This window comes from Bradyrhizobium sp. NC92 (assembly GCF_025200865.1).
GTDB lineage: Bacteria > Pseudomonadota > Alphaproteobacteria > Rhizobiales > Xanthobacteraceae > Bradyrhizobium.
Map to the genome: position 1 here is coordinate 338,306 of NZ_CP104171.1, position 54,789 is coordinate 393,094.

The 54,789-nt window shown below is 65.2% G+C and carries 58 protein-coding genes and 1 pseudogene (2 of these 59 only partly in view); 17 read left to right on the forward strand and 42 right to left on the reverse strand.

From position 1 onward, the window contains the following. Positions 1-455 carry the 5' portion of an iron response transcriptional regulator IrrA gene (gene irrA / locus N2602_RS01595; RefSeq protein ID WP_036009037.1) on the reverse strand. 34 nt of this gene lie to the left of the window's left edge, so the window shows 455 of its 489 coding nt (coding positions 1-455); the start codon lies at positions 453-455; its stop codon lies off the left edge, out of view. A 354-nt stretch (positions 456-809) separates the two neighbouring features. On the opposite strand from irrA, the gene fabA reads away from it, so the two are divergent. Genes fabA through fabI form a run of 4 tightly spaced genes read left to right on the forward strand, consistent with a single transcriptional unit; the run spans position 810 to position 3,750 of the window. Further along, a complete protein-coding gene (gene fabA / locus N2602_RS01600; RefSeq protein ID WP_172788580.1) occupies positions 810-1,331 on the forward strand; it encodes a bifunctional 3-hydroxydecanoyl-ACP dehydratase/trans-2-decenoyl-ACP isomerase in 522 nt (173 codons plus the stop codon). Positions 1,332-1,370: 39 nt separating this feature from the next. Continuing rightward, positions 1,371-2,594 (forward strand): beta-ketoacyl-ACP synthase I, encoded by a 1,224-nt coding sequence (fabB, locus tag N2602_RS01605; RefSeq protein ID WP_260381546.1) that lies wholly within the window; start codon positions 1,371-1,373, stop codon positions 2,592-2,594. An 8-nt stretch (positions 2,595-2,602) separates the two neighbouring features. Beyond that, entirely contained in the window at positions 2,603-2,956 is a 354-nt protein-coding gene (locus N2602_RS01610; protein WP_212257705.1) for a hypothetical protein, read from the forward strand. After that, positions 2,953-3,750, forward strand: coding sequence for an enoyl-ACP reductase FabI (gene fabI / locus N2602_RS01615; protein WP_260381547.1), 798 nt, complete (start codon positions 2,953-2,955; stop codon positions 3,748-3,750). The genes N2602_RS01610 and fabI overlap by 4 nt, the downstream gene beginning before the upstream one ends. Positions 3,751-3,868: 118 nt before the next feature. Here the strand turns inward: fabI and N2602_RS01620 are convergent, their stop codons facing one another. From N2602_RS01620 to N2602_RS01635, 4 genes are all read right to left on the reverse strand, one after another. Beyond that, positions 3,869-4,465 carry a glutathione S-transferase family protein gene (locus tag N2602_RS01620; RefSeq protein ID WP_260381548.1) on the reverse strand — a complete coding sequence of 199 codons (597 nt, stop codon included), beginning with the start codon at positions 4,463-4,465 and terminating at the stop codon, positions 3,869-3,871. 10 nt (positions 4,466-4,475) lie between these two features. Beyond that, positions 4,476-5,297 (reverse strand): hypothetical protein, encoded by an 822-nt coding sequence (locus N2602_RS01625; RefSeq protein ID WP_260381549.1) that lies wholly within the window; start codon positions 5,295-5,297, stop codon positions 4,476-4,478. 102 nt (positions 5,298-5,399) lie between these two features. After that, positions 5,400-5,864, reverse strand: coding sequence for a GNAT family N-acetyltransferase (locus N2602_RS01630; RefSeq protein ID WP_260381550.1), 465 nt, complete (start codon positions 5,862-5,864; stop codon positions 5,400-5,402). Between the two features lie 4 nt (positions 5,865-5,868). Further along, positions 5,869-6,792, reverse strand: a complete 924-nt coding sequence (locus N2602_RS01635) for a hydrogen peroxide-inducible genes activator (protein ID WP_260381551.1) — start codon at positions 6,790-6,792, stop codon at positions 5,869-5,871. 115 nt (positions 6,793-6,907) lie between these two features. Between N2602_RS01635 and katG the strand changes: the two genes are divergently transcribed. Beyond that, positions 6,908-9,073 (forward strand): catalase/peroxidase HPI, encoded by a 2,166-nt coding sequence (katG, locus tag N2602_RS01640; protein ID WP_260381552.1) that lies wholly within the window; start codon positions 6,908-6,910, stop codon positions 9,071-9,073. 216 nt (positions 9,074-9,289) lie between these two features. On the opposite strand, the gene pnp is transcribed toward katG, so the two are convergent. The 8 genes from pnp to rimP form a co-directional block, all read right to left on the reverse strand. Further along, the gene (pnp, locus tag N2602_RS01645) at positions 9,290-11,449 is read right to left on the reverse strand and encodes a polyribonucleotide nucleotidyltransferase (protein WP_172788572.1); all 2,160 of its coding nucleotides are present in this window, start codon (positions 11,447-11,449) and stop codon (positions 9,290-9,292) included. 378 nt (positions 11,450-11,827) lie between these two features. Then, positions 11,828-12,097: a 30S ribosomal protein S15 gene (gene rpsO, locus N2602_RS01650; protein ID WP_008540131.1), complete on the reverse strand. Its 270-nt coding sequence runs from the start codon at positions 12,095-12,097 to the stop codon at positions 11,828-11,830. A gap of 2 nt (positions 12,098-12,099) precedes the next feature. Next, positions 12,100-13,209 (reverse strand): tRNA pseudouridine(55) synthase TruB, encoded by a 1,110-nt coding sequence (truB, locus tag N2602_RS01655; RefSeq protein ID WP_260381553.1) that lies wholly within the window; start codon positions 13,207-13,209, stop codon positions 12,100-12,102. Beyond that, positions 13,206-13,637, reverse strand: a complete 432-nt coding sequence (gene rbfA / locus N2602_RS01660) for a 30S ribosome-binding factor RbfA (protein WP_036008998.1) — start codon at positions 13,635-13,637, stop codon at positions 13,206-13,208. Before rbfA ends, truB begins: the two co-directional genes overlap by 4 nt. Before the next feature lie 156 nt (positions 13,638-13,793). Beyond that, positions 13,794-16,499, reverse strand: coding sequence for a translation initiation factor IF-2 (gene infB, locus N2602_RS01665; protein WP_260381554.1), 2,706 nt, complete (start codon positions 16,497-16,499; stop codon positions 13,794-13,796). 70 nt (positions 16,500-16,569) lie between these two features. Next, positions 16,570-17,253 (reverse strand): RNA-binding protein, encoded by a 684-nt coding sequence (locus tag N2602_RS01670; protein WP_260381555.1) that lies wholly within the window; start codon positions 17,251-17,253, stop codon positions 16,570-16,572. A gap of 23 nt (positions 17,254-17,276) precedes the next feature. After that, the gene (nusA, locus tag N2602_RS01675; protein ID WP_172789358.1) at positions 17,277-18,887 is read right to left on the reverse strand and encodes a transcription termination factor NusA; all 1,611 of its coding nucleotides are present in this window, start codon (positions 18,885-18,887) and stop codon (positions 17,277-17,279) included. A 2-nt stretch (positions 18,888-18,889) separates the two neighbouring features. Continuing rightward, entirely contained in the window at positions 18,890-19,645 is a 756-nt protein-coding gene (gene rimP / locus N2602_RS01680) for a ribosome maturation factor RimP (protein ID WP_260381556.1), read from the reverse strand. 359 nt (positions 19,646-20,004) lie between these two features. Between rimP and N2602_RS01685 the strand changes: the two genes are divergently transcribed. Next, a complete protein-coding gene (locus N2602_RS01685; protein ID WP_260381557.1) occupies positions 20,005-21,087 on the forward strand; it encodes a DUF2336 domain-containing protein in 1,083 nt (360 codons plus the stop codon). Positions 21,088-21,213: 126 nt separating this feature from the next. On the opposite strand, the gene trmB is transcribed toward N2602_RS01685, so the two are convergent. The 13 genes from trmB to N2602_RS01750 form a co-directional block, all read right to left on the reverse strand. Then, positions 21,214-21,927 carry a tRNA (guanosine(46)-N7)-methyltransferase TrmB gene (gene trmB, locus N2602_RS01690; RefSeq protein WP_212257695.1) on the reverse strand — a complete coding sequence of 238 codons (714 nt, stop codon included), beginning with the start codon at positions 21,925-21,927 and terminating at the stop codon, positions 21,214-21,216. Then, complete coding sequence (locus N2602_RS01695) at positions 21,924-23,081, reverse strand: M20 family metallopeptidase (RefSeq protein WP_260381558.1); 1,158 nt, start codon at positions 23,079-23,081, stop codon at positions 21,924-21,926. Before N2602_RS01695 ends, trmB begins: the two co-directional genes overlap by 4 nt. A gap of 86 nt (positions 23,082-23,167) precedes the next feature. Then, positions 23,168-23,581, reverse strand: coding sequence for a helix-turn-helix domain-containing protein (locus tag N2602_RS01700; RefSeq protein ID WP_018319423.1), 414 nt, complete (start codon positions 23,579-23,581; stop codon positions 23,168-23,170). Positions 23,582-23,799: 218 nt separating this feature from the next. Further along, positions 23,800-25,413, reverse strand: coding sequence for an apolipoprotein N-acyltransferase (lnt, locus tag N2602_RS01705; protein ID WP_260381559.1), 1,614 nt, complete (start codon positions 25,411-25,413; stop codon positions 23,800-23,802). Beyond that, on the reverse strand, positions 25,410-26,528 hold the full coding sequence (locus N2602_RS01710) for a hemolysin family protein (RefSeq protein WP_246709078.1): 1,119 nt from the start codon (positions 26,526-26,528) through the stop codon (positions 25,410-25,412). The genes lnt and N2602_RS01710 overlap by 4 nt, the downstream gene beginning before the upstream one ends. Position 26,529: 1 nt before the next feature. Beyond that, positions 26,530-27,039, reverse strand: coding sequence for an rRNA maturation RNase YbeY (gene ybeY / locus N2602_RS01715; RefSeq protein WP_260381560.1), 510 nt, complete (start codon positions 27,037-27,039; stop codon positions 26,530-26,532). A 59-nt stretch (positions 27,040-27,098) separates the two neighbouring features. Beyond that, on the reverse strand, positions 27,099-28,094 hold the full coding sequence (locus N2602_RS01720; RefSeq protein WP_172789366.1) for a PhoH family protein: 996 nt from the start codon (positions 28,092-28,094) through the stop codon (positions 27,099-27,101). Positions 28,095-28,158: 64 nt separating this feature from the next. Beyond that, a complete protein-coding gene (gene miaB / locus N2602_RS01725) occupies positions 28,159-29,553 on the reverse strand; it encodes a tRNA (N6-isopentenyl adenosine(37)-C2)-methylthiotransferase MiaB (RefSeq protein WP_260381561.1) in 1,395 nt (464 codons plus the stop codon). A 192-nt stretch (positions 29,554-29,745) separates the two neighbouring features. Continuing rightward, on the reverse strand, positions 29,746-30,426 hold the full coding sequence (locus N2602_RS01730; protein ID WP_260383819.1) for an HAD family hydrolase: 681 nt from the start codon (positions 30,424-30,426) through the stop codon (positions 29,746-29,748). 52 nt (positions 30,427-30,478) lie between these two features. Continuing rightward, a complete protein-coding gene (locus N2602_RS01735) occupies positions 30,479-30,934 on the reverse strand; it encodes a Fur family transcriptional regulator (RefSeq protein WP_172789368.1) in 456 nt (151 codons plus the stop codon). A gap of 38 nt (positions 30,935-30,972) precedes the next feature. Further along, positions 30,973-31,458: a ribosomal protein S18-alanine N-acetyltransferase gene (gene rimI, locus N2602_RS01740; protein WP_172789369.1), complete on the reverse strand. Its 486-nt coding sequence runs from the start codon at positions 31,456-31,458 to the stop codon at positions 30,973-30,975. After that, positions 31,455-32,150, reverse strand: coding sequence for a tRNA (adenosine(37)-N6)-threonylcarbamoyltransferase complex dimerization subunit type 1 TsaB (gene tsaB / locus N2602_RS01745; protein ID WP_172789370.1), 696 nt, complete (start codon positions 32,148-32,150; stop codon positions 31,455-31,457). The genes rimI and tsaB overlap by 4 nt, the downstream gene beginning before the upstream one ends. A 160-nt stretch (positions 32,151-32,310) precedes the next feature. After that, positions 32,311-32,952 (reverse strand): carbonic anhydrase, encoded by a 642-nt coding sequence (locus N2602_RS01750; RefSeq protein ID WP_172789371.1) that lies wholly within the window; start codon positions 32,950-32,952, stop codon positions 32,311-32,313. Positions 32,953-33,057: 105 nt separating this feature from the next. On the opposite strand from N2602_RS01750, the gene N2602_RS01755 reads away from it, so the two are divergent. Continuing rightward, entirely contained in the window at positions 33,058-33,939 is an 882-nt protein-coding gene (locus tag N2602_RS01755; RefSeq protein ID WP_260381562.1) for a CoA ester lyase, read from the forward strand. Between the two features lie 43 nt (positions 33,940-33,982). Here N2602_RS01755 and N2602_RS01760 read toward each other — a convergent pair whose 3' ends face one another. Next, positions 33,983-34,855 carry a Crp/Fnr family transcriptional regulator gene (locus N2602_RS01760; RefSeq protein WP_260381563.1) on the reverse strand — a complete coding sequence of 291 codons (873 nt, stop codon included), beginning with the start codon at positions 34,853-34,855 and terminating at the stop codon, positions 33,983-33,985. Between the two features lie 78 nt (positions 34,856-34,933). On the opposite strand from N2602_RS01760, the gene N2602_RS01765 reads away from it, so the two are divergent. Beyond that, on the forward strand, positions 34,934-35,122 hold the full coding sequence (locus tag N2602_RS01765) for a hypothetical protein (protein ID WP_260381564.1): 189 nt from the start codon (positions 34,934-34,936) through the stop codon (positions 35,120-35,122). Between the two features lie 51 nt (positions 35,123-35,173). Here the strand turns inward: N2602_RS01765 and N2602_RS01770 are convergent, their stop codons facing one another. Beyond that, positions 35,174-35,929, reverse strand: a complete 756-nt coding sequence (locus N2602_RS01770) for an SDR family NAD(P)-dependent oxidoreductase (protein WP_260381565.1) — start codon at positions 35,927-35,929, stop codon at positions 35,174-35,176. Positions 35,930-36,121: 192 nt separating this feature from the next. Between N2602_RS01770 and N2602_RS01775 the strand changes: the two genes are divergently transcribed. Both N2602_RS01775 and N2602_RS01780 read left to right on the forward strand, forming a co-directional pair. Continuing rightward, positions 36,122-37,015: an AraC family transcriptional regulator gene (locus N2602_RS01775; protein WP_260381566.1), complete on the forward strand. Its 894-nt coding sequence runs from the start codon at positions 36,122-36,124 to the stop codon at positions 37,013-37,015. An 11-nt stretch (positions 37,016-37,026) separates the two neighbouring features. Further along, positions 37,027-37,800, forward strand: a complete 774-nt coding sequence (locus tag N2602_RS01780; RefSeq protein ID WP_260381567.1) for an N-acyl homoserine lactonase family protein — start codon at positions 37,027-37,029, stop codon at positions 37,798-37,800. 9 nt (positions 37,801-37,809) lie between these two features. Here N2602_RS01780 and N2602_RS01785 read toward each other — a convergent pair whose 3' ends face one another. The 4 genes from N2602_RS01785 to N2602_RS01800 form a co-directional block, all read right to left on the reverse strand. Beyond that, entirely contained in the window at positions 37,810-38,229 is a 420-nt protein-coding gene (locus tag N2602_RS01785; RefSeq protein ID WP_260381568.1) for a DUF6455 family protein, read from the reverse strand. 226 nt (positions 38,230-38,455) lie between these two features. Continuing rightward, positions 38,456-39,241, reverse strand: coding sequence for a hypothetical protein (locus N2602_RS01790; protein ID WP_260381569.1), 786 nt, complete (start codon positions 39,239-39,241; stop codon positions 38,456-38,458). Positions 39,242-39,321: 80 nt separating this feature from the next. Next, on the reverse strand, positions 39,322-39,927 hold the full coding sequence (leuD, locus tag N2602_RS01795) for a 3-isopropylmalate dehydratase small subunit (RefSeq protein ID WP_027573022.1): 606 nt from the start codon (positions 39,925-39,927) through the stop codon (positions 39,322-39,324). 278 nt (positions 39,928-40,205) lie between these two features. Beyond that, positions 40,206-40,604: a metallopeptidase family protein gene (locus N2602_RS01800; RefSeq protein WP_260381570.1), complete on the reverse strand. Its 399-nt coding sequence runs from the start codon at positions 40,602-40,604 to the stop codon at positions 40,206-40,208. A 154-nt stretch (positions 40,605-40,758) separates the two neighbouring features. Here N2602_RS01800 and N2602_RS01805 point away from each other — a divergent pair, with 154 nt between their 5' ends. The 3 genes from N2602_RS01805 to N2602_RS01815 all read left to right on the forward strand — a co-directional run bounded on the left by N2602_RS01805 (position 40,759) and on the right by N2602_RS01815 (position 42,074). Next, positions 40,759-41,040: a hypothetical protein gene (locus N2602_RS01805; RefSeq protein WP_260383820.1), complete on the forward strand. Its 282-nt coding sequence runs from the start codon at positions 40,759-40,761 to the stop codon at positions 41,038-41,040. A 50-nt stretch (positions 41,041-41,090) separates the two neighbouring features. Further along, positions 41,091-41,351 carry a hypothetical protein gene (locus N2602_RS01810; protein WP_172789381.1) on the forward strand — a complete coding sequence of 87 codons (261 nt, stop codon included), beginning with the start codon at positions 41,091-41,093 and terminating at the stop codon, positions 41,349-41,351. A gap of 183 nt (positions 41,352-41,534) precedes the next feature. Next, the gene (locus N2602_RS01815) at positions 41,535-42,074 is read left to right on the forward strand and encodes a hypothetical protein (RefSeq protein WP_260381571.1); all 540 of its coding nucleotides are present in this window, start codon (positions 41,535-41,537) and stop codon (positions 42,072-42,074) included. Positions 42,075-42,133: 59 nt separating this feature from the next. Here N2602_RS01815 and N2602_RS01820 read toward each other — a convergent pair whose 3' ends face one another. From N2602_RS01820 to ffh, 7 genes are all read right to left on the reverse strand, one after another. Further along, positions 42,134-42,343: a hypothetical protein gene (locus N2602_RS01820; protein ID WP_260381572.1), complete on the reverse strand. Its 210-nt coding sequence runs from the start codon at positions 42,341-42,343 to the stop codon at positions 42,134-42,136. A gap of 90 nt (positions 42,344-42,433) precedes the next feature. Next, positions 42,434-43,840 (reverse strand): 3-isopropylmalate dehydratase large subunit, encoded by a 1,407-nt coding sequence (gene leuC / locus N2602_RS01825; protein WP_260381573.1) that lies wholly within the window; start codon positions 43,838-43,840, stop codon positions 42,434-42,436. Positions 43,841-44,269: 429 nt separating this feature from the next. Further along, the gene (rplS, locus tag N2602_RS01830) at positions 44,270-44,650 is read right to left on the reverse strand and encodes a 50S ribosomal protein L19 (protein ID WP_036008895.1); all 381 of its coding nucleotides are present in this window, start codon (positions 44,648-44,650) and stop codon (positions 44,270-44,272) included. A 111-nt stretch (positions 44,651-44,761) separates the two neighbouring features. Continuing rightward, complete coding sequence (gene trmD / locus N2602_RS01835; protein ID WP_260381574.1) at positions 44,762-45,517, reverse strand: tRNA (guanosine(37)-N1)-methyltransferase TrmD; 756 nt, start codon at positions 45,515-45,517, stop codon at positions 44,762-44,764. 117 nt (positions 45,518-45,634) lie between these two features. Then, positions 45,635-46,192 (reverse strand): ribosome maturation factor RimM, encoded by a 558-nt coding sequence (gene rimM / locus N2602_RS01840; protein ID WP_260381575.1) that lies wholly within the window; start codon positions 46,190-46,192, stop codon positions 45,635-45,637. A 9-nt stretch (positions 46,193-46,201) separates the two neighbouring features. Continuing rightward, positions 46,202-46,534 carry a 30S ribosomal protein S16 gene (gene rpsP / locus N2602_RS01845; RefSeq protein ID WP_172789386.1) on the reverse strand — a complete coding sequence of 111 codons (333 nt, stop codon included), beginning with the start codon at positions 46,532-46,534 and terminating at the stop codon, positions 46,202-46,204. 130 nt (positions 46,535-46,664) lie between these two features. Then, on the reverse strand, positions 46,665-48,221 hold the full coding sequence (gene ffh / locus N2602_RS01850; protein ID WP_260381576.1) for a signal recognition particle protein: 1,557 nt from the start codon (positions 48,219-48,221) through the stop codon (positions 46,665-46,667). A 432-nt stretch (positions 48,222-48,653) separates the two neighbouring features. On the opposite strand from ffh, the gene N2602_RS01855 reads away from it, so the two are divergent. After that, entirely contained in the window at positions 48,654-49,718 is a 1,065-nt protein-coding gene (locus tag N2602_RS01855) for an MBL fold metallo-hydrolase (protein WP_260381577.1), read from the forward strand. 176 nt (positions 49,719-49,894) lie between these two features. Beyond that, a complete protein-coding gene (locus tag N2602_RS01860; protein WP_260381578.1) occupies positions 49,895-50,305 on the forward strand; it encodes a hypothetical protein in 411 nt (136 codons plus the stop codon). A gap of 33 nt (positions 50,306-50,338) precedes the next feature. Here N2602_RS01860 and N2602_RS01865 read toward each other — a convergent pair whose 3' ends face one another. Together N2602_RS01865 and N2602_RS01870 are read right to left on the reverse strand one after the other, a co-directional pair. Continuing rightward, the gene (locus N2602_RS01865; protein ID WP_260381579.1) at positions 50,339-51,040 is read right to left on the reverse strand and encodes an SIMPL domain-containing protein; all 702 of its coding nucleotides are present in this window, start codon (positions 51,038-51,040) and stop codon (positions 50,339-50,341) included. Between the two features lie 5 nt (positions 51,041-51,045). Then, positions 51,046-51,812, reverse strand: a pseudogene (locus tag N2602_RS01870) (GyrI-like domain-containing protein). A 245-nt stretch (positions 51,813-52,057) separates the two neighbouring features. Here N2602_RS01870 and dapF point away from each other — a divergent pair. Together dapF and mtaB are read left to right on the forward strand one after the other, a co-directional pair. Then, positions 52,058-52,933, forward strand: a complete 876-nt coding sequence (dapF, locus tag N2602_RS01875) for a diaminopimelate epimerase (protein ID WP_260381580.1) — start codon at positions 52,058-52,060, stop codon at positions 52,931-52,933. After that, positions 52,933-54,186 carry a tRNA (N(6)-L-threonylcarbamoyladenosine(37)-C(2))-methylthiotransferase MtaB gene (mtaB, locus tag N2602_RS01880; RefSeq protein WP_260381581.1) on the forward strand — a complete coding sequence of 418 codons (1,254 nt, stop codon included), beginning with the start codon at positions 52,933-52,935 and terminating at the stop codon, positions 54,184-54,186. Before dapF ends, mtaB begins: the two co-directional genes overlap by 1 nt. Before the next feature lie 38 nt (positions 54,187-54,224). On the opposite strand, the gene N2602_RS01885 is transcribed toward mtaB, so the two are convergent. Further along, positions 54,225-54,789, reverse strand: the 3' portion of a protein-coding gene (locus tag N2602_RS01885; protein ID WP_260383821.1) for a DUF2336 domain-containing protein. Its footprint extends 545 nt past the window's final position; only the last 565 of its 1,110 coding nucleotides appear in the window; its start codon lies off the right edge, out of view; it ends in the stop codon at positions 54,225-54,227.

The following is a 54,789-nucleotide window of genomic DNA, read 5'->3' on the forward strand; positions in this document are numbered from 1 at the left end:
ATGCGGGAGATCTCGTAGCCCTCGGGCACCTCGGGCATCTTGGACAGCGCCAGATGCGGATCCTCGATGTCGACCAGCTCGTGGCTGTTCTCGAGATAATAGTGGTGGTGAGTGGTGACGTTGGTGTCGAAATAGGTCTTGGTGCCGTCGACGCTGACCTGGCGGAGCAGGCCGGCATCGGTGAGCTGGTTCAGCGTGTTGTAGACGGTCGCCAGCGACACCGGGACCTTGGCGAGCGTCGCTTCCTCGTACAGCATTTCAGCCGTGAGGTGACGTGCGCCCTTTCCGAACAGCAGCCAGCCCAGCGCCATGCGCTGGCGCGTCGGCCGCAACCCCGCGGACTGCAGCATTTCGTTGACGTCGTGCCAGGGACAGCCGGTCAGGGCCGGCTGGCGGCCGGACAGGAGGGCCGCGGCATGGTCGTCGTCGTGTTGGGACGCGGTATTCTCGTTCATTTCCAAGATTTCGGGCACGCGTGAACAATATCTCTCTGTAATATAAGAACAGAAAGATGCAGATGCAAGTTTCTCGCAACTAGAGCTGTTCTAATCAGGCTTGGAACCGCCTGGGGATCGCGTCATTTTACCTTCATGGATGCGCTTTGCCACCCGAAATGGCCTGTGTTAGAGAGCGCGCGGTTCCGCTTAGCCGATTTTGGCGCAACCGGGCATGGAAGCCCGGTCGGCAGTCCATCCGAAGCTTGCGCAGGTCGCGGCCGGCGGTGGCAATTGGTGTTGCTCTCCGATCGAGGCGGGGCCCATTTTCGCCAAGATACGCCGCTCAATCGGGATTTGAACAGAGGCTCGTGAATGCTGAACAGGCGCAACGGTTACGACTACGAGGATCTGCTGGCCTGTGCCCGCGGCGAGATGTTCGGCCCGGGCAATGCCCAGCTGCCGCTGCCGCCGATGCTGATGTTCGACCGCATCTCTGACATCAACGACAATGGCGGTGAGTTCGGCAAGGGCCTGGTGCGCGCTGAGCTCGAAGTGAAGTCCGATCTCTGGTTCTTCGGCTGCCACTTCAAGAACGATCCCGTCATGCCCGGCTGCCTCGGCCTCGATGCGCTGTGGCAGATGGTCGGCTTTTACCTCGGCTGGAGCGGGGGTGAAGGCCGCGGCCGGGCCCTTGGCCTGAGCGAGCTCAAGTTCAGCGGTCAGGTGCTGCCGGAAGCGCGCAAGGTTGTGTACAACGTCGATATCAAACGCGTGATGCGTTCGAAGCTCGTGCTCGGCATCGCCGACGGGTGGCTTTCGGTCGATGACCAGATTATCTATCGCGCCAAGGATCTGAAGGTCGGCCTGTTCAAGCAGGGCACGAGCCTGGGCTGAGCGCATCACCACGAAGACAACGATTGAGGCGAGGCTGTCATGAGGCGGGTTGTGGTCACCGGGATGGGCATCGTCTCGTCGATCGGAAACAACACCCAGGAAGTGCTTGCGAGCCTTCACGAGGCGAAGTCGGGCATTTCGCGGGCTGAGAAATATGCCGAGCTCGGCTTCCGTTCGCAGGTGCAAGGCGAGCCGACGCTCGATCCTTCGACGGTGGTCGACCGCCGCGCGATGCGCTTCCTCGGCCAGGGCGCGGCGTGGAATCACATCGCGATGGAGCAGGCGATCCAGGATTCCGGCCTGTCGCCTGACGAAGTCTCCAACATCCGTACCGGCATCATCATGGGCTCCGGCGGACCCTCGGCGCGCACCATCGTCGAAGCCGCCGACATCACCCGCTCCAAGGGCCCGAAGCGCGTCGGCCCGTTTGCGGTGCCGAAGGCGATGTCCTCGACGGCGTCCGCGACGCTTGCGACCTGGTTCAAGATCAAGGGCGTGAACTATTCGATCTCCTCGGCCTGCGCGACCTCGAACCATTGCGTCGGCAATGCCTATGAGACCATCCAGATCGGCAAGCAGGACGTCATCTTCGCCGGCGGCTGCGAGGAGCTGGACTGGTCGCTGTCGGTGCTGTTCGACGCCATGGGCGCGATGTCCTCGAAGTACAACGACACGCCGGCCACGGCCTCGCGGCCCTACGATCTCAATCGCGACGGCTTCGTCATCGCCGGCGGCGCCGGCGTCCTGGTGCTGGAAGAGCTCGAGCATGCCAAGGCGCGCGGCGCGCGCATCTATGGCGAGGTCGTCGGCTATGGCGCGACCTCGGACGGCCACGACATGGTGGCGCCGTCGGGCGAAGGCGCCGAGCGCTGCATGCGCATGGCGATGTCGACGGTGAAGACCAAGGTCGACTACATCAACCCGCACGCGACCTCCACCCCGGCCGGCGACCCGCCGGAGATCGAGGCGATCCGAAATGTGTTCGGCGTCGGCGAGAAGTGCCCGCCGATCTCGGCGACCAAGGCGCTGACCGGCCACTCGCTCGGCGCCACCGGCGTGCAGGAGGCGATCTATTCGCTGCTGATGATGAACAACGGCTTCATCTGCGAGAGCGCGCACATCCAGGAGCTCGATCCCGTGTTCGCCGACATGCCGATCGTGCGCAAGCGCATCGACAACGTCAAGATCGGCACCGTGCTGTCGAACTCGTTCGGCTTCGGCGGCACCAACGCCACGCTGGTGTTCAGCCGGCTGGACGTGTGAGTTCTACCTTGCCGACTCCGGCGGAAGGACCAGACGAGATCAACTGGCACGACGGGGTTCTCGTTGACCTTCGAATTTCGGGGTTTGCCGAGGGCGAGCAGGAATTCACCCTTATCGTCGATCTGTATCCGGACGCTGACGTGCACGCGCCGCGACGCCGATACCGCTGCATTGGAACGAACGTTTCCCGTTTCGTCATGAGCGGCGATATCGGGCGACTTCTGAAGAATCGATCCAGCGGGAATATCGATCTGTTGCGCATGGAATATACGGCCGATACAGAAATCCTTGTTGTCTGCCTGTTTGGTGGAACAATCGAAGTTGAAGCCAGATCTTTCCGACTCATGGAATCCACCACATGACTTCGTTGATGAAAGGCAAGCGCGGTCTGATCATGGGCATCGCCAATGATCATTCCATCGCCTGGGGCATGGCGAGGACGCTGCATGTCCACGGCGCCGAGCTCGCCTTCACCTTCCAGGGCGAGGCGCTCGGCAAGCGCGTCAAGCCGCTGGCGGAGCAGCTCGGCGTCGATCTGGTGCTGCCTTGCGACGTCGAGGACATCGCCAGCGTCGACGCCACTTTCGCGGTGCTCCGCGAAAAGTGGGGCAAGCTCGACTTCGTCATCCACGCCATCGGCTTTGCCGACAAGAACGAGCTGAAGGGCCGCTACGCCGACACCAGCCGCGAGAACTTTTCGCGCACCATGGTGATCTCGTGCTTCTCGTTCACGGAGGTCGCAAAGCGCGCCGCCGAGCTCATGACGGAAGGCGGCAGCATGATCACGCTGACCTTCGGCGCCTCGGAGCGCGCGATGCCGAACTACAACGTGATGGGCGTCGCCAAGGCGGCGCTGGAAGCTTCCGTGCGCTATCTCGCCGCCGATTTCGGACCGCGCGGCATCCGCGTCAATGCGATCTCCGCCGGCCCCATCCGCACGCTCGCCGGCTCCGGCATCGGCGAGGCGCGGGCGATGTTCGGCTTCATGCAGAAGCACGCGCCGCTCCGCCGCGGCGTCACGCTCGACGAGCTCGGTGGTTCGGCGCTGTATCTGTTGTCGGATCTCTCCGGCGGCGTGACCGGCGAGATTCATTATGTGGATTCCGGCTACAACGTCATCCTGATGCCGCGCCCGGATGATTTGAAGGCGGAATAGGGCGACCCTGCCGTAGGGTGGGCAAAGGAGCGCAAGCGACGTGCCCACGATCTCCCAGCGATCGCCATAGATAGAGGACGTGGGCACGCTTCGCTTTGCCCACCCTACGAGAGCTTGCTTACCCCGCCGCGATCTTTTCCGCGCGCTGGAACGCCGGCCGCGCCGTGCAGCGCGCCAGATAGGCGTCGAACGCGGGGCGCGACGGCACCATCTTGAACAGGCGTACCGCGTAATTCAGGCCCGAGCCGATCACGACGTCGGCGGCGGAAAATTCCTCGCCGAGAAGCCACGGGCCCTTCTCTAGCGCGGCTTCCAGCACGTCGAACACCTGCGTCGCGCTGCCCCAGGCCGCGGTCGAGGTCGGGATCTCGATCTTGGTGAAGATCTGGATGATGGCGGGCTCGATGCAGCCTGGCGAGAAGAACAGCCATTGCAGATAGCGCGCGCGGCGTGGGTCGGTCACGGCAGGCGCAAGCTTGGTCTCGGGATAGCGGTCGGCGATATAGGCGCAGATCGCCGCGGCTTCGCCGAGCGCAGCATCGCCGTCGGTCAGCGCCGGCACCTTGCCCATCGGGTTGATCTTCAAATAGTCCGGCGCCTTCTGCGCGCCGGTCGAGATGTCGGTCAGCACGCGCTCATAGGGCAGGCCGCTCTCCTCCATCAGCCAGAGCGTCGTGAACGAGCGCGAGCGGGGCGACCAATAGAGCTTGATCATGGCGCGGACCTCATTGCTGGAGCAGTCCTGGTAATGTCCGGTCGAGGCTTGTCGTCAATAAGGCACGGACACCGTCCCGCAGCTTTGCGTTGGCCGCCACCTCGGCGGGAGCCGATGGAAAGGCCGCCTCGTCCATCTCCTTGTTGGGACCACTGATCGGGTTGATCCCGATCAGGCGGGACATCATCGGCTCGTCATCAAGGCTTGCGGGGCCCTTTTTGATGGCCTCGAATGACTGCCCGTCGTACACGGTGATGTAGGTCAACGCGTACAGGAACGTGCGACGCTTGATCGGGTTGCCCCATTTGACGATGCCAAAGCCTTCGACGGACTGGTTGGTATTGCTGAAGCGGTTCTGGTATCGCTCGACCAGGACATAGCGTTGGCACTTGGTGGTGGCAGCGCTCTGCTGCACGAACTCCTGTCGTTCCGGGTTCCGACGCAGCATCGGCGATCCCGATTCCACGGCATGCGCAAAAGCAGCGGGCGAATACGCAATTCGCCTGACCGACTTTCCGGCTGCGGCGGCACGAAGCCGCGACAGGATGAGATCGTCCAGCCCCCAGCTGTCGACCGGCACGGGTGTGTACTCGTTGCCGAACATGGTGAAGCCGACCTGCTGAACGCCGAAACGATTGGCGGCCGCGGCCAGGAGGCCGATTTCGCATGGGCCGCCGTCTACAGCGCCCGCCTGCTTGGGATTCGGCGTGCCTTTCGGAGTTGCGCCCTTGGCTGGGCGCGTCGTTGGCGTCGCCGATGGCGGTGCAGGCTGCGCCGCGGCGACACTGACGAGGCCAAACAGGGAGAGCGCGGTCAAACAGATGCGAAACATGGAATCGGCGGGCGGGGATCACGGCTTGGAGATGTCCGATCAGGACTTGAGATAAGTCTTAGAGCGAGCCGATGACAGCCGCAAGGTGAGGGTCTCGGCGCGCTACGCGTCGATGGTCCTTCGATTCCACCGATAGTACTTCATCACGAACCCGTTCGACGGCTCGATCTCTTCCTTCTCGAACACAAAGCCTTCGCGCTCGTACCAGCGCCAGGCCTTTTCGTTCTCGCGCACACAGCGCAGATGCATCTCGTCGGGCATTTGCGTGCGCGTGAAGGCGAGCAATTGCCGGCCGAGCGATTGGTCTTGATAGGCGGGCGCGACGAACAGCATGTCGAGATAGAGCTTGGGCAGATGCAGCGCCAGCATCGCAGCGATCGTGCCGCGATCGTCGGCGACGAACAGGCTCCAGCCGTTTTCCATCTCGCGCCTGATGCGCGCACGCAAGTTCGCCAGCAGGAAGTCGCTGGCTTCGGCGAGCCCGGTCGAGACCCAGCTCTCCATCCAGACACGCCCGATCTCGTCGTACTCGTCCGGGCGGGCAGTGCGGATGATCGGATGCGACATCCGGTCAAGCCTTCTGGCGCAGGGATTGCCGCGCGCGCACCTTGCCGGCCGACAGGCACACCACTTCGGAAATCTGCAGCAGCTGCCGCGCCAGCGGGCTGGTCTTGCGCCAGACCATGCCGATGGTGCGCGACGGCTCGGGGTCGCGGAAGCGCGCCAGCGAGACCGAGGCGGAGCGCGTCTCCACCGGCACCGCCATCTCCGGGATCAGGGTGACGCCGATGCCGGCGCTGACCATCTGCACCAGCGTCGACAGCGAGTTCGCATCCAGCATCTCGCGCGGCGGCGCCGATTGCATGTTGCAGAACGACAGCGCCTGGTCGCGGAAGCAGTGCCCCTCCTCGAGCAGCAGAAGCCGCATCTCGCGCATCATCTCGCGCGACGGCACCGGTGTGCCTTCATCGGCGCCCGGGCGCACCAGCAAAAATTTCTCCTCGAACAGCGCGACCTCGGTGAGCGAGGGCTCCGACACCGGCAGCGCCACGATGGCGGTGTCGAGCCGGCCCTCCACCAGTTCCTGGATCAGCCGCGGCGTCATGGTCTCGCGCACGCGGATGTCGAGCTCCGGATGCATGCGCGTGAGATTCTTGGTGATCTTGGGCAGCAGGTAGGGCGCGATGGTCGGAATCATGCCGATGCGCAGGCGGCCGGCGAAGCGGTCCTGTGAGGCCCGCGCGAAATCGCCGAGCTCGTCGACCGAGCGCAGGATGTCGCGGACCCGTTGCGCCAGTTCCTCGCCGAACCGGGTCAGCGCGACCTGCCGCGCGCTGCGCTCCAGCAGCAGGCCGCCCAGCGCCTCCTCGAGTTCCTTGATCTGCATCGACAGGGCCGGCTGCGAGATCGAGCAGGACTCGGCCGCGCGGCCGAAATGGCCGTGACGGGCCAGCGCATCGAAATAGCGGAGCTGGCGCAGCGTCAGATTGATCATCAGAAAATCCTATCGCAGCGATCACTAAAGTCAACTTCCCCTGATAGGACGCGGCGCTTAGAGTGGTTCTACCTGGTTCAAGGGCGCGAGTTCGACGCCGCCAGAGGAGGTATTCATGGACGACACTTCGAAGTGCCCGTTTTCGGGCGGAAAACCCACGCGCGTGAACCGCGACTGGTGGCCGACGCAGCTCAACATCGAGGTGCTGCACAAGAATTCCGATCTGTCCGACCCGATGGGCAAGGAATTCGACTACGCCAAGGAGTTCAAGTCACTCGACTTGAACGCGGTCATCAAGGACCTCACGGCCCTGATGACGGATTCGCAGGAATGGTGGCCCGCCGACTTCGGTCACTACGGGGGCCTGATGATCCGCATGGCCTGGCACAGCGCGGGCACCTACCGCATCACTGACGGCCGCGGCGGCGCCGGGGCCGGTCAGCAGCGTTTCGCTCCGCTCAACAGCTGGCCCGACAACGCCAACCTCGACAAGGCCCGCCGTCTGCTGTGGCCGATCAAGCAGAAATACGGCCGCAAGATTTCCTGGGCCGATCTGATGGTGCTCGCCGGCAACGTCGCGCTGGAATCGATGGGCTTCAAGACCTTCGGTTTCGCCGGCGGCCGCGCCGACGTCTGGGAGCCGGAAGAGCTCTATTGGGGTCCGGAAGGCACCTGGCTCGGCGATGAGCGCTACAGCGGCGAACGCCAGCTCGCCGAGCCGCTCGGCGCCGTGCAGATGGGCCTCATCTACGTCAATCCGGAAGGCCCGAACGGCAAGCCGGACCCGCTCGCCGCGGCCAAGGACATCCGCGAGACCTTCTTCCGCATGGCGATGAACGACGAGGAAACCGTCGCGCTGATCGCCGGCGGCCACACCTTCGGCAAGACCCATGGCGCGGGCGATCCATCGCTGGTCGGCCCGGAGCCGGAAGCCGGCGCGCTGGAAGATCAGGGCCTCGGCTGGAAGAGCAAGCACGCATCGGGCCTCGCTGGCGATTCCATCACCAGCGGTCTCGAGGTGACCTGGACGACGACGCCGACGAAGTGGAGCAACAACTTCTTCGAGAACCTGTTCAAGTACGAATGGGAGCTGACGAAGAGCCCGGGCGGTGCGAACCAGTGGACGGCCAAGGGTGCCGACGCGATCATTCCTGACGCCTTCGACAAGTCGAAGAAGCATCGCCCGACGATGCTGACGACCGACCTGTCGCTACGCTTCGATCCCGCTTACGAGAAGATCTCGCGGCGCTTCCTGGAGCACCCGGATCAGTTCGCGGACGCCTTCGCCCGCGCCTGGTTCAAGCTCACCCACCGCGACATGGGTCCGATCCAGCGCTATCTCGGCCCGCTTGTGCCGAAGGAGACGCTGATCTGGCAGGATCCGATTCCGGCCCTGAACCACGAGGTGGTCGGCGAACAGGACATCGCTTCGCTGAAGAGCAAGATCCTGGCTTCGGGCCTGTCGGTCTCCGAGCTGGTCTCGACGGCGTGGGCATCGGCCTCGACGTTCCGCGGCTCGGATAAGCGCGGCGGCGCCAACGGCGCGCGCATCCGTCTTGCTCCGCAGAAGGACTGGGAGGTGAACGACCCGGCTCAGCTCGCCAAGGTGCTCGGCAAGCTCGAAGCGATCCAGAAGGACTTCAACGCTTCGTCAGGCGCGAAGAAGGTCTCGCTCGCGGATCTCATCGTGCTCGGCGGCACCGCCGCGGTCGAAAAGGCCGCCAAGGATGCCGGCGTCGACGTCAAGGTCGGCTTCACGCCGGGCCGCATGGATGCCTCCCAGGAGCAGACGGACGCGGCCTCGTTCGCGCCGCTGGAGCCGCGCGCCGATGGTTTCCGCAACTACATCGGCAAGCGGCATCAGTTCATGCAGCAGGAGGAAGCTCTCGTCGATCGTGCGCAGCTCTTGAGGCTCACCGGCCCCGAGATGACGGTGCTGGTCGGCGGCCTGCGTGTGCTCGGCGCCAACGCGAACGGCTCGAAGCACGGCGTGCTCACCACCAAGGTGGGAACGCTGAGCAACGACTTCTTCGTCAACCTGCTCGACATGAGCGCGCAGTGGACGCCGGCTGCCGACGGCACCTACGAGGCACGCGACCGCAAGACCAATGAGGTGAAGTGGACCGGCACCCGCGCCGATCTCATCTTCGGCGCACACTCGCAGCTCCGCGCCTTCGCCGAGGTCTATGCGACCTCGGACGCCAAGGAGAAGTTCGTCAAGGACTTCGCCAAGGCCTGGACCAAGGTGATGAACCTCGACCGCTTCGACATCGCGGCGTGAGTGTGACACCTCTCCCATAGGGAGAGGTCGGCGCGCAGCGCCGGGTGAGGGGTTCTACTCTCTCGTGGGACCAAACCCCCTCACCCGATTTGCTTCGCAAATCGACCTCTCCCCGCTGGGGAGAGGTGAAGAGCAGCGCGCTGACGGATCGAGACCACCAACAAAAAGGGCGGCCTTTCGGCCGCCCCTCGTTTTTCCGGACTGTCGCGAGAGGCCTTACTCGCCGGCTGCTTCGCGCGGGGCCTTCTCGCCCTCGGCCTTGTCCTTGCCCTCGAGGTCCTCGCCGGTGGTCTGGTCGACCACTTTCATCGACAGGCGGGTCTTGCCGCGATCGTCGAAGCCGAGCAGCTTGACCTTGACCTTGTCGCCTTCCTTGACGACGTCGGAGGTCTTCTGCACGCGGCTGGCCGCGAGCTGGCTGATGTGGACGAGGCCGTCCTTGGAGCCGAAGAAGTTCACGAAGGCGCCGAACTCCATCACCTTGACGACGGTGCCGTCATAGATCTGGCCGACTTCAGGATCGGACGCGATCGACTTGATCCACTTGATCGCGGCCTTCATCGCCTCGCCGTCAGAGGAGGCGACCTTCACGGTGCCGTCGTCCTCGATGTTGACCTTGGCGCCGGTCTTCTCGACGATCTCGCGGATCACCTTGCCGCCGGTGCCGATCACTTCGCGGATCTTGTCGGTGGCGATCTTGAAGGTCTCGATGCGCGGCGCGTATTCGCCGAGCTCGGCGCGGGCCGCGGTGAGGGCCTTGGCCATCTCGCCGAGGATATGGATGCGGCCGTCCTTGGCCTGGGCCAGCGCCACCTTCATGATCTCTTCGGTGATGCCCTCGATCTTGATGTCCATCTGGAGCGAGGTGATGCCCTGTTCCGTGCCGGCGACCTTGAAGTCCATGTCGCCGAGATGGTCCTCGTCGCCGAGGATGTCCGAGAGAACCGCAAAGCGCTTGTCTTCGAGGATCAGGCCCATCGCGATGCCCGCGGTCGGCCGCTTCAGCGGCACGCCCGCATCCATCAGCGCCAGCGAGGCGCCGCAGACCGAAGCCATCGAGGACGAGCCGTTCGACTCGGTGATCTCCGACACCACGCGCGTGGTGTAGGGGAATTCATGGTGCGGCGGCAGCACCGGACGAATCGCGCGCCAGGCCAGCTTGCCGTGGCCGATCTCGCGGCGCTTGGTGCCACCGAGGCGGCCGGTCTCACCGACCGAGTAGGGCGGGAAGTTGTAATGCAGCAGGAACGTTTCCTTGTACGTCCCGGACAGCGCGTCGATGTACTGCTCGTCCTCGCCGGTGCCGAGCGTGGTCACGACCATCGCCTGGGTCTCGCCGCGGGTGAAAAGCGCCGAGCCGTGGGCGCGGGGCAGCACGCCGACTTCGGCGACGATGTTGCGGACGGTCTTGCTGTCGCGGCCGTCGATGCGCTTGCCGGTGTCGAGGATGTTCCAGCGAACGATCTTGGCCTCCAGCTCCTTGAACACGCCGGCGATGCGCAGCTTGTCGTATTGCGGCTCCTGCCCTTCGGGGAAGTAATGGGCCATCACCTTTTCCTTGACCTTGCCGACCGCGGCGTAGCGATCCTGCTTGACCGGAATGGCGTAGGCGGCGCGCAGCTCCTGCTCGACCAGGCCGAGCATTTCCTTCTCGAGCGCGGCATTGTCGATGACGGTGACTTCGCGCGGCTCCTTGGCAGCCTTCTCGGCGAGATCGATGATGGCGTTGATCACCGGCTGGAAGTGGCGGTGACCGAACATCACGGCGCCGAGCATGATGTCTTCGTTCAGTTCCTTGGCTTCCGATTCCACCATCAGCACGGCGTCGGCGGTGCCGGCGACGACGAGGTCGAGCTGGGTGTCGACCATCTCGTCGAGCGTCGGGTTGAGAATGAATTCGTCATTGGCGAAGCCGACGCGGGCCGCGCCGATCGGGCCCTTGAAGGGGGCGCCGGACAGCGTCAGCGCGGCGGAGGCCGCGACCATCGCCACGATGTCGGGATCGTTCTCCATGTCGTGCGACAGCACGGTGACGATCACCTGGGTCTCGTTGCGCCAGCCATCGACGAACAGCGGGCGGATCGGACGGTCGATCAGGCGGGAGACCAGCGTCTCCTTCTCGGTCGGACGGCCTTCGCGCTTGAAATAGCCGCCGGGAATGCGGCCCGCAGCGTAGGCCTTTTCCTGGTAGTCGACGGTCAGCGGCAGGAAGTCGACGCCTTCGCGCGGCGCCTTCGCCGCGACGACGGTGGCGAGCACCACGGTCTCGCCATAGGTGGCGACGACGGCACCGTCGGCCTGGCGGGCGATCTTGCCGGTTTCGAGCTTGAGTGGGCGTCCGCCCCAGTCGATCTCGACTGAATGCTTATTGAACATAGAGGTCTTCTTTCATGGGTTCTCGAAAGAAGGGACGGCTCTCGAAAAACAAAAACCATGCGCAAGATTGCGGGACGCTGATCGGAGCGGATGATCAGCGTCCTGCGATCCTGCCATGGTTTTTGGATGTCGGATGGCGTCCATCCTTTCGGGTCATACGGGCGCCTTGCCCGTTGTGCCCAGCCGCCGGATTGCTGCTGGACTGTCAGTCGGCACGAATGCGAACACCGAACCGCGGTCCTCGCCCTTCATGCCCGGATGCTCGCCCTCAACGGCTTGCGTCCGATGTGCGCGCAACCTCGATCAAAAAGCTTGAAATAAGCGCTTTCGTTCGAAACCACGTGCGAAAACGCGCGCCGGTGGCGCGCGCAGGAACTCTTAACGACGAATATTGTGCTTCTCGAGCAGCGCCTTGTAGCGTGCCTCGTCCTTCTTCTTGAGATAGTCGAGGAGCGAGCGGCGGGTCGAGACCAGCTTCAAGAGGCCGCGACGCGAATGGTTGTCCTTCACGTGGGTCTTGAAATGGTTGGTGAGGTTGTTGATGCGTTCCGACAGGATCGCGACCTGAACCTCGGGCGAGCCGGTGTCGCCGGCCTTGGTGGCATTCGTCTTGATGACTTCCGCTTTGCGTTCTGCGGCAATCGACATCGTCAATTTCTCTCGTTGCGACCGGGGCTGGCAGTCAGGCCGGTCAGGTTGAACACACGCTTGGGGATGATTTCGCCATTGCCAACTTCGGCAAGCGCCAAAAGACGGCCTGCCACCGTGACATAGACTGTGCCGCTACAAGTGGGCGCATCCCGTCCGCGCAACAAAACGGCCTGGCCCCGATGGAGCCTTGCCGCATCAGCCCGAGTGACGGCCAGTGCCGGGATGTCGTCCAGCGCGGTCTCAACGGGCAAAAGCGCGTCGGCGAGGCTGCCCTCGCCGGACGCGGCTCTATCGCACAAAGCCTCCAACTGATCCAGTGGAATCATGTCGTTTTCGCCAAATGGGCCGACCAGGGTCCGCCGGAGCGCGCAGATATGGCCGTAAGTGCCGAGAATCCGGCCCATATCGCGGGCCAGCGCCCGCACATAGGTGCCCTTGCCGCATTCGGCCTCGAACACGGCCCGGTCGTTATCCGGTTGATCTACAAGGGTTAAATGGTGAATCTCGACCGGGCGGGGGGCCAGCTCCACGACCTCGCCGTCGCGGGCGAGGTCATAGGCGCGCTCGCCCTGGACCTTGATCGCCGAATAGCGCGGCGGGACCTGCTCGATCACCCCGGTGAAGCGGGGCAGCAGGGCGAGGATGGCCTCCCGGCTCGGGCGCTGGTCCGAGGTCGCGGTCACCCGGCCCTCGATGTCGTCGGTGTCGCGCTCCTCGCCCCAGCAGACCGTGAAGCGGTAGCGCTTGCGGCCGTCCATCACGAAGGGGACGGTCTTGGTGGCCTCACCGAGCGCGATCGGCAAGCCCCCCGAGGCGAGCGGATCGAGCGTGCCGGCGTGTCCGGCGCGCTTGGCGTTGAACAGGCGCTTGAGCACGGCGACTGCCTGCGTCGAGGTCATGCCGATCGGCTTGTCGAGCACGACCCAGCCATGGACATCACGGCGGTCGCGCCGAACCTGGTTGCCCTTCTGCTGCCTGGCGCGCGGATCGTTGTTGACGCGGCGCGGCTCCTGATGCGGCTGCGAATTCTCCGCGAAATTGTTGTCCTGCACGTCGCGCTGGTCGGTGTCGTTGCCGCCGATCGTGCCGTGAGCGGGGTCCATGGTCATTGCTCTTCTTCCCGATCCGAATGCGGATCCTGTTCCAAATCCTTCTGCACCGCAGGCGTTCGCAAAAGCTTCTCGATCCGTTCCGCTTCGTCGAATCGTTCATCGACGCGGAAGCGAATGTCAGGTGCAAATTTCAGGTTAACGCGCCGCGCGACCTCGCCGCGCAGGAACTTCTTGTTGCGTTCGAGCGCAGCGATCACGATCTCGGTGTCGCGGCCACCGAGCGGCATCACATAGACGGTCGCGAGCTTCAGGTCGGGCGACATCCGCACCTCCGGCACGGTGATGATGTGACCTTCCAGATCAGCATCATGCACATTGCCTTGCGCCAGAATATCGGCCATCGCGTGGCGAACCTGCTCGCCGACGCGCAGCTGACGCTGCGAGCCGCCGGGCGCGGAACTCTTCTTCTGATGATGCCGTGGCATTTTTTCGAAAATCACCTCGTCATGCCCGCATCCGCGACACGGGCATTGTCATGTGTCCTGTTGAAACGAAGAGGGGTGGATGGCCGGAAAAATCCGGCCATCGCACTCCCGCAATCTCAGTTCAAAAAGATCCGAACGCTTCGGTAAGATTTGGACTTACAGGGAGCGCTGGATCGTCTCCACGCGATAACACTCGATCACGTCACCGGCACGCATGTCGTGATAATTCTCGAAGGCCATGCCGCATTCCTGGCCGGACTGGACTTCCTTCACTTCGTCCTTGAAGCGCTTGAGCGTCGACAGCTTGCCTTCGTGCACGACGACGTTGTCGCGGATCAGGCGCACATTGGCGCCGCGTTCCACGGTGCCGTCGGTGACGCGGCAGCCGGCGACCTTGCCGACCTTGGAGATGTTGAAGATCTCCAGGATCTCGGCATTGCCCAGCATGGTTTCGCGCAAGGTCGGCGCGAGCAGGCCGCTCATCGCCTTCTTCACGTCGTCCACGAGGTCGTAGATGATGTTGTAGTAGCGGATCTCGATGCCGTTGCGCTTGGCGGCCGCAGCGGCCTCCTTGTTGGCACGAACCGAGAAGCCGATGATCGCGGCGTTGAAGCCTTCGGCCAGCGTCACGTCGGATTCCGAGATGCCGCCGACGCCGGCATGCAGGATGCGGGCGGCGACCTCGTCGGTGCCGAGCTTCTCCAGCGAGCCGAGGATGGCTTCCAGCGAACCCTGCACGTCGGCCTTGACGATCAGCGGGAATTCCTTGCGGCCCGCCGTCTTCAATTGCGACATCATCTGCTCGAGCGAGCCGCGCATGCCGGAGATCGAGGCTGCCGCGTTCTCGCGCTTCTGGTGCGCGCGGTAGCTGGTGACCTGGCGGGCGCGGGCTTCGTTCTCGACCACCGCGAGACGATCGCCGGCCTCGGGCGGGCCGTTGAAGCCGAGCACTTCGACCGGCACCGAGGGGCCGGCCTCCTGCACGGTCTCGCCCTGATCGGAGATCAGCGCGCGGACGCGGCCCATTTCGGCACCGGCGACGATGATGTCACCGACGCGGAGCGTGCCGCGCTGGACCAGAACGGTCGCGACCGGACCACGGCCGCGATCGAGCTTGGCCTCGATCACGGTGCCTTCGGCGGGACGCTCCGAATTGGTCTTCAGGTCGAGGATTTCGGCCTGGAGCGCGATCATCTCGAGCAGCTTGTCGAGATTGGTCTTGTTCTTGGCGGACACCTCGACGTCGACGACTTCGCCGCCGAACGACTCCACCTGCACCTCGTGCTGGAGCAGCTCGGTGCGCACGCGCTCGGGCTTGGCATCGGGCTTGTCGATCTTGTTGATGGCAACGATGATCGGCACGCCTGCCGCCTTGGCGTGATTGATGGCTTCGACCGTCTGCGGCATCACGCCGTCATCGGCCGCGACCACCAGCACGACGATGTCGGTGACCTTGGCGCCGCGGGCGCGCATCGCGGTGAACGCTGCGTGGCCGGGCGTGTCGATGAAGGTGATCTTCTTGCCGGTTTCAGGCGATGTCACCTGATAGGCGCCGATGTGCTGGGTGATGCCGCCGGCTTCGCCGGAGACCACGTTGGCGTGACGGAGCGCGTCGAGCAGCGAAGTCTTGCCGTGGTCGACGTGACCCATGACGGTCACCACGGGCGAACGGGTCTCGGTGTCGGTCGAATCGTCGGTAGCGTCGAACAGACCTTCTTCAACGTCGGACGCAGCAACACGCTTGACGGTGTGGCCGAGCTCTTCGGCAATGAGCTGCGCGGTGTCGGCGTCGATCACGTCGGTGATCTTGTGCATCGCGCCCTGCTTCATCAGCATGCGGATGACGTCCACCGCGCGCTCGGCCATGCGGTTGGCGAGTTCCTGGATGGTGATCGCTTCCGGAATGACCACCTCGCGGATGAGCTTTTCCTTGGGCTCATTCGAGGCGTGGCCCTTCAGGCGCTGGGTGCGGCGGCGGAACGAGGCGATCGAGCGCTCGCGCACTTCGTCGGCATTGAGCGCGGTGACGACGGTCAGGCGCCCGCGCTCCTTCTGCGGGCCGGGCTTGTGGGTGGGCTTGGGGGCTACCACGGGACGCGCGGCGCCGCCGGGGCCGCGGCGGATCTGGCGCGGTGCCTCGTCGTCGTCAGCCTCGGCCGCAACGGCGGGGCCGCGGCCAGCCGGTCCACCCGGACGCTGCGCGGTCGTCGTTGCGGGACGCGCCGTCGTGGTTCCCGGACGCGCTGTGGTGGTGGTTCCAGGCCGGGACGCAGGCGCACCGGGGCGCGGAGCGCCGGCGGCCGGTGTTGCGGTCGCGGGGCGCGCGGCGGATGGCTGCTCACCCTCGCCGAAACGCTTCTTGGCCTCGGTCTCAGCCTTGCGCTTGGCTTCGTCCTCGTGACGGTGGCGCTCTTCCTCGGCCTTGCGGCGGGATTCGGCGGCTTCGCGCTCAGCGCGCTCGGCGGCCTCACGGGCGGAGCGTCGCTGGGCCTCTTCCTCGGCCTGGCGGCGTTCCTCGACTTCGCGCAGCTTGGCATCGGCCAGCGCGCTGGCGCGGGCCGAACGCTCGTCCTCGGTAAGGGTGCGCAGCACCACGCCGGAACCGGCGTTGCGGGGCGGGGGCGGAGCCGGACGGGACGGCGCGGCGGGGGCGACCGGCGCGGGCTTTGCCGTCACCTCAGGCGCGTGCGGCTCGGGTCCGTCGCCAATGCGGCGCTTGCCGCGCTTCTCGACCACGACCTGCTTGCTGCGGCCATGGCTGAAGCTCTGGCGCACGGTGCCCGTTTCGACGCGCGGCTTGAGCGATAGCGTCTTGCTCGGAACGCTCAGCTTCTTGTCGCCAGGGGTCTTGGTATCAACCATTCAGCAGTCCTAATCCTGATTTATCAGTGTTGTGCGTTGCCGCACCATCCAATTGGGTCGTCGTTGTCTCTCAGAAATCCTGGCCGGGTTTTTCGGCAGTCTTGTCGTCGTCCGCCATCCGGTATCGGACCAGGATCTGGCTACGTGACAGGAATGACTTGCTCGCCGGGCCCGCGAGCAGGGCAGCATGTATCACATTTGACCGGGTCAGTGCCAAATCCAATTCTAACGATTTCAGAGCGGTAACGACGGGAATCTGCGCCTTAGCACCGCGATTCCCGGCATTCTGGCGCGCCAGCATGTCCAATTTGCGGATTCCGTCCGCGGCCCCGTCGCTGGCATGGATCAGGACCTCGACCGTCCCTTCCCGAAGGGCGCTCTCGACCTTGCCGAAGCCGGCCACGACCTGGCCCGCCTTGGCGGCGATCCCAAGGGCTTCGGTTACGCTCCGGACCAAGAGCGCCTCGATGTCGGTGGGAAGCGTCTGAGGGATGCGCAGCTCGCGCTTGAAGGCTTTGCTGAATTGGTGACGCCGCACCGCTTCCGCAACCGTCTTGCGTGAGGCGGTGAGCCACATCCCGCGTCCGGGCAGCTTGCGCTTGAGATCGGGAACTATTTGTCCGTCAGGCGATGCGACGAAGCGGATCAGCTCGTCGATCGACCGGACCTCGCGGCTGACCGCGCACATGCGCATGGTCGCGGACCTTTCGGTCCGCGGGCCATGGTCAAGTTCGAGGTCGGAATCTGCAAGCATCCGGGCGACATTCTCCTTTGCCCTTAAGCCGGCTGATCTTCGGTCGCCTCGGCCTCCTCGGCAGGCTTGGCGAGATCGGCCTCGGTGATCCAGCCGGCCTTGACGCGGGCCTGCATGATCATCGCTTCGGCGTCGTCACGGGAGATGTCGATGCCGTCGAGCGCACCGGCGTGCTTGGTCGGCTCGCTGCCTTCCTTGCGCTCGGTCCAGCCGACCAGATCGTCGGTGGCGCAGCCGGCGAGGTCCTCGACGGTCTTGATGTCGTTCTCGCCGAACTTCACCAGCATCTTCGAGGTGACGCCGGGCACGTCCTTGAGCGCGTCCTCGACGCCAAGCTCCTTGCGCCTCGCCTCGAGCTCGGCTTCCTGCTGCTCCAGATATTCGCGGGCGCGGTTCTGCAGCTCCTGCGCGGTCTCCTCGTCGAAACCCTCGATGCCGGCGAGCTCCTTGACGTCCACCATCGCGAGCTCCTCGACCGAGGTGAAGCCTTCGGACGCCAGGAGCTGGCCGACCACCTCGTCGACGTTGAGCGATTCCATGAAGACGCGGGTGGAGTTCTCGAAGTCGGCCTGGCGGCGCTCCGATTCCTCCTGCTCGGTCAGGATGTCGATATCCCAGCCGGTGAGCTGCGAGGCCAGGCGCACGTTCTGACCGCGGCGGCCGATCGCCAGCGAGAGCTGGTTGTTGGTGTCGGGCACCACGACCTCGATGCGCTCGCGGTCCTCGTCGATGACGACCTTGGAGACTTCCGCCGGCGCCAGCGCGTTGACCACGAAGGTCGCGATGTCGGGCGACCAGGGAATGATGTCGATCTTCTCGCCCTGCAGCTCGTTCACCACGGCCTGCACGCGCGAGCCGCGCATGCCGACGCAGGCGCCGACCGGATCGACCGAGGAATCGCGGGAAATCACGCCGATTTTCGCGCGCGAGCCCGGATCGCGGGCCACCGCCTTGATCTCGACGATGCCGTCATAGATCTCCGGCACTTCCTGCGCGAACAGCTTTGCCATGAACTGCGGATGGGTGCGGGAGAGGAAGATCTGCGGGCCTCTCGTTTCGCGGCGGACGTCGAAGATATAGGCGCGGACGCGGTCGCCGTTGCGGAAGACTTCGCGCGGCAGCATCTCGTCACGGCGGATGATGGCTTCGCCGCGGCCGAGATCGACGATCACGCTGCCATATTCGACGCGCTTGACGACGCCGTTGACGATGTCGCCGATGCGGTCCTTGAATTCCTGGTACTGCCGGTCGCGCTCGGCCTCGCGCACCTTCTGCACGATCACCTGCTTGGCCGATTGCGCGGCGATGCGGCCATATTCCAGCGGCGGCAGGGTGTCGGCGATGGTGTCGCCTACTTGCGCGCCCGGATTGGCGCGCTGCGCGTCCACCAGCGAGATCTGGTTGGAGTGATTTTCGACCTTGTCGACCACCAGCATGTGGCGCGACAGCCGCAGCTCGCCCTTCTTCGGGTCGATCTCGGCGTGAACGTCAGTCTCGCTGCCGTAACGGGCGCGCGCCGCCTTGGCGATGGCGTCCTCCATCGCCGCGATGACGATGCCGCGGTCGATCGACTTTTCGCGCGCGACGGCGTCCGCGATCTGAAGCAATTCAAGTCGGTTGGCGCTGACTGCCATGGCTAGTCTCCTTGGTCAGGCTCGATCTCGCCGCGCCGCGCGCGTTCGGCGGCAAGGCGATGTTTCTTCGTGTTGGTCGGGGCCGGCTTCTTCTTCGGCTTGGTGTTCTTGGTGGTCTTCTCGCTGATCTTGGCGTGCGGTGCCTGCGGCGGCTCGAGACCGAGATTGCGCCGCATCTCGCGCGCCTCGGCCTTGCCGCGGCGCATGGATTCGGCGATCAACTCGTCAGTCAGCACCAGCCGCGCATCGCCGATATCCTCCATGGTCAGGAGAACGTCGGCCTCGTCGCCAGCCTTGGCATCGTCGCGATGCAGATGCACGCGGTCGCCCTCGACCGCGCCGAGCGTGCCGCGGAAGCGCTTCCGCCCGTCATGGGCGACCGCCATCTCGATCTTCACCAGATGCCCGCAATAGCGCTCGAAATCGGAGCGGCGCACCAGCGGACGGTCGATCCCCGGCGAGGAGATCTCCAGCCGATAGGCGCGGTCGATGGGATCGGCGACGTCGAGCACGGGCGACAGGGCCCGCGAGATCGCCTCGCAATCCTCGATCTGCATCGAGCCGTCGGGCCGCTCGGCCATGATCTGCACGGTGCAGCCTGCTTCCCCGGAAATGCGGATCCGGACCAGGCGGTAGCCCATGCCCTGGAGCACGGGACCAGCCACTGCGGACACCCTTGCCGCGACGCCGGGCTCGACCACGAGCCGCGGCTCGGCCAGCAATTCGGCATCCGTGGAACCAGGGTTCGGTTCGGTCATGTCCAGGGTCAGGGCGCTCGATGGTTAAGGCTTGGTTACGATTTCAAAGCCCGCTTCGGAACTTTCCCGACGACGCGTCGGGCGCATCTCCCGCCGAGCCGCGTTCAGGTAATAAAAAAGAGCGGGTCCTTTCGGGCCCACTCTCACTACGCGGATCGTATGAGAAGATGAATTGGCGCTGATATAGCGCTTTCTTAACCCCCGGACAAGGCCCATTGCAGCGAGAACGGGGGCCTTTTTGCGCCCGTCTGCAGGCCCTGCGCAACGCTTCCTTCATCAAGCAGGCCTAGATTTTCCGATTGTGGGGCGGCTTGAACCAAGGGCGCACCCGCGGCGTGCCCCGTTCGAGTTGCGTTTTCATGACCGTTGCCACGTCGCTCATTCCTGGACTGGACGATATCGTCAAGCGCGGCGATCCGCGCCGCCGCGGTGAGATCGCGCGTGCCATCTCTCAATTGTTCTTCCGGGACGCGGACAAGCTCCGCCCCGAGCTGATCGATCTCTTCGACAATCTCCTGATCGATCTCGTCCCCCATGCCGAGCTCGCCTCCCGCGCTGATCTGGCCGAGCGCTTCTCGCGCCTGAACAACGCGCCGCCGCACCTCGTCAATCAGCTCGCGCGCGAGAACGAGATCATGGTGGCCGGCCCCGTGCTGCGCCGCTCGCCCGTGCTCGACGATGCGGCTCTGGTCGAGATCGCGCGCTTGAAGGGCCAGGGCCATCTGCTGGCGATGACGGAGCGTCCCGCTTTGTCACCCGCCGTCACCGACGTGCTGGTCGAGCGCGGCGATCGCGACGTGGTGCGGCGTGCCGCCGCCAATGCCGGTGCGGTGTTCTCGCCAGGCAGCTATTCCGAGATGATCAAGCGCGCGGCGCAGGACGGCGTGCTGACGCTCAAGATCGGTCAGCGCAACGACCTTTCCGGCGAGAATCTGAAGCTGCTGCTGGACGGGACGCTCGACGTCATCCGCCGTCGTCTCTCCACCGTGGTCAATCCCGTGCGCCAGGTCGAGATCAAGCGCGCGATGGCCGCGATCGAGGAGGCCGCGCTGCCGCCGGGCCCGCGCCGCGATTTCTCCGCGGCACAACGCACGGTGCTGACCTTGAATCGCGAGGGCCATCTCGGCGAGAGCGCGCTGCTCGGTTTCGCCAAGGCGCACAAATACGAGGAATCGGTCGCCGCGCTGTCGGCGATGTCGGGCGTTCGCCTCCAGGTCCTCGACCGCCTGATCGCGGGCGACCGCTACGATCCGCTGCTGATCCTGGGCCGCGTGCTGAACCTCGGCTGGCCCACGGTGCGCGCGCTCATCCTGCTCTGGTACGGCTCGAACCGCACGCCGGCCGATGCCGACATCGAGACCGCGCGCGTGAACTTCACGCGCCTGATGCCGACGACCGCCGAGCGCGTCGTGAATTTCTGGCGCAACCGGCAGACGATTTAGTTCCGCGCGTCGTCATTGCGAGCGTAGCGAAGCAATCCAGAAATCTCTCCGAGCAGGCACTCGGGATTGCTTCGTTCGCCAGCGCAAATTGCTTTGCAATTTATCGCGGGCTCCTCGCAATGACGGCTAATCGACCCGCCTGAACCGCAGATACGCCGCCTTGCGCCCTTCGCGCGCGGCCTTTCGGCCGTAGCGCGTCATGGTGTAGCCCGGCCATGGCTGCCGGAAATCGTCGGCGCGTTCGGCGAGCCAGACGAAGTCTGGCGAACGCGCAAGATGCGACAGGGTCCAGGCGCAGTAATCGTCGATGTCGCAGACGAAACGGAATTCACCATTCGGCCTGAGCACGCGCGCCATTGCCGCGATGGTGCGGTCCTGGACGAAGCGCCGCTTCCAGTGTCGCCGCTTCGGCCAGGGATCGGGATGGATCAAATCGATCCGCGACAGCGACTCCCGGGGCAGCCAGGCGAGCAGCTCGGCGGCATCGCCCGCGAACAGGCGGATATTGCCGATGTTGGCCGCCTCGATCTGCGCGAGGATCTTGGCCATGCCGTTGACATAGGGCTCGCAGCCGATGAAGCCGGTGGCGGGAAAGTTTTGCGCCTCGGCCGCGAGATGCTCGCCGCCGCCGAAGCCGATCTCGAGCCTGATGTCGTCGGCTGCGGGATCGAAGATGTCGCGGGCGTCCGCCGGCGCCTCACCCTCGATATCGAGCGCAAGATGCGGCAGCAGCTGCTCGATCAACCCGGCCTGGTGTTGCCTGAGCTTGTGGCCCTTGCGGCGCCCGAAGAAGGCGCGCTCGCTGTCGTCGCGATCGGGGGTTGACTTGCGTTCGCTCATCGCAGCGTCTGATAAAGGCGATGGAGCAGCCGCGCGCGTGGTGCCAGTGAGGAGACATAGAGCTGCTCGTAATGGGTGTGCGCGCCCTTGCCGTCGACGCCGAGCCCGTCGAGAGTCGCGGTGTGCGGGGCGGTGAAATTGCCGTCCGAGCCGCCGCCGGTATGGGTGTCGATCAGCTCGAAGCCGATCTCGCTGGCGAGCGTTCGGGCATGCTCGTACAGCGATGCGCCTGCATTGCTCTTCTCGTAAGGCGGCCGGTTGAGCTCGCCGGTGACCATGACGGTGACGCCGTCGGTCTTCGATCGCAGCCCGAGGATCTTGCCGACGAACTCGTCCGCGTCCTTGAGGCTCACCACGCGCAGATCGACTTCCGCATAGGCATCCTCGGGCGTGACGTTGGGACGCGTGCCGCCGCGCACCACACCGACATTGACGGTGACGCCGCGCGCCAGATCGTTCATCCCTTCCAGCGCCAGGATGACGTTGCCGAGTTCGCGGACGGCGCTGCGGCCGTCTTCGGGTCGCGAGCCGGCATGCGCGGGCACGCCCTTGATGAAAACCCGGAAGCGACCGACGCCCTTGCGTCCGGTCACGATCTTGCCGCCGTCGCGCGCCGGCTCGGTCACCAGCACATATTTGGCCTTGCGCCCTTCCTTTTCGATCAGCGCGCGCGACGTCGGGCTGCCGATCTCCTCGTCGGAGGTGAACAGATGCGTGATGCCGAGCGGCGAGCGATCGCCCGTCGCGCAAAGCGCGCGGAAGGCGTGATGGGCGATGTAGGCGCCGCCCTTCATGTCGTAGATGCCCGGGCCGAACGCGACGTCGCCTTCGACCTTGAACGGCAGGCGCTCGATGAAGCCCATGGGATGGACGGTATCGAGGTGGCTCAGCACCAGGATGCCCGGCTGCTCCTGCCCCCAATTCGTGCGCGCCACGAGATGGTCTCCGCAGCCGTCCGTGCCGGCGATGCGCTCGAGCGTGACGGGCAGGTCGCAGTATTGCTCCGCGACCACGGAGACCAGCTTGTTGACCTGTTCAGGTGCTTCCGTCGGTGTCTCGATCTCCACCCAGCGGCGGATGCCATCGAGAATAGTTTGTGAATCGAACCAATTGGAGTCGGTCATGGGCGCATCTGTGCCTTTGAATCGCATCATCGCAGCGGACGCGCATCAAAGCGCGGTCGTAAATGACGACATAGGCCAGATTTGATGCAGTCTCAAATCGCCGTGGAGATGGCGATTCAGCGCTTGTCGGGGCCTTCGCGGGCCGCGATCTGCTCGACCAGATCGACGATCGAGCGGCGCATCTTCGAATCCGTGATTCGCGTGAACGCCTTGGTCAAGGCGAGCCCTTCGGAAGTGGCGAGAAAGTCCGAGACGTAAGAGGGCGAGGCGCCCTCGCTGAAGCCATCCGGACCCGGCACGCCGCTCGGGCCGCCCTCGAACAGGAAGGACACCGGCACCTGCAGAATCTCCGCGATCTGCTGGATGCGGCTCGCGCCGACCCGGTTGGTGCCCTTCTCGTATTTCTGAATCTGCTGGAAAGTCAGGCCCAAAGCTTCACCGAGCTTTTCCTGGCTCATGCCCAACATGATGCGGCGCATGCGCACGCGACTGCCGACATATTTGTCAACAGGGTTGGGCGCTTTCGACATTTCCTCAGCCCTCCAAACACCACCTTCGGCGCAATGACCAAGCATGCCTCGGGTGCAACATCGCAAAATCAAACCCTGTTATTGGGAAACATTGCGGAGAAATTTAGCAACGCACCACTGTCTTTTGCAGCCGGTGCAGAATGGGGAGCCCGTGTGCAGTCTGTCAACCGTGGGACTACGGTTGTCAAAGGATTCCGGCCGCTGCGGCGGCGGCGCGATCAGGGCTGGCGTTTGCCTATTCGTCGGCGGACCGCCAACAGCACGGCCACCGCGACGAGCATCGCTGCGGGCACATCACCCACCCGTGCATAAACGGTCGGTGGGATCGCCGTCGGCAGATTTGCATCCAAAATGCCCTCGATGCCGAGACCGAGGCTCGCCACCGTGCGGCCGACCGGATCGATCACTGCGGAGATGCCGGTATTGGCCGAGCGGACCAGCGGCAATCCGAGCTCGATCGCGCGCATCCGCGACTGCTCCAGGTGCTGGTAGGGACCGGTCGAGATGCCGAACCAGCCGTCATTGGTGAGGTTCACGATCCAGCCCGGACGTTCGTTGCGTGCGGCCACTTCGTCGGGAAAGATCGCCTCGTAACAGATCAGCGGCAGCGCCGGCGGCGCGCCGGCAACGGGGAGCGCATGCCGCACGGTCCCTGGAATGAAGCCGCCGCGCACACGCGTCAGTTGCTCGAAACCGAGCTTCTCCATCAACGACTGGTAGGGAAGAAATTCTCCGAATGGGACCAGGTGCAGCTTGTCGTACACGGCGAGCACGCTGCCGTCGTGATCGATCACGTAGATCGAGTTGTAGGCGCGCGTGATCGGCGTGCCCCGCGGCAGGTCAGGCGCACGGACCGATCCCGTGATCAGCACCGTGCCCTTCGGCAAGAGATCGGCGATTTGCGCCATCGCGTCGGCTTCGCGGGTCAGGAAGAACGGAAAGGCGGATTCCGGCCAGATCAGGATGGTGGCATCGCGCACGCCGGTCGATTGCGGCCCGGAGGCGCGGTCCGACAGCGCGAGGTACTTCTTCATTACCTCCGGCTTGGCGGCGTAGTTGAATTTCGCGTCCTGCTGCAGGTTGGGCTGCATCAGGCGCAGCTTGGCGTCCTCCACCATCGTGGTCGGATGCAGCGCCAGGCGGATCGCGCCGAAGATGCTCATGACAACCAGGAGCGCGAGCGCCGCGGCCGGCACCCGCCATTGCAGGCGCCGATCGGGCGTGCGGTCGATCAGCGTCGCCGGGCTCGCGAAGATCGCGACCGTCAGGAACGTCATGCCCCACAGGCCGATCAGCGAGGCCGTCTGCGCCAGCGGCAACGGCTCGGAGAGGGCATATCCGAACGCGTTCCAGGGAAAGCCGGTCAGCGCATGACCGCGCAGCCATTCGCTGATGGTGAGGCTCGCTGCGAGCGCCAGCACGCGCGTGGCGTTCTTGCTCCAGAGCAGCCGCGCCAGCGCAAAGCCGATCGCCGTGAAGATCGCAAGATAGGCCGGTAGGCCCAGCACCGCGAACGGCGTCAGCCAGGCGAATATGTCGGCTTCGACGAAGAAGGCATAGCCGATCCAGTAGAGGCCGGGCACGAAATAGCCGAGCCCGAACCAGTAGCCGGTCAAGGCCGCCGCGGGCACGCCGCCATAGCGGCCGGCCCCGGCGCCGTCGATCAGCCAGACCAGCACCGGGAAGGTGACGAACAGCACCGGAAAGAGGTTGAACGGCGCCAGCGCCAGCACCGACAGCGCGCCGGCCGCCATGGCGACGATGGCGCGCTGCCATCCCCAGGTGAGGATGATGGCCAGCGCAATTTGCCGAAGGCGCTGCGATGGGCTCACTGCGGGCCGGTCCCGTCGCTCGGCGGCGGCGTGGGCGTGTCGCTGGCCGGCGCTTGTCCGCTCTCCGGCGCGGCTTCACGGCGCCGGCTCTCGCGCTGGGTGCGGGGCGCCGGGCGCTCCTTCCGCGTCGCGATGCGCAGCCGCTTGACGCGGCGCGGATCGGCATCGAGCACCTCGACCTCGTAATTGCCGGGGCCCGAGATCACCTCGCCGCGCACCGGCAGGCGCCCGACGAAGCTGACGAGATAGCCGCCCAGCGTCTCCACCTCCTCGCCGGCCTCGCCGGTGACGAAGTCTTCGCCGATCACCGAGCGGACGTCGTCGAGGCTGGCGCGGGCGTCGGCGATGAAGGCGTTGTCGGGGAGGCGCACGATCGAGGGCGGCTCGTCGCTGTCGTGCTCGTCGTCGATCTCGCCGACGATCTGCTCGACGATGTCCTCGATCGAGACCAGCCCGTCGCTGCCGCCATATTCGTCGACCACCAGCGCCAGATGGATGCGCGAGGCCTGCATCTGCGCGAGCAGGTCGATCGCCCGCATCGACGGCGGCACGTAGAGCAGCTTGCGAATGATGTGCGCCTCGTGAAGCGGCAGCGCGAGATCCACCGCGCGCAAGTCAAGCCCGGCCGGCAGCGGCTTCTTGCGCTTGGTCTTGGTGGCTTCCGACACGCGGGCACGCGCGGTCATGAAAGCGAGCAGGTCGCGGATGTGGACGATGCCGACGGGATCGTCGAGCGTCTCGTCGAAGACCACGAGGCGCGAATGGCCGGCGCTCTCGAAGCGGTCCATCAATTCCCCGAGCGGGATGTCGCGCTTCACCGCGATGATGTCGGCGCGATGCACCATGACGTCGGCGATGCGGCGCTCGTGCAGGCCGAGAATGTTGCGCAGCATGGTGCGCTCGACCGCGGAGAAACCGGTGTCGTCGGGCGTCGAGGCGTCGAGCACGACCTGGAGGTCATCGCGCACCGACCCCGCCTTCCAGCCGAACAGCGTGCGGATGGCGCGCAGCAGCCAGCTATCGGCGGTCGGGCGCAGCACCTCGCCCGGCGTCACCACGGCCGGCAGATTGGCCGTGGTGCGCGGATTGTCGTGGGTAGGCTCGGAATCCGGCATCTCAGTGCGTCCCCGGGCGGTCGGCATAGGGATCGGGGATGCCGAGATGAGCGAGGATCTCCGTTTCGAGCGCTTCCATCTCTTCGGCGTCGCTCTCGTTCTCGTGGTCGTAGCCGATCAGGTGCAGGAAGCCGTGCACGGCGAGGTGGCTCAAATGATGGTCGAACGGCTTGTGTTCCTCGTCGGCCTCGCGCCGCATGGTCTCGTAGGCGATCGCGACGTCGCCGAGCATGCGCGGCGCATCGCCCGGCTTCCAGGCGCCCTCCGGCTGCAGCGCGGGAAACGATAGCACGTTGGTCGGCTTGTCGATGCCGCGCCAGTTGCTGTTGAGCGTGCGGATGCCGGCATCATCGGTCAGCATCACGGCCACTTCCGCGTCGGCAACGTCCTCGTCGACGCTCTCGGCGGCAGCCGCCACCGCGCGCTGGATCACGGCTTCGGAATCGGGCTCGCGCTGCCAGCAATCGGCGACGACGAGGACCTCGGTCATGGGAAGGTTGGAATGGGACATTGTGTTGTCTCGGACGAAAGGCGCCGAGCTCGCGCCCTCTTGGGTCCGGTGTTGCCTCGTCAGGACTGACCGGTGGCCGGCCGCTGCGGCGGCCCTTCGTAGGCGGCGACGATCCGCGCCACGAGCTCGTGGCGGATCACGTCCTCGGCCTTGAAATGAACCTGGGCGATGCCCTCGACGCCGCTCAAGAGGCGGGTCGCCTCGGCCAGGCCCGAGGTCTGGCCGTTCGGCAGGTCGATCTGCGAGGGATCGCCGGTCACGATCATGCGGCTGTTCTCGCCGAGACGGGTCAGGAACATCTTCATCTGCATCGACGTGGTGTTCTGGGCCTCGTCCAGGATGATGGCGGCGTTGGTCAGCGTGCGGCCGCGCATGAAGGCGAGCGGCGCGATCTCGATCTCGCCGGTCTGCAGCGCGCGCTCGACGATCCGCGCATCCATGAGGTCGTAGAGCGCATCGTAGATCGGGCGCAGATACGGATCGACCTTCTCGCGGAGATCGCCAGGCAAAAAGCCGAGCCGCTCGCCGGCTTCCACCGCCGGACGCGACAGGATGATCTTGTCGACCTCCTTGCGCTCGAACAGCTGCGCGGCGTGCGCGACGGCGAGCCAGGTCTTGCCGGTGCCGGCGGGGCCGATGCCGAACACCAGCTCGTGGCGCTTCAGCGCGCGGATGTAGGAGTCCTGCGCAGCGGTACGCGCACGCACCGGGCGCTTGCGTAAGTTGATGCTGTCGAAGGTGGACTTGGCTGATTTGGCGTCGAACTCGAACAGCGAGCCCTGCGCGATCACGGCGCGGATCGCGCCTTCGACCTCGCCCTGGTCGAGGTCCTGTCCCTTCACGGCCTGCGCGTAGAGCATCTCCACCACGCGGCGCGCGGCGTCGCAGCCGTCGCGGGTGCCGCCGATGGTGATGTGGTTGCCCTTGGAATCGACGACGACGCCGAGCCTCCGCTCGATCTGCGCGAGATTCTGACCGTAAGGGCCGACCAGCGCGGAAGCGGCGCGGTTGTCGTCGAGGTCGATGACGACCTGGGTCTCGGGCGGAACTTGCATGTCGCGGTCAAATTTGCGGCTGGGAGCGAACGAAGACGAATCCGATGCGCTTTTGGGCAAGGGTTCAGGCTCCACTGGCTTGCGATAAAGCGGGCTCGCGCGCCTTGCGCGGCGTCACGAGCTCGCCGAGAAAACTGTAGCGCTCGAGGCTGTCGATCCTGACGGGCAGGATCTGTCCGATGATGTCGGGCGGGGCCATCACATGGGCGGGCTGCAGGTAGGCGGTGCGGCCGACGATCTGGCCGTCCTTGCGCGCCGGACGCTCGAACAGCACGTCGACCGTTGAGCCAATCGCGGCCTTGTTGAAGGCCGATTGCTGGCTGTCGATCAGTTCCTGGAGCCGCTCCAATCGCTGGTCCATCTCGGCGGGGGACACCGTCTCCTGCATGTCCGCGGCCGGCGTTCCCGGCCGGGCGGAGTATTTGAACGAATAAGCCGCAGCGTAGCCGATTTGCGTGACAAGCGCGAGGGTGGCGAGAAAATCTTGCTCGTTCTCCCCGGGGAAGCCGACGATGAAATCCGATGAAAAAGCAATGTCTTGGCGCGCGGACCGAAAACGGTCGATGACCCGCCGGTAATCATCGGCGGTATGTTTGCGGTTCATGGCCGCCAAAATGCGGTCCGAGCCCGACTGCACCGGCAGGTGCACGAACGGCATCAAGGCGCCGAGGTCGCGGTGGGCTGCAATCAGGCTGTCGTCGACGTCGCGGGGATGGCTGGTCGAGTAACGCAGCCGCGCGATGCCGGGAATCGCCGCCAGATGTGCGAGCAGCCGGCCGAGCGGCCAGGTTTTTCCGTCCGGCCCCTCGCCGTGATAGGCGTTGACGTTCTGCCCGATCAGCGTGAGCTCGCGCACGCCGTTGTCGGCGAGCCGCTTCACGTCGTCGACGATCTTCGCCACCGGGCGCGAGACTTCGGCGCCGCGCGTATAGGGCACGACGCAGAAGGTGCAGAACTTGTCGCAACCTTCCTGCACCGTGACGAAGGCGGAAATGCCGCGCGCGCGGATCGCGTCGGGCTTCGGCTGGGCCAGGAAGCCGAACTTGTCGGCGGCGGGAAACTCGGTCTCGATCGCGCGGCCTTCGCCCTCGGCGCGCTTCAACAGCTCCGGCAGATGATGATAGCTCTGCGGACCCACCACGACGTCGACGACAGGCGCGCGGCGCACGATCTCCTCGCCCTCGGCCTGCGCCACGCAGCCGGCAACCGCGATTTTCATCGCGCGGCCCGCACGCGCGGCCTCGTCCTTGGCGACGCGCAGGCGGCCGAGCTCGGAATAGACCTTCTCCGAGGCCTTCTCGCGGATATGGCAGGTGTTGAGGATGACGAGATCGGCATCCTCTGCGCTCGCCGTCTCCACGAATCCTTCCGGGGCCAGCGTGTCCACCATGCGCTGGGCATCGTAGACGTTCATCTGGCAGCCATATGATTTGATGTGCAGCTTGCGCGGCGGCGTCATGGAACCCGAAATGGAGGTGGAGGACGGCCCTCAGATATAGGCTGGAGGGCCGAAAATCCAGCGAATGCGGCCTCTTTCGGCCCGTCATTCCGGGGCGCGCGCCAGCGCGAACCCGGAATCCAGAGGTTTTACTGCGAGATTCCGGGTTCACGCGCGTCGCGCGTGCCCCGGAATGACGGTCCGGGACAACAATCAACCCGCCAGAGCGTCCGCCTCGACCCGCCGAACCAGGTCCGGCAACTGATGCATGTCGGCAAAAGTTAAGTCGGCGCCGGCTTGGCGCAGGGTCTCGGCATGGCCGCTCCCGCAATGGCTGCCCCCGTAAAAGCCGAACACTTTCATACCGGCCGCCCGCGCGCCGGCGATGCCGGCCAGGCTGTCCTCGATCACGACGCAGCGCTCGGGCGGGACGCCCATTTGGCTCGCCGCGAACAGGAACAGGTCAGGTGCTGGCTTGCCGTTCTTGACCTGCGAGGCCGAGAAGATATTTGGCGCGAGACGCTCATAAAGCCCCGTGCTTCCGAGACTCACCTGCATGCGCGGATGCGAGCCGCTGGAGGCGACGCAGACGCGCTGGCTGACGACATCCAGCACATCATGGATGCCGCGGATCGCTTCCAGGTCGGCTTCGAACGAACGAAAAAGCTCGTCCTGGAGATCACCGTGATAGGCCTCGGGCAGCTTGCGGCCGAGCTCGGTTTCGATCTCGAGATTGGCCTGTTTGGTCGAGCGGCCAAGGAAGCGCGCGAACACCTGCTCCGATGTGATCGGATAGCCGTGCCGGGTCAGCACGTCAGCGTGCGCGCGACAGGAGATCACCTCGCTGTCCACGAGCACGCCGTCGCAATCGAAGATAATGAGATCGATGGGCACTAAGGCATGACCCGGAATAGTGTGAAGCGGTTTTCCGACAAGGTCATGCCAATCAAGACGTCGGCTTGTCGTCATCGAGCGGGACGCAATAGAGCTCGAGCCGGTGATCGACCAGCCGATAGCCGAGCTTGCGGGCGATCTCGGCCTGGAGCTTCTCGATCTCTTCGGAGGTGAACTCGATCACCTTGCCGTCGCGCAGATTGATGAGGTGGTCGTGATGGCTGTCGCGCATCTGCTCGTAGCGCGCGCGGCCTTCGCGGAAATCGTGGCGCTCGATGATGCCGGCGTCCTCGAACAGTTTCACGGTGCGGTAGACCGTCGAGATCGAGATCTTGTCGTCGACCGCAACGCAGCGCCGGTACAGTTCCTCGACGTCGGGATGATCGATCGCTTCGGCCAGCACGCGGGCGATGACGCGGCGCTGCTCGGTCATGCGCATGCCCGTGGCGGCGCAGCGCGCCTCGATATCGGACGCCTTGGATGCAGGAGAATGTTTCAGTGTGGTCATAGCGTTGTCTGCCTGGCGGGCGCTTTCTGCCACCGATGTTACGCCAAGTCGCGTCGCATCAGAAGGGCGTTCAATTGTTCCCCGTTGGGCTGCTTATAGTAGCGATCGCGGCGCCCGACCACCACGAATCCAGCTCGATCGTAAAGCCGCCGCGCCGGCTGGTTATTTTCCTCCACTTCCAGAAATATCGTGCGCACGCCGCGCCCGGCGAGGTGGCCGAGATGGGTCATCAGCAGCGTACGGGAGAGGCCGCGGCCGCGATAAGCCCCGTCCACCGCGACCGAGAGGATTTCCGCCTCGTCCGCGCCGATCCGCGACACCGCAAAGCCGACCGTCTTGCGGCCGAGACGCAAGCGATGCACCAGCGTGTTGCGCTCGCTCATCATGCTCTCGAACTCGCCTTCGCCCCAGCCATGCGCGAAGGCGGCGCCGTGCAGCTGCGCGAGCCGCGCGGCATCGCGCATGGTCGCGGGCTCGACGGCGGCCGTGCCGCCGCGCCACCACTCCGACAGCCATCCCATCATGAGGTCGCGGCTTGTGCTGCGCGCGGCGTCTGTGCCGCCGGCTTGGCGTCGGGCGCTTTCAGATAGAACGGCCGCGCCGGATTGGTGTCGGGATTGGCCGCCGCGCCGAGCCAGGCGATCCAGCTGATGTCGGGCGCGGGCTGCGCGTCGACCGCAACGGGTTGCGGTCCATCCTTCGGCCAACGATCGGCGAGAATCCCGGCGGCATTGCCGACCAGATGCGGCGCGCCGAATTGCGAGGCCGCGATCGCCGCGTCGATCGCGGCGACACAGGGCCGCACCAGCTGGCTGCCGTCGCCGGCGACGATCTGGAAATAGACGTGATCGTGCCGCGCATCGATCGCGGAGATCACCGGCGCCGTTCCGCTCTGGCCGACGACACCAGCGGCATAGGCCGACAGCGTCGTCAGCCCGACCGCCGGCCGTTTCGCCGCCAGCGCAAGGCCCCGCGCCGCCGAGATGCCGACGCGCAGGCCGGTGAAGCTGCCGGGCCCGACGGTGACGGCGATGCGGTCGAGCGAGGTGAAGGCGAGGCTGGCCCTCTGCATCACGCGCGCGATCATCGGCATCAGCGCCTCGGCATGGCCACGCTTCATGAGCTGCGATTCCCGGGCGAGGAGCTCGCCGGCGTCGGTATCGAGAACGGCGGCCGCGCAGGCTTCGAGCGCAGTATCGATGGCAAGGATCAGCATGAAACAGCAAACGGCGAGTGGCGAATGGAGAGCACTCTAGCGAACCAGGCGCCTGTCCGCCATTCATCACGCACGATTTGCAGGTCCCCGATATGCGCCATTTCGCAAGGAGGGCAAGCGTGCGCCTTGCGGCCAAGCCGCTCTGCCCACCGGCGAGCGGCTATGCCGCGCGCGCGTTCCTGAATTCCTTGGCCGCCTTGTCCAGCACGAACAGCGATCCCTCCGCCACGCCGAAATAGGCGCCGTGGGTCTGCATCTGGCCGCTCTCCACGGCCTTGCGCACGAACGGGAAGGTCATCAGGTTTTCCAGGCTGCGGAACACGGCGGCCTTCTCGATGCGCTCGACGAATTGCGCCATGGTCTCGTGCTCGCGCTGCTCGACCACCTCGCCCGGCTTGATGAACATCTGCATCCATTTGCCGATGAAGTCGCCGGGCGTCAGCGGCTCGATCTTGTCGACGAAGGCGCGGATGCCGCCGCATTGCGCGTGGCCGAGCACCACGATGTGCTTCACCTTCAGCACCGTCACCGCAAACTCCAGCGCTGCCGAGACGCCGTGCGCGCTTTCGTCGGGCTGATAAGTCGGCACCAGATTGGCAATGTTGCGGACGACGAAGAGCTCGCCCGGCCCCGCGTCGAAGATCACCTCGGGGGAGACCCGGGAGTCGCAGCAGCCGATCACCATGGTCTCAGGCGACTGCCCTTTGACCGAGAGTTCGCGGTAGCGGTTCTGCTCGGTCGGCAGCCGCTGGGTGGCGAAGGCCTTGTAGCCTTCCAGCAATTGCTTCGGGAATGTCGTCATGGCCCATGCCTAATCACATACCGCCAGAGCCGACAAGCCTTTCGAATGGGCAGGCCAAGTGCTATCGCCTGGGGGTCGGACGACAGACCAGGAAGGAACGCCAGCATGACCCGCCCGCGCCGCAGCCATCTGTTCATGCCCGGCTCCAACCCGCGTGCGCTGGAAAAGGCGCGCAATCTCCCCGCCGACGGCCTGATCCTCGACCTCGAGGATTCCGTCGCCCCTGAGGCCAAGGCGGCGGCGCGCGACGGCATTGCGGCGGCGATCGCCGCCAAGGGCTTTGCCAGGCGCGAGATCCTGATCCGGACCAACGGCCTCGACTCGCCCTGGTGGGCAGATGACGTCGCCATGGCCGCCAAGGCTTCGCCGGACGGCATCCTGGTTCCAAAAGTCTCGAGCGTCGAAGATCTCGAGGTGATCGGCCGCAAGCTGGCCGAGCTCGGCGCCGCGCCGACCGTCAAGGTCTGGGCCATGATCGAGACCGCGCGCGCCGTGCTGCATGCCGAGGAACTGGCCGCCGCCGGACGCGATCCATCGAGCCGCCTCTCGGGCTTCGTGTTCGGCCCGAACGACATCTCGCGCGAGACGCGGATCAGGATGCTGCCGGGCCGCGCCGCGATGATCCCGATGATCACCCATTGCATCCTGGCGACGCGCGCCCACGGCCTCGAGATCCTCGACGGCCCCTACAGCGACATCGCCAATTCCGACGGTTTCGCCACCGAATGCGCGCAAGGCCGCGACCTCGGCTTCGACGGCAAGACCCTGATCCATCCCTCCCAGATCGACGCCTGCAACGCGATCTTCACTCCGCCGGAGGAGGAAGTCGCCCGCGCGCGAAAAATCATCGCGGCGTTCGAACTGCCGGAGAACGCCTCGCGCGGCGCGATCCGTCTCGACGGCGCGATGGTGGAGCGCCTGCACGCCGACATGGCCCGGCGCACGATCGCGATTGCGGACGCGATCGCGGCGATGGGGAAGGGCTGAGGCGCGAGATTTGCTTTTCCGCGCGCCAAGCAGGTTTTGCTCTCTATCGTCCTGCCCGTGAAACGGCTTTGAATTCACCGCCTGCTCCGTGGGAGGCGGCGATGGCGCTTTGCCGGAACGGCGTATCGGCAGGCTGCGGCGCCGCCAATTCCTGGCAATACATCCGATCGATGGTGCGCTGCATGAGCGCATAGCAATCGCATGCGACCCTCTCGAGCCGCGCCCGATGGATTTCGACAAACCCGCGCCGGTCGGACGGGATGGCGCCGGCCTCGCGTAGCTTGCTCATCGTCAAAGTCACTGTCGTCCGCCGTACCCCAACCAGTTGCGCCAGCGCCTCCTGCGTCACCGGAAGCAGGTCCTCGGGAACGCGGTCGTGAAGCTGCAGGAGCCACCGCGCCATGCGGCCATCCACCCGATGCAGCGCGTTGCAAGCGGCGACGTGCTGGAGCTGCAATAACACGGCGCGGGCGTGGACCTGCACGACATGCCTGATCGCTGCGCTTTGCGCATGGGCCGCGCGAAATTTGGCGGCGGAAATCACCGATGCAGTGCCGGCTGTGCGGGCAATCGCGGTCACGGATGAAGGCGACGGGCCGAGCACCGAGAACGAGGCCAAAGCGCCTTCCCGTCCCATCAAGGTGGTCGCGACCGTTTGCCCGTCCGGCATGTCGAGCATGAAGGCGATCGCGCCGCTATGGGGGAAATAGACCGGGTCGAGCTCGTCGCCCGATCGCACCAGGACGGCATCGGGTTCGAACGAGACCTTCTGGAAGTGGGGTGTCAGCAAAGCGAGATCCGCCGGCGGGAGCGCCGCCAACAGCCGATTCCCGATGCCCTTGCGGTGGGCAGTCACGGTGTCCTCTGTTGAACGAGCACCCAATGAACGACGGGAATCATCTGTTTCATTCGCCATGATTATCCGAAATGCGAATTGCGGAACGGTAACGATCCAAACAGAGCTAATAGTCGAGATCAAGCACGGATAATTGCGGTGAGCTTTCCCGCATCCTCGCCGCGCAAACAGTCATACTATTTACGCCCGTTGCCACCCGGCGATGCGCACAAGGTGAAAGCTCTGCCGTACGCTGGCATCAGCGGTCCGGCAGATGGTCGGGTCTTTCTCGGTGACGATAGCGGTGGCAAGTTCGCGGATGCGATCGCGGTGATGCGGAAGGGCTGAGGGCTCGCGCACTCCATCGCCTCGCGACGAAGTGCGCAAGTGCCGCTTCGATCAGATCGTCTGTCCGCCGGACACCTCGATCCGCTGTGCTGTGACCCAGCGGTTCTCCGGACCGAGCAGGCTCGCGACCATCGGCCCGATGTCGTCGGGCAGCCCGACGCGGCCAAGCGCGGTCATTTGCGCGAACTGCTTGTTCAAATCCGGCATGTCGCGGACCGCGCCGCCGAGGAAGTCGGTCTCGATTGCGCCCGGCGCAACGACGTTGGCGGTGATGCCGCGTTCGCCGAATTCTCTTGCCATGTAGACGGTCAGAACCTCGATGGCGCCCTTGGCGGCGGCATAGGCCGAGAAGCCGGGGAAAGACACGCGCGTCAGCCCGCTCGAGAAGTTGATGATCCGGCCATTGTCGCCAAGCAGCGGCAGCAAGGCCTGCGTCAGGAAGAACGGCCCTTTGACATGCGTGTCGAAGAGCGCGTCGAACTGCTGCTCCGTCGTCTCGGTCATGGCGGCCATTTCGCCCTGGCCTGCATTGTTGACGAGATGATCGAACCTCTCGGTGTGCCAGTGCTCCGCCAGTGCCGACCCGACTTTTGCAGCGAACGCCGGAAAGGTCGATACGGAGGTGACGTCGAGCTGGAGCGCGACCGCTTTTCGGCCGAGCGCCTCGATCTCGGTGACGACCTCGCGAGCGGCGGCGGCGCCGCTGCGATAGGTCACGATGACGTCGCCGCCGTGACGCGCGATGGCGATTGCGGTATTGCGGCCAAGGCCCCGGCTGGCGCCGGTGACGAGAGAAATGGTGGGCATTGCAGGTTCCTCGTGGAGTTTCGGCGGGGCCCTTCTGCCTGTGATCGAGCGTCGGATGTTGCCGGATCCTCTGATCGTCTTGCCCAACCCTCCAAAATGTGGCCGGCGGCCGACTTGCCCAGAACTCCCGTCTTCTTGCCTGATCGCCCGCCGGCAATTGCCCGCGTGCCTGGCTCGGCCTAGATTAGGCGCGTGACCGAAACGCTGCTCCAGATCGCCAGCCGCTACGCCGCAGCTCGCGCCGACGACAAGGGCCTTGCGTCCACGCCTTTCGCCGGCATCTCGATCATTCGTGAGACCGCGCCGAGCGCGCTCCAATTTGCGATCTCCAAGCCTCTGGTCGCCTTGGTGCTGCAAGGCGCCAAGCGTGTTGCGGTCGGCGCCACGTCCTTCGACCTGGGTGCGGGCGATTCACTGGTGATCGCGAGCGACGTGCCGACGGTCAGCCAGATTACGCACGCCACAGACGCGGTGCCCTATTTGTCGCTCGTCGTCGAGCTCGATCCCATTGTCATTGAGGGGCTGGTCGTCGAGATGGGAGCGGCGCCTTATGTCCCGTCGCTGCCGCTGCGGGTCGAGCCGACGGAGCGGGATGTGAGCGACGCGGCGCTGCGGCTGTTGCGCCTGATCGATCGGCCCGCGTCCGCCTCAATCCTCCAGAGCCAAATGCTGCGGGAGCTGCATTATTGGCTGTTGGCCGGTCGGCACGGTGGCGCCATCAGGGCGCTCGGTATTGCCGACAGCCATGCGCAGCGGATCGGCCGTGCGGTTGCGATCATCCGCGCCGACTATGCCAAGCCTTTGCGTGTCGACCGGCTCGCCAAGGCTGCGGGGATGAGCCAGTCGGCATTTCACCTGCACTTTCGCAGCGTCACGTCGCTGACCCCGCTTCAGTTTCAGAAGCAGCTTCGTCTGATCGAGGCGCGCCGCACCATGCTGGCCGATGGCGCAAGCATCGCGACCGCCTCGCATCGGGTCGGCTACGAAAGCGTCACGCAGTTCACGCGGGAATATTGCCGGCTTTTCGGCATGCCGCCTGGGCGCGACATGCGCGAGGCGAAGCGGCGCGTCGAATCGGCGGCTTGAAGAGTTCTCAAATGGCGACAATCGACAGGATCTACATCCTCGACGGAGGCATTGCGGAGGTCGAAGACGGTTCGATCTATTCTCCCGGCATCAACGTAGGCGTTCCCATGACGTTGAGCTGCAATGCCTATCTCATCGGTCACCGTGGTGAGTGGCTGATCTGGGATACGGGCATTGAGGATGAGCTGGCGAAGCATCCGGAAGGGCGCATCATCGCGCATGGCATACGCGGCATCGTGCGTCGTCCCATCGCGGACCAATTGGATGAAATCGGGGTGCGGCCCCGCGATATCCGCACGATCCTCCTTTCCCACGCGCATTTCGATCATATCGGGAATGTCGATCTGTTCGAAAATGCAAGATGGATCGCTCAGCGGGCCGAATTCGAGGCCATGTTCGGGCCTGAGCCTGACGAATTCGGCTACTCGCTTCAGCACTACAGGATGTTGAAGGAGCGGCCTTACGAGATCGTCGATGGTGATCACGACATCTTCGGCGACGGCGCAGTGCGCATGATCTTCACGCCCGGCCATACGCTTGGGCATTGCTCGCTGATGCTGAAGCTGCCGCGGCGCGGCGCCGTGCTGCTGAGCGGCGACGTCGCGCATAACCGAGAGAACCTCCGGCGCATGCGTGTACCGTCGTTCAATGCCCACCCGCAGGCGACGGTTGCGTCGATGGCCAAGGTGGTCGAGCTGCTACGCCTCGAGAACGCCGAAATCTGGATCAATCACGATACCGCGCAAAGCGAAGGGATGGCTTACGCGCCGAAGTGGATCGAGTAACGCAACGCCTCACCGCGGCGCGTGTTCGGCGCGCTCGAGCGTCTCCAGCGTCGAGGCGTTGGCGCAATAGCCGTAGTAATTCTCCGCGGCGGTGCCCTCAGCGAGATCGCGGTCGCACTGTCCCTTTTGATTGCAGAGCGAGCAGACCCGTTCGAGGTCGCGGAGCAGCAGCGGCTGCGCGCGGCCGAGCGCCTCAGTGCTGATGCCGAGCTGCTCGAGCATCTTCGGCAATTCGTCGGCGGCGTGGCGGCCGTGACGGACCAGCTCCTCCAGATCGTCGGGCGCGATCCTGAGATCATTGGCGATCCGGTCGAAATCGGCGCGGTCGAGCTGCCGCATCTCGTTGATCTCGCGGCGGTGCTTCAGCCAGTTCGCGAAGGACTCGATGAGATCCTGGACGATGGGATAGGGCCTGGTTGCGGTGCTCATGGCAAGCTCCATTCGGACGAGCGGAATTGGAGCGAGATAAGCACAATGATGCAGAAGCGCGTTGCGCTGGATCAAACAGGATGGGGCATTAATCCGGTCTCGTGCCCCGGACGCGGCGCAGCACGTAGTGGTGCGCCGCTGAGCCGGGGCCCATCGCGCCGCTTGCTGGGTCCCGGCTCTGCGGAGCAGCGTTGCACGCTGCACCGCGTCCGGGACACGGAGAGCGCTAAGCGAATCGCTCCGCCGCCCACGCATACAGGCTACCGGGAATCGGCTTCTCGCCGCCGCGGCCCTTCGGCGAGATGTGGAGGCCGATGATGCTGGGGTCGGTGACGAGACCGAGATAGCTCGAGGGATCGAAGAACAGTCTTGGCTCGGCATGCACGGCGTAGAACGACTGCTTCGGCAATGCGTTCTGCAATTCACCGGTACGCCGCGCCAGCGCTGTGAGTGCCGCGGGCCCGTAGATCGCGACGCGAATATCCGAGAGCCGGTTCGAGCCGCCGCGCAGGCGACGCATCATGAAGGTGATGCGATGGCGCAGCGACAGCCAGTTCGGCGTCAGCTCCTCCTGCTCCATCAGCTCCTCGAAGGCGGCGACGATGCCGTGCGCGGGCGGCAGGTAGAGCACGGAATTGCCGAGCTGGCGCGGCCGCTCCCAGGCGAAGTAGGGCTTTGCCGGATCGATCTCGACCGGCTTCAGGAGCAGCACGTCGGCGTCGAGCCAGAGGCCGAGGCCCTTCGCCATCAGCTTCATGCGGAAGAAGTCGCTGAACTGCAGAATGGTCCAGTCGCGCCAGCTGCCATCCGGCTGCGGCGGGCGCAAGCGTTCGGAGAACGCGTGCGGCAGGATCGCCTCGGCCTCGGCATTCGCAGCGCCGGCGGGGAGGCCGGGAATGGGATCGAAGCTGTAGACCGTGACCTTGTGCCCGGCAGCCAATTGCGAGCGCAGACAGGTCTGGCGTAGCGCATCCATCGGGCCGTGCCAGAAGGTGACGATCTCGGGCAGCATGGGCAAATCTATACGGGACAATCGGAGCAAACAAAAAGCCCCGGCGCAGACAGCACCGGGGCTCGAACCATAGTCTGCAATCAGGCCCAGGCGCGCTCGCGCTTGAGCTTGTCCTCATAGGAGTCGATCGAGGCCTTCTTCTCCATGGTGAGGCCGATGTCGTCGAGGCCGTTGATCAGGCAGTGCTTGCGGAACGGATCGATCTCGAACTTGACCTTGCCACCGTCGGGGCCGCGGATCTCCTGGTTCGGCAGGTCGATCGTCAGCGTCGCATTGGCGCCGCGCTCGGCGTCGTCGAACAGCTTGTCGAGGTCTTCCTGAGACACGCGGATCGGCAGAATGCCGTTCTTGAAGCAATTGTTGTAGAAGATGTCGCCGAACGAGGTCGAGATCACGCAGCGGATGCCGAAGTCGAGCAGCGCCCAGGGCGCATGCTCGCGGCTCGAGCCGCAGCCGAAATTGTCGCCGGCGACCAGCACCTTCGCATTGCGATAGGCCGGCTGGTTGAGCACGAAGTCCGGGTTCTCGCTGCCGTCATCCTTGTAGCGCTGCTCGGAGAAGAGTCCCTTGCCAAGGCCGGTGCGCTTGATTGTCTTGAGGTACTGCTTCGGAATGATCATGTCGGTGTCGACATTGATGATCTTCAGCGGCGCCGCGACGCCTTCCAGCGTGGTGAACTTGTCCATGGTTGCGCTTTCCCGCACGTGGTTCAGGGAACCGGCTATTTATCGCGATCGGACCGGGAATCCTAGGCCGAAATCGGCAGGGCTCGTCTGCCTTAGGGGTTTGAGGCTCAATGGTGCGGCATCGGGACTTTACCTCTCCCGCTTGCGGGGGAGGTCGACGCGCGAAGCGCGGCGGGTGGGGGCTCTCTCCTCTAGGGGAGTCCCACTGCGGAGACACCCTCTCCCCAGCCCTCTCCCGCAAGCGGGAGAGGGAGCGCACTTCGCGCGTGGCAACGGTGTTACCCCGCCTTGGCCTCAATGGCCGCCATATCGTCGTCCGACAGACCAAAATGGTGGCCGATCTCGTGGATCAGGACGTGGCGGACGATGTGGCCGAGGCTTTCGTCGTGCTCGGCCCAATAGTCCAGGATCGGGCGGCGGTAGAGCCAGACCATGTTGGGCAGCCGCGCCACGTCGCCAAAGCTCTGCTGGGGCAGGCCGACGCCCTGGAACAGGCCGAGCAGGTCGAACTCGCTCTCGCATTCCATCTCGTCCAGGACCTCCCCGGTCGGGAAGTCCTCGACGCGGACGATCACGCCCTCGCAGAGTTTGCGAAAGTCCGCCGGCAGGCGCTCGAACACGTCGTGAGTCATCGCTTCCATCTCGGCGAGCGAAGGCGCTTTCAATTCCGTCCACATGTGCCCCTCATACCGCGGGTTCCGTGGCGATGCATCTGGCTTTATAAGCGGCGAGGTTGACGGGCGCCGCCAAAACGGGGAGCGTGGGGCGGTCAATGGGACGTTTCAGGTGGGCGGAAAAATGCGAGCGAAAACAGCGCTGACTCTACTGTGCATGGGGTTGTTTTCGCAGTTTTGCGTCGGTGCCGAGGCGCAGACAGCCAGTTCCGGACTCCGGATGGTCCAATTGGTCTCGCCGGACGATGTCCCCCCGCCGCGCAAGCGGCCTCCAGCGCGTCTGCGCGTCACGCCCTATTACAGCCCGGATGGCGTCTATCCCCGCTACAATCCCGGCCCCGACGCGGTCCGCGTCTGCAACGCCACCTATGTGCAGGAGTACCGGCCGAGCGGTACGGTGATCGTGCCGCGCGTGAGCTGCTACTGGCGCCGGGGCTGACCGTCGATGCCCGCGCCAGCGAGCTTCGCGGTGGCCTCGTGAGGGCCATGATGGCGAGATGGATCGCATTAGCAATTGCCGCCGCGCTTGCCGCCGGACTGCCTTGCGCGTCCGCCGCGCCAAGGGCGACGATCCCGGAGGCGTCGGCAGGGATCGCGGTTTTCGATGTGCGACGACACGCGCGGACATATGACATGGCGCGGCCTGCCGTACGCCGCGATCCGCGCTACTACGCGCGCCCTGTCTACTATCGTCCCTATCCCTACGGCGTGCCGGCGCCGTTCGTCTTCAGCTACGGGCCCTTCTGGTAAGGCGCCGCCTTGGACCGCCGGCTTTGTGATCGTGCGAGGCACGGCATCGCGGCGCCGCGTGTCGTTCATTCATGGCGCGTTCACATCGCTGTCCGCAACTTAATCCCTGGAGCGACTGCAATTGAACAGCAATGGCGCGGCCGAGACGTCGCAGCTCTGCCGTCCGGGTTCAGGGAGGATTTCATGCTGATGATATTGGGTCGTCGGGCCAGCCCGATGCGCCTGCTTGGGCTTGCGGCCGCCGCGACGCTGATGCTGTCGGCCGGCACCGCGCGTCGCGCTGAAGCGCTCACCTTGATCAATCCGGCGACCTCGCCGGTAACGAAGGCCGCAACCGACGATCTCGTCACGCAGGTTCGCCATGGCGGGCACGGCGGACATGGTGGCGGCGGGCATTTTCACGGCGGAGGTTTCCGCGGTGGCGGCGGACATATCGGCGGTTTCCGCGGCGGTGGCTTTCATGGCGGCGGCTTCCGCGCCGCGCCGGCCTTGCACGGCGGCGGCATTCGTTACGGCGGATTCCGTCACTACGGCGGCCATCACCGGCACTGGGGCTATCGCCCCCATTACGGCTATCGCCACTTCCACCGGCGCCACTATTATGGTGGCTATTATCCCTACTACCACTATCCGCGCCGCTGCCGGATCATCTGGACCTATTACGGCCCGCGCCGGGTCTGCCGCTGGCCCCGCTGGCACTATCCGTACCGGTATTATTGGTGATGTGAGCTATTCGAGCAGCGTCATGGCCGGGACACGCCCGGCCATGACGGAGAGACTTGTTAGAGCCAGTCCTTCAGCTTCCACGACGAAGCCTTCCACCGCATCAACGTCTCGATCTTCCATTGCTTGAACATCGCCGGTGGCCAGCGGCTCAGCTTGGAGGTCTCCTCGACCTCCGGCTTGGCGACGATGCGCAATGGCGCCGCGCGCCGGCGGTGCTGGCGCGTCGCTTCGCTGATGAGATCGACATATTCCGGCTTGTTGGCCATGACGTGTCCTCGCGAAACCGTCGCGAGGACACTGTCGGCGCCGCCGATTAACGACGCTTTGCCGCGATCGCTACAATTGCAGGAAGTAGCTTAGCGCCAGTCCCTGACGTCGACGAAGTGACCTGCGATCGCCGCCGCGGCCGCCATCGCCGGCGACACCAGATGGGTGCGGCCCTTGAAACCCTGGCGGCCCTCGAAATTGCGATTCGAGGTCGAGGCGCAGCGCTCTTCCGGCTTCAGCTTGTCCGGGTTCATGGCAAGGCACATCGAGCAGCCCGGCTCGCGCCATTCGAAGCCGGCCTTGATGAAGATCTTGTCGAGACCCTCGGCCTCGGCCTGCTCCTTCACGATGCCGGAGCCCGGCACGACCATGGCGTTGACGTTCGCCGACACGGTCTTGCCTTCCGCGATCTTCGCTGCCGCACGCAAATCCTCGATGCGGCCGTTGGTGCAGGAGCCGATGAAGACGCGGTCGAGCTTGATGTCGGTGATCTTCGTGCCTGCGGTCAGGCCCATGTACTTCAGCGCGCGATGCTTGGAGATGCGCTTGGCCTCGTCCGCGATCTTGTCGGGATCGGGCACGATGCCGGTGACCGAGATGACGTCCTCAGGGCTGGTGCCCCAGGTCACGATCGGCGGCAGCTTTGCCGCATCGAGGCGCAGCTCGTGGTCGAAATGCGCGCCGTCGTCGGAGCGCAGCTTCTCCCAGTAGCGCATCGCCGCGTCCCAGTCCGCGCCCTTCGGCGCCTTGGCGCGGCCGCGCAGGAAGTCGAACGCCTTCTGGTCGGGCGCAACCAGGCCGGCGCGGGCGCCGCCTTCGATCGACATGTTGCAGACCGTCATGCGGCCTTCCATCGAGAGCGCGCGAATCGCTTCGCCGGCGTATTCCAGCACGTAGCCGGTGCCGCCGGCGGTGCCGATCTCGCCGATGATGGCCAGAATGATATCCTTGCCCGTCACGCCCTCCGGCAGTTTGCCGTCGACGGTGACACGCATGTTCTTGGCCTTCTTCTGGATCAGCGTCTGCGTCGCCAGCACGTGCTCGACCTCGCTGGTGCCGATGCCGTGCGCGAGCGCGCCGAACGCGCCATGCGTCGAGGTGTGGCTGTCACCGCAGACGATGGTGGTGCCGGGCAGCGTAAAGCCCTGCTCGGGGCCGATGACGTGGACGATGCCCTGACGCTTGTCGAACTCGTTGTAATATTCGATGCCGAATTCCCTGGCATTCTCGGCCAGCGCCTTGATCTGCTCGATGCTTTCGGGATCGGGATTCGGCTTGGTGCGGTCGGTGGTCGGCACGTTGTGATCGACGACGGCGAGCGTCTTCTCGGGCGCGTGGACCTTGCGCCCCGTTGCGCGCAGGCCTTCGAACGCCTGCGGCGAGGTCACCTCGTGCACCAGATGGCGATCGATGTAGAGCAGGCAGGTGCCGTCCTCGGCTTCGTGCACCAGATGGTCGTTCCAGATCTTGTCGTACAGGGTGGTCGGCTTGGACATGAGCTCGAGCTCCGAAGAATGTGTGTCAGCGATGAGCGCGGCAGAGCGCGCGGGCAACAAAATCGTCAGCGCAGCTTTTTAGGCTGCGCGGCTAAGCTCTGACGTTGCCGAGGTCGCGAAGCGTCCGAAGAACCGGCCAGGCAGCCGCGAGCGATCGTCGATGACGATGCGCCGGACGGGTGCGAAGCTGGTCGGATCTGGAAACATTCTAGAAGCTATATAGCACGCGGAAGTTAAAGCGCGAGAGTTAGCTGCATCGTCATTGCGAGGAGCCCTTGCGACGAAGCAATCCAGACTGTCTCCGCGGAAAGATTCTGGATTGCTTCGTCGCGCTCGCAATGACGAGGTCGGGAAGGGCGCCCGGAGCCCAAAACAAAAAAGCGCGGAGCCGAGCCCCGCGCTTTCGAAAGACTTGCCTGGTGACGAAGCTTACTCGCCGACGGCAGCAGCGCGGTCCTGCTTCTCGACGATGCGGGCCGACTTGCCGCGAAGGTTGCGGAGGTAATAGAGCTTGGCACGACGCACCTTGCCGCGGCGCACCACCTTGATCGAGTCGATCATCGGGGAGAGCAGCGGAAACACGCGCTCGACGCCCTCGCCATAGGAGATCTTGCGCACGGTGAAGCTCTCGTTGAGGCCACCGCCGGAACGGCCGATGCAGACGCCCTCATAGGCCTGCACGCGGGTGCGGTCGCCTTCGACGACCTTCACGTTGACGATCACGGTGTCGCCGGGGGCGAATTCCGGGATGTCCTTGCCGGCGGACAGCTTGTCGAATTGCTCCTGCTCGAGCTGCTTGATCAGGTTCATGGGTAAATCTCCATCGGCGCGCCCAGCCTTTAAGAAACGGGGGCTGCGTGAAATTCGTCTATCCAGCCATTGCGGATTTGGCCGCTCCTATAAGGCAAGCCGGAGCGTTTGTCACCCGTCTGTCTTGTTTTTTGGCGTTTTTTGGCCGCTCCCCCGATTCGCGGCCTTTTCACACAAATCCGGACGCCGGGCGGCGGTCAGGGCCTCGGATTCGGTCCGCCGCCACGCCGCCACCTTGGCGTGGTCGCCGGAGGTGAGGATGGCAGGGATCGGAACCCCCTCGAACAGCTGCGGGCGGGTGTATTGTGGGTACTCCAGCAGGCCGTCCGAAAAGCTTTCCTCGGTTCCCGAGGCTTCCTTGCCCATCACCCCCGGCAGCAGCCGGACGCAGGCGTCGATCAGGGCCATGGCTGCGATTTCGCCCCCGGACAGCACGTAATCGCCGATCGAGACCTCCTCCAGGCCCCGGGCGTCGATCACCCGCTGGTCCACCCCCTCGAACCGCCCGCAGACGATCAGGGGGCCGGGGCTCCGGACGAGCTCGGTGACGCGGGCCTGGGTCAATGGCCGACCCCGGGGGCTCATGAGGAGGCGTGGCCGCGCTTTTGAGGGGTCCTGCCCGATCTCGGCGGCATCGATCGCCGCCGCCAAAACGTCCGCCCGCAGCACCATGCCCGGGCCGCCGCCGGCAGGGGTATCGTCGACGCTGCGGTGGCGGTCGGTCGCGGAGGCCCGGATGTCCCGCGCCTCGATCTGCCAGAGCCCGGACGCGAGCGCCCGGCCGGCGAGGCTCACGCCGAGCGGCCCCGGAAACATCTCCGGAAACAGCGTCAGCACCGTCGCGCGCCAGGGTGAGGGGTTGGTCATTGCATCCCGATCTCGTCGTCCCGGGGCGCGCGAAGCGCGAGCCCGGGACCCATAACCACCGCAACCCGTGTTGCGATGGCTGGAACTGCCAGCTTAGCCAAAAACTACGCGTCGTGGTTATGGGTCCCCGCCTTCGCGGGGACGACTCGCGGAGGGAGTATTGCCAGGCTCCTCGCCCTCGATCTCCTGCGGCAGCGCGATCACGACGCGGCCGCCCTTGAGGTTGACCTCCGGCACCACCGCGTTGGAGAACGGCAGCAGCATGGTCGGGCCCTTGAGCGGCGCGATCTCGATGATGTCGCCGGCGCCGAAATTGTGGATCGCGAGCACGCGGCCGAGCGCGTCGCCATCAATGGTGACGGCGGCGAGCCCGATCAGATCGGTGTGGTAATATTCGTCCTCGTCCGTCGCGGGCAGTTTGTCGCGCGCGACATAGAGCTCGATGCCGTTGAGGCGCTCGGCCTCATCGCGGGTCGCGACACCCTTGAATGTCGCGACCAGATGATCCCTGGCCTCGCGCACCTGCGCGATCTCGAACTGGCGCCTGCCGTCCTTGGTCGACAGCGGACCGTAGCGGCGGACGGCGAAGGGATCCTCGGTGAAGGTCCACAGCTTGACCGCACCGCGCACACCATGCGCGGCGCCGATCCGCGCGACGCAGACCAGCGCCGACATGATCCAGCCTTACGCCTTGGCGGCGGCTTCGGCCTGCGCCTTGCGCTCCTTGCGCGGCACGGCCTTCTGCGGGTTGTTGCGCGCTTCGCGCTTCGCGACGCCGGCGGCGTCGAGGAAACGCGCGACGCGATCGGACGGCTGCGCGCCCTTGGCGAGCCAGGCCTTCACCTTGTCCATGTCGAGCTTGAGGCGGGTCTCGTTGTCCTTCGGCAGCAGCGGATTGAAATAGCCGAGACGCTCGATGAAGCGGCCATCGCGGGGAAAGCGCGAATCGGCGACGACGACGTGATAGACGGGACGCTTCTTGGTGCCTGCACGGGCGAGGCGGATAACGACGGACATGTTGGTCTCCTGAGTAGTTGTTAATTCAAAGGTCGGTTTGGTTCGTCATTGCGAGCGCAGCGAAACAATCCAGGAAGCATCCGCGGAGAAAGTCTGGATTGCTTCGCTGCGCTCGCAATGACGGGCGAAGTCACTTCTTCTTCCCCAGTCCGGGGAAGCCGCCGAGCCCGGGAAGGGTCGGCTTGTTGCTGAGGCCCGTGAGCCCCGGCACATTCGGCAGGCCCTGGCGAAGCCCGGCCGGCAGATCCTTCGGCAGATTCGGCAGGCCTTGTCCGCCGCCCGCGCCTTGCATCTTCTCCTGCAGCGCCTTCATCTCTTCGGGCGAGGGCATCTTCATGCCGCCGCCGAAGCCCATCGCCTGCGCGATGCCGGCGAGCGGGCCGCGCTTGCCCGAACCCATGGCCTTCATCATATCGGCCATGTTCCGGTGCATCTTCAAAAGCTTGTTGACGTGTTCGACGCTCTGGCCGCTGCCGGCCGCGATGCGCTTCTTGCGGCTGGCTTTCAGAAGGTCCGGATGACGGCGTTCATCGCGCGTCATGGAATCGATGATCGCGACCTGGCGCTTCAGAATCTTGTCGTCGATGCCCGCCGCCGCGATCTGGTTCTTCATCTTGGAGATGCCGGGCATCATGCCCATCAGTCCGCTGATGCCGCCCATATTGGCCATCTGCAGCAGCTGCTCGCGCATGTCGTTGAGGTCGAACTGGCCCTTGCGCATGCGCTCGGCGGTGCGCGCGGCCTTCTCGGCGTCGATGTTGGCGGCGGCGCGCTCGACCAGCGAGACCACGTCGCCCATGCCGAGGATGCGGCCGGCGATACGGTCGGGGTGGAAATCTTCCAGCGCGTCGGTCTTTTCACCGGTGCCGATCAGCTTGATCGGCTTGCCGGTGACCGCGCGCATCGACAGCGCGGCGCCGCCGCGGCCGTCGCCGTCAACGCGTGTGAGCACGATGCCGGTGAGACCGACGCGCTGATCGAACGAGCGCGCCAGATTCACTGCGTCCTGGCCGGTGAGGCTGTCGGCGACCAGCAGCACTTCGTGCGGGTTGGCCGCCGCTTTGATCGCAGCCGCCTCCGCCATCATCTCTTCGTCGAGCGTGGTGCGGCCGGCGGTGTCGAGCAGCACGATGTCGTAGCCGCCGAGCTTGCCGGCTTCCAGCGCGCGTTTTGCAATTTGCGGCGGCTGCTGGCCGGCCACGATCGGCAGCGTCGGAATGTCGAGGTCGCGGCCGAGCACGGCCAGCTGCTCCATCGCCGCCGGACGGTAGACGTCGAGCGAGGCCATCAGCACCTTGCGCTTGTCGCGCTGGACCAGGCGGCGGGCGAGCTTTGCGGTGGTGGTGGTCTTACCGGAGCCTTGCAGGCCGACCATCATGATCGGCACCGGCGGCACGGAATTGACGTCGATGGTCTGGCCTTCGCTGCCGAGCGTGTTGACCAGCTCGTCATGGACGATCTTGACCACCATCTGGCCGGGGGTGACCGACTTGACGACGGTGGCGCCGATCGCCTGTTCACGCACGCGCTCGGTGAAGCTGCGCACCACTTCGAGCGCGACGTCGGCCTCCAGCAGCGCGCGGCGCACCTCGCGCATCGCGGCGTCGACGTCCTTTTCGGTCAGCGCACCGCGCCCCGTCAGACGATCGAGAATGCCACCAAGCCGTTCCGACAGATTGTCGAACAATGCCGTTGTCCTCTTTTACCTCTCCCCGCCCGCGGGGAGAGGTCGCCGCGCTCTTCGCGGCGGGTGAGGGGGTCGGGACCATCGACGCGCACCATGCGCGGAGAGAGCCCCTCACCCCGACCCTCTCCCCGCAAGAGCGGGGCGAGGGAGAAGTAAGTCCAAACACCTTTGCGCCCGAGGGCGCACAGCGCTGTCGGGCGTTGACCTCCGGTCCTAAGGCCGGTCGGCGGGTCGAAAAGAAAGCCTTTCCGAGAAAGTGGCGGGGTTAAACGCCGCTCCCGCTCAAAAGTCAAGGAAAGTTAGGGTGCCGGCTCGCCCTTGGTAAGGCAAGGTTTTGAAAACGTGATCCTTTTGTCGCGGGTTCCTTTTCCGCCAGCCCCGCCCATATAGGCGGTGATGTCTTACCCTTCCGACCATTCCTAGAAGCCCGCCGTGCCGATCACCCGCCGCCGCCTTTTCAGATTGCTTGCCGGAGCCGGCGCGCTGGTCGGCGTCCCCTCGCTCTGGATGTCCCGCATGAAAACCTATGACGGTCCCGCCTCCGACCATTTCGACGGCCTGACCTTCTTCGATCCGGACGGATCGCCGCCGAAATCGCTGCGCGAGGTGCTGCGCTGGCAGTTCAGCGGCAAGCGGCGGCGGGCGACCTGGCCGGATTGGGTGCCCAGCCCCCATGCCGACACCCCGCCGGCGCGTGTCGATGGCGATAAGGTGCGGCTCTCCTTCGTCGGCCACGCCAGCTGGCTGATCCAGGTCGGCGGCCTCAACATCCTGGTCGATCCGGTCTGGTCGGAGCGAGTCTCGCCGGTCGCCTGGGCCGGGCCGAAGCGGCACAACGACCCAGGCATCGCCTTCGAGAAGCTGCCGAAGATCGACGTCGTGCTGGTCTCGCACGGCCACTACGACCATCTCGACATCGCGACGCTGTCGCGGCTCACCAAGAATTTCGCCCCGCGCATCGTCACCCCGCTCGGCAACGACGTCACGATGCGCAGCACCGATCCCACCATCAAGGCGGAAGCGTTCGACTGGCACGACCGGGTCGAGCTCGGCGAAGGCGTCGCGGTGCATCTGGTGCCGACCCGGCACTGGACCGCGCGCGGCCTGTTCGACCGCAACAAGGCGCTGTGGGCGAGCTTTGTCCTGGAGACGCCGGCCGGGAAGATCTACGTGGTCTGCGATTCCGGCTACGGCGATGGCCGGCATTTCCGCCGCGTCGCCGAGAAGCACGGCAAGCTGCGCCTGGCGATCCTCCCGATCGGTGCCTACGAGCCGCGCTGGTTCATGCGCGACCAGCACATGAACCCGGAAGATGCCGTGAGGGCGCTGGCCGATTGCGGCGCCGAGCAAGCGCTCGGGCATCACCACGGCACGTTCCAGCTGACGGACGAAGCAATCGACGCGCCGGCCAAGGCGCTGGTGGACGCGCTGGATGCGGCGAAGATCCCGCAGGAGCGGTTCGTGGCGATGATGCCGGGGCAGGTGGTGGAGATTTAGGTCGTGTATCCATAACCCCGGCGGGGTGATGCGACGAAAGCAATCTCCGCTTTGCTCCCATGGCGACAAGTTCGTGCGGCACTGCGCCGTTGAACCAGAAGGCCCATGACGCAACAAAACACCATGGATTTCTTTCGGTCGGAAGACCTTGATTGATCAATGGATGGAGCCGGCCTGTGGGATTTTTGCTGAGAATTGCGCTTGCAACCGCTCTCGTGAGCCTTGCTCCAGCCGTCGCCCAGGCGAAGAATGCCGTTGCTTCTCCTGCCTTGCAGAAGGAATTCGATGGCTTCATCGAGAAGTTTCGCGCGGCGCTGAAGGCAAACGATCCCGCCGCCGTCGCCGCTATGACACGATTACCGTTCATGAACGACAACGCAATTCGCGACGCCGCGCAATTTGCAGCCAAGACCTATCGGACCTCGTTCACCGCGAAAAATCGCGCGTGTATCCAGCGCGGCAAGGCCGTCTACGATCGCGATGACTATAAGAACGACAGTTACTTCGTCTTCTGCGGCGAACTCATCTTCGTCTTTACCAAGACGCCGGCGGGGTTCCTTTTTACTGATATCAGCGTGAATGATTGATCAGGTGTTGCGCCGTGCCTCTTACGAAAGAGGCTACTGCCCCGCCTTGATCGCCCAGCTCACATTCACCGTCACCGTCAGCGTTTCCTCGCCCGGTGCAACGGCCGCAGGCGCCGCCATCGGAGCTGTCGCCATGCGGCCCTTGAACAGCGGCACCGGGCCGCCGCCCTCGGTGACGCTGAGCGGCGCGCCCAACGTAACGCCGGTGGCCTTGGCGTAGATCTCGGCCTTGCGGCGCGCGTCGGTCACCGCCTGCTCGCGCGCATCGTCGAGCAGCTTCGATGCCTGCGTCACCTCGAACGAGATATTGCCGATGTCGTTGGCGCCGGCGCTGACCAGCGTGTCGATGATGCCGGCCACCTTGGTCACGTCGCGGATCTTCACGGTGACACGGTTGCTGGCGCGGAAGCCGACCACGGGCGATGCCCCGGTGGATTTGTTCTGACCGTATTGCGGCTGCAGCGACAGCCGCGAGGTCTGGTAATCCTTCTCGGCGATGCCTGCGCTCTTCAGCGCCAGCAGCACCTTTCCCATCGCCGCGTTGTTGGCATCGGAGGCTTCCTTCGCCGTCTTGGCGTCGCTGGCGACACCGGCATCGATCTGCGCGAGATCGGGCGCCGCGGACACCGAGGCTTCGCCGCTCACCGAGATCGCGGAGGGAAAATCGTCGGCGCGCGCCGGCATGGCCAGCAGCGTGGTGGCAAGAACGGCGGCGAGTAGGGCAGGCTTTTTCATCAGTCTCACTTCAGCGGTACGAAAACGTTGATCACGAGCTTGTCCTCAGCGGTCTTGAGCGGATCGGTGAGGTACTCCTCGATGAAGGTGTCCTTGGCTTCCAGCCTCTTGTCGTCGAGGTGGTTGGTGATCGCCTCATAGGTGTTGTCCATGTTGTCGTAGGAGCCGCGATGGACGAATTTCAGCGCCTTGCCTTCAGGCGATTTGCCGACGCTCATGTCCTTGGGCAGGTTCTTCGGGTCCTGCTCGACCGGGATCTCGGCGAGGAAGGTGAAGCCGGTGTCGTCGGTCGAGGTGTAGACGATCATCGAATTGCCTGACGGCTTGATGCCCTGCTTGTCCAGCAGCGTGTTCAGCGCCTTGAAGGCATCGATCAGCGTGTCGAAGGCCGAGTCCCAATTGGCGGTGCCCTTGACCATCACGACCTTCTTGGACTCGAGCGTGGTCTCGAGGCCGAAGGGATCGGCGGTCTGCACCGGGGCAGGCGTCGCGGCGGCGCCCGGGGCGGGGCCGTCGGGCTGGGTGAAGCGCTGGCGGCGGGCGACGGCGTCGCCGTCGGGGACGGCGAGGCGCTGGCCGCCGGCGACGGGCTCGCCGCCGGGGCAGGCGAAGCGCTTGCGGCCGGGGCGGGTGCTGCCGACGGCGCGGGCGAAGGGCTCGCGGAGGCCGCCGGTGCGGGGCTCGGCGTCTGCGCCAGAGCCCCTGACAGCCCAAGCGACAAGGCCGCAGCCGGGATCAGCGCAGCCAAAGCGAGGCGACGAAAACTGGTCATACTGTTCTCCCCAAGGCCCCGCTTCGTCGGGGCCTGAATTCATCAAGGCCTTACCCACCAAGGCCTTAACCCGGCCGCGCGTCCCGGTTCGCGCGAACCGCGCCGTTCTAACACGCGAGCGCCGAATTCGTCCCATGACAGATGCGTCATGGCAGTCACCTTGGCCCATGTCCCGGTCCGGCGGCAAATCACTGGCCAAGCCGGCAAGGATCGCCATATAAGGCAGGCGAAATTCGGGAATTTTCATGAGCGCGCTGGCCAACCACGCATTTGCCAAGATGAACGGCATCGGCAACGAGATCGTCGTTGTCGACTTGCGCGATTCGACGGCTAAGATCACCCCCGACGACGCCCGCGCCGTGGCGTCCGCGCAGGGCGGCGTGGCCTACGACCAGCTCATGGTGCTCTCGAGGCCGCGGCTCGACGGCACCGAGGCCTTCATCAGCATCTACAACAATGACGGCTCGGAGGCCGGCGCCTGCGGCAACGGCATGCGCTGCGTCGTGCGCCGCGTCTTCGAGAAGACCGGCCAGACCACCGCGACCTTCGAGACGGCCGCCGGCCTGCTCAATGCCTGGCAGGGGCCGGCGCCCGATCTCTACACTGTTGACATGGGCGCGCCGAAATTCGGCTGGCAGGACATTCCGCTGGCGGAAGAGTTTCGCGATACCCGCTACATCGAATTGCAGATCGGGCCGATCGACAATCCGATCCTGCATTCGCCCTCGGCGGTGAGCATGGGCAATCCGCACGCCGTGTTCTGGGTCGAGGACGTCAACGCCTACGATCTCGGCCGCTTCGGTCCGCTCTTGGAAAACCATCCGATCTTCCCCGAGCGCGCCAACATCACGCTCGCTCACATCGTCGATCGCGAGCACATCACGATTCGCACCTGGGAGCGCGGCGCCGGCCTGACCAAGGCCTGCGGGTCGGCTGCCTGTGCCACGGCGGTCGCCGCCGCGCGGCTGAAGCGTGCTGAGCGCAAGGTCGAGATCACGCTGCCCGGCGGCAAGCTCGGCATCGAATGGCGCGAGCGCGACGACCACGTGCTGATGACGGGCACCGCGACCTTCGAATATGAGGGCACCTTCGATCCGGCGCTGTTCGCGTCGGTCGCCTGATGGCCGTCGACATCGTCACCTTCGGCTGCCGCCTCAACGCCTTCGAGGCCGAGGTGATCCGCGGCAAAGCGGAAGCCGCAGGGCTTTCCGACACAATCGTCATCAACAGCTGCGCCGTCACCAACGAGGCGGTGGCGCAGGCGCGGCAGTCGATCCGCAAGCTGAAGCGCGAGCGCCCCGAGGCGCGCATCGTGGTCACCGGCTGCGCGGCGCAGACGCAGGCTGCGATGTTTGCCGATATGGCCGAAGTCGATCGCGTCGTCGGCAATGATGACAAGATGCGCGGCGAAGCGTGGCGGGAGGCACGCGATGCATTCGACATCGGTGCCAACGAGAAGATCGCCGTCAGCGACATCATGGCGGTCAAGGAGATGGCGCCGCATCTCGTCGACGGCTATGCGAGCGGCCTGCCGCGCGTGTTCGTGCAGGTGCAGAACGGCTGCGACCATCGCTGCACCTTCTGCATCATTCCGTTCGGCCGCGGCAATTCGCGCTCGGTGCCGATGGGCGCGGTGGTCGATCAAGTGCGCACCCTGGTCGAACGCGGGCATGCCGAGATCGTGCTGACCGGCGTCGATCTCACCAGCTACGGCGCGGACCTGCCCGGCGTGCCCAAGCTCGGCATGCTGACCAAGCAGATCCTGCGCCATGTGCCCGAGCTCAAGCGCCTGCGCATCTCCTCGATCGATTCGATCGAGGCGGATGACGATTTGCTCGACGCCATCGCTGAGGATGCGCGGCTGATGCCGCATCTGCATCTGTCGCTGCAGTCAGGCGACGACATGATCCTGAAGCGCATGAAGCGGCGGCACTCGCGGCACGACGCCATCGCGTTCTGCGAGCAGGTGCGCCGCCTGCGCCCCGATGTCGTCTTCGGCGCCGACATCATCGCGGGCTTCCCGACCGAGACCGAGGACATGTTCTCGCGCTCGCTCGATCTGGTCGAAGAATGCGGCCTGACCTTCCTGCACGTCTTCCCCTATTCCCCGCGGCCCGGCACGCCGGCCGCACGGATGCCGCAGGTGGCGGGGCCAGTGATCAAGGACCGCGCAAAAAGGCTGCGGGCGGCCGGTGAAGCGGCCTTGCGGCAGCGCCTGCAAGCCGAGATCGGCGCAACGCGCGAGGTGCTGATCGAGAGCGCGGGGCAGGGCCGCACGGAGCATTATCTGCCGGTGGCTGTCGTGGGCGAGCAGGTTGGAAGCATCGTGCCACGATTGATTGCCGGCGTTGATGGCGAGCGGCTTACCGCATAGCCGCTCTTTTCCCTTCTCCCACAAAGGAGAGGGAAAACCTACAGCGCCCGCACCTGCCAGAATCGCAGCGTGCGCTTGGCATTCTCCGCCGTCATTCTCGCATAATGTCCCTGCGCCCTGGCGACGTCCGCCGGCTTCATCGCGCCTGTCGCGAAACGGCATTCGAGCACGGCCATGGTCGTGTCCCAGCTCAGCTGCGCGGCCTTGCACGGCACCAGCAGACCGTCCTCGCGCAGACTCTGCATCAGCGGACGAATCACCTCGACGGTCGATCCGGACAATGCCGCCAGGGCCGCCACCGTCTCCTCATAGCGCCGCTGTCTGGCGAAGCCGAGCAATGTCGCCTCGTTGAGCTGCCCGCTCGCCTTGAGATACCCGATCGCGCGCTTGGCACCTTCGAAATCGCGGACGCTGGACATCTCGCGCTCGACGCCGACGGTGACGGCGGCGATCGCGCCCTGGATTTCCTCGAACAGATGCGGCGGTGCGCGCGACAGCAGGCGGGTGCGTACGGCATCGGTCGCCGAGCGCAGCAATTGGCGGCGCAGCTCCGATGGCAGATCGACGCGGACGCCGACGCCGACCGCGAGCTCCGGATCGCTT

What these genes read in the sequence shown, in the direction of transcription:
- N2602_RS01710 (WP_246709078.1), bottom strand. Translation starts at nt 26,528, where the DNA reads ATGCCGGATTCCGAGCCTACCCACGACAATCCGCGCACCACGGCCAAT.
- N2602_RS01735 (WP_172789368.1), bottom strand. Translation starts at nt 30,934, where the DNA reads ATGACCACACTGAAACATTCTCCTGCATCCAAGGCGTCCGATATCGAG.
- tsaB (WP_172789370.1), bottom strand. Translation starts at nt 32,150, where the DNA reads ATGCTGATCCTTGCCATCGATACTGCGCTCGAAGCCTGCGCGGCCGCC.
- trmB (WP_212257695.1), bottom strand. Translation starts at nt 21,927, where the DNA reads ATGAGCGAACGCAAGTCAACCCCCGATCGCGACGACAGCGAGCGCGCC.
- katG (WP_260381552.1), top strand. Translation starts at nt 6,908, where the DNA reads ATGGACGACACTTCGAAGTGCCCGTTTTCGGGCGGAAAACCCACGCGC.
- N2602_RS01625 (WP_260381549.1), bottom strand. Translation starts at nt 5,297, where the DNA reads ATGTTTCGCATCTGTTTGACCGCGCTCTCCCTGTTTGGCCTCGTCAGT.
- N2602_RS01805 (WP_260383820.1), top strand. Translation starts at nt 40,759, where the DNA reads ATGGGGTTGTTTTCGCAGTTTTGCGTCGGTGCCGAGGCGCAGACAGCC.
- N2602_RS01620 (WP_260381548.1), bottom strand. Translation starts at nt 4,465, where the DNA reads ATGATCAAGCTCTATTGGTCGCCCCGCTCGCGCTCGTTCACGACGCTC.
- truB (WP_260381553.1), bottom strand. Translation starts at nt 13,209, where the DNA reads ATGACCATGGACCCCGCTCACGGCACGATCGGCGGCAACGACACCGAC.
- rimM (WP_260381575.1), bottom strand. Translation starts at nt 46,192, where the DNA reads ATGTCGGCGCTGGTCTGCGTCGCGCGGATCGGCGCCGCGCATGGTGTG.
- N2602_RS01670 (WP_260381555.1), bottom strand. Translation starts at nt 17,253, where the DNA reads ATGCTTGCAGATTCCGACCTCGAACTTGACCATGGCCCGCGGACCGAA.
- mtaB (WP_260381581.1), top strand. Translation starts at nt 52,933, where the DNA reads ATGGCCGTCGACATCGTCACCTTCGGCTGCCGCCTCAACGCCTTCGAG.
- miaB (WP_260381561.1), bottom strand. Translation starts at nt 29,553, where the DNA reads ATGACGCCGCCGCGCAAGCTGCACATCAAATCATATGGCTGCCAGATG.
- rimI (WP_172789369.1), bottom strand. Translation starts at nt 31,458, where the DNA reads ATGATGGGATGGCTGTCGGAGTGGTGGCGCGGCGGCACGGCCGCCGTC.
- ybeY (WP_260381560.1), bottom strand. Translation starts at nt 27,039, where the DNA reads ATGTCCCATTCCAACCTTCCCATGACCGAGGTCCTCGTCGTCGCCGAT.
- rbfA (WP_036008998.1), bottom strand. Translation starts at nt 13,637, where the DNA reads ATGCCACGGCATCATCAGAAGAAGAGTTCCGCGCCCGGCGGCTCGCAG.
- fabI (WP_260381547.1), top strand. Translation starts at nt 2,953, where the DNA reads ATGACTTCGTTGATGAAAGGCAAGCGCGGTCTGATCATGGGCATCGCC.
- N2602_RS01815 (WP_260381571.1), top strand. Translation starts at nt 41,535, where the DNA reads ATGCTGATGATATTGGGTCGTCGGGCCAGCCCGATGCGCCTGCTTGGG.
- N2602_RS01720 (WP_172789366.1), bottom strand. Translation starts at nt 28,094, where the DNA reads ATGCAAGTTCCGCCCGAGACCCAGGTCGTCATCGACCTCGACGACAAC.
- N2602_RS01800 (WP_260381570.1), bottom strand. Translation starts at nt 40,604, where the DNA reads ATGTGGACGGAATTGAAAGCGCCTTCGCTCGCCGAGATGGAAGCGATG.
- rpsO (WP_008540131.1), bottom strand. Translation starts at nt 12,097, where the DNA reads ATGTCGATTGCCGCAGAACGCAAAGCGGAAGTCATCAAGACGAATGCC.
- N2602_RS01760 (WP_260381563.1), bottom strand. Translation starts at nt 34,855, where the DNA reads ATGGCGAATGAAACAGATGATTCCCGTCGTTCATTGGGTGCTCGTTCA.
- N2602_RS01780 (WP_260381567.1), top strand. Translation starts at nt 37,027, where the DNA reads ATGGCGACAATCGACAGGATCTACATCCTCGACGGAGGCATTGCGGAG.
- N2602_RS01695 (WP_260381558.1), bottom strand. Translation starts at nt 23,081, where the DNA reads ATGATGCGATTCAAAGGCACAGATGCGCCCATGACCGACTCCAATTGG.
- N2602_RS01770 (WP_260381565.1), bottom strand. Translation starts at nt 35,929, where the DNA reads ATGCCCACCATTTCTCTCGTCACCGGCGCCAGCCGGGGCCTTGGCCGC.
- N2602_RS01685 (WP_260381557.1), top strand. Translation starts at nt 20,005, where the DNA reads ATGACCGTTGCCACGTCGCTCATTCCTGGACTGGACGATATCGTCAAG.
- N2602_RS01790 (WP_260381569.1), bottom strand. Translation starts at nt 39,241, where the DNA reads ATGCTGCCCGAGATCGTCACCTTCTGGCACGGCCCGATGGATGCGCTA.
- N2602_RS01635 (WP_260381551.1), bottom strand. Translation starts at nt 6,792, where the DNA reads ATGATCAATCTGACGCTGCGCCAGCTCCGCTATTTCGATGCGCTGGCC.
- dapF (WP_260381580.1), top strand. Translation starts at nt 52,058, where the DNA reads ATGAGCGCGCTGGCCAACCACGCATTTGCCAAGATGAACGGCATCGGC.
- fabA (WP_172788580.1), top strand. Translation starts at nt 810, where the DNA reads ATGCTGAACAGGCGCAACGGTTACGACTACGAGGATCTGCTGGCCTGT.
- infB (WP_260381554.1), bottom strand. Translation starts at nt 16,499, where the DNA reads ATGGTTGATACCAAGACCCCTGGCGACAAGAAGCTGAGCGTTCCGAGC.
- leuD (WP_027573022.1), bottom strand. Translation starts at nt 39,927, where the DNA reads ATGGACAAGTTCACCACGCTGGAAGGCGTCGCGGCGCCGCTGAAGATC.
- nusA (WP_172789358.1), bottom strand. Translation starts at nt 18,887, where the DNA reads ATGGCAGTCAGCGCCAACCGACTTGAATTGCTTCAGATCGCGGACGCC.
- N2602_RS01820 (WP_260381572.1), bottom strand. Translation starts at nt 42,343, where the DNA reads ATGGCCAACAAGCCGGAATATGTCGATCTCATCAGCGAAGCGACGCGC.
- N2602_RS01750 (WP_172789371.1), bottom strand. Translation starts at nt 32,952, where the DNA reads ATGACGACATTCCCGAAGCAATTGCTGGAAGGCTACAAGGCCTTCGCC.
- rplS (WP_036008895.1), bottom strand. Translation starts at nt 44,650, where the DNA reads ATGAACCTGATCAAGCAGCTCGAGCAGGAGCAATTCGACAAGCTGTCC.
- N2602_RS01785 (WP_260381568.1), bottom strand. Translation starts at nt 38,229, where the DNA reads ATGAGCACCGCAACCAGGCCCTATCCCATCGTCCAGGATCTCATCGAG.
- N2602_RS01865 (WP_260381579.1), bottom strand. Translation starts at nt 51,040, where the DNA reads ATGAAAAAGCCTGCCCTACTCGCCGCCGTTCTTGCCACCACGCTGCTG.
- leuC (WP_260381573.1), bottom strand. Translation starts at nt 43,840, where the DNA reads ATGTCCAAGCCGACCACCCTGTACGACAAGATCTGGAACGACCATCTG.
- fabB (WP_260381546.1), top strand. Translation starts at nt 1,371, where the DNA reads ATGAGGCGGGTTGTGGTCACCGGGATGGGCATCGTCTCGTCGATCGGA.
- N2602_RS01700 (WP_018319423.1), bottom strand. Translation starts at nt 23,581, where the DNA reads ATGTCGAAAGCGCCCAACCCTGTTGACAAATATGTCGGCAGTCGCGTG.
- N2602_RS01755 (WP_260381562.1), top strand. Translation starts at nt 33,058, where the DNA reads ATGACCCGCCCGCGCCGCAGCCATCTGTTCATGCCCGGCTCCAACCCG.
- N2602_RS01810 (WP_172789381.1), top strand. Translation starts at nt 41,091, where the DNA reads ATGGCGAGATGGATCGCATTAGCAATTGCCGCCGCGCTTGCCGCCGGA.
- rimP (WP_260381556.1), bottom strand. Translation starts at nt 19,645, where the DNA reads ATGACCGAACCGAACCCTGGTTCCACGGATGCCGAATTGCTGGCCGAG.
- N2602_RS01630 (WP_260381550.1), bottom strand. Translation starts at nt 5,864, where the DNA reads ATGTCGCATCCGATCATCCGCACTGCCCGCCCGGACGAGTACGACGAG.
- pnp (WP_172788572.1), bottom strand. Translation starts at nt 11,449, where the DNA reads ATGTTCAATAAGCATTCAGTCGAGATCGACTGGGGCGGACGCCCACTC.
- trmD (WP_260381574.1), bottom strand. Translation starts at nt 45,517, where the DNA reads ATGACCAACCCCTCACCCTGGCGCGCGACGGTGCTGACGCTGTTTCCG.
- rpsP (WP_172789386.1), bottom strand. Translation starts at nt 46,534, where the DNA reads ATGTCCGTCGTTATCCGCCTCGCCCGTGCAGGCACCAAGAAGCGTCCC.